Origin of the sequence: Pedobacter psychrotolerans (assembly GCF_004340665.1) — a bacterium.
Taxonomy (GTDB): domain Bacteria; phylum Bacteroidota; class Bacteroidia; order Sphingobacteriales; family Sphingobacteriaceae; genus Pedobacter; species Pedobacter psychrotolerans.
In genome coordinates, this window is the sequence record NZ_SLWO01000008.1 from 1 (window position 1) to 57671 (window position 57671).

The 57671-nt window shown below is 36.6% G+C and carries 58 protein-coding genes and 1 pseudogene (1 of these 59 running past the window's edge); 31 read left to right on the forward strand and 28 right to left on the reverse strand.

What is annotated here, in order from left to right:
* From EV200_RS21810 to EV200_RS18270, 6 genes and pseudogenes are all read left to right on the forward strand, one after another.
* A pseudogene (locus EV200_RS21810) lies at window positions 1-187 on the forward strand (REP-associated tyrosine transposase); the annotation flags it as partial.
* Between the two features lie 117 nt (window positions 188-304).
* Window positions 305-793 (forward strand): SMI1/KNR4 family protein, encoded by a 489-nt coding sequence (locus EV200_RS18250; RefSeq protein ID WP_132535262.1) that lies wholly within the window; start codon window positions 305-307, stop codon window positions 791-793.
* Between the two features lie 229 nt (window positions 794-1022).
* A complete protein-coding gene (locus EV200_RS18255; protein ID WP_132535264.1) occupies window positions 1023-1373 on the forward strand; it encodes a hypothetical protein in 351 nt (116 codons plus the stop codon).
* A gap of 333 nt (window positions 1374-1706) precedes the next feature.
* Window positions 1707-2069 (forward strand): hypothetical protein, encoded by a 363-nt coding sequence (locus EV200_RS18260; RefSeq protein ID WP_132535266.1) that lies wholly within the window; start codon window positions 1707-1709, stop codon window positions 2067-2069.
* Between the two features lie 377 nt (window positions 2070-2446).
* The gene (locus EV200_RS18265) at window positions 2447-2929 is read left to right on the forward strand and encodes a hypothetical protein (RefSeq protein WP_132535268.1); all 483 of its coding nucleotides are present in this window, start codon (window positions 2447-2449) and stop codon (window positions 2927-2929) included.
* A 571-nt stretch (window positions 2930-3500) separates the two neighbouring features.
* Window positions 3501-5012, forward strand: a complete 1512-nt coding sequence (locus tag EV200_RS18270) for a glycoside hydrolase family 32 protein (protein ID WP_132535270.1) — start codon at window positions 3501-3503, stop codon at window positions 5010-5012.
* 38 nt (window positions 5013-5050) lie between these two features.
* Here the strand turns inward: EV200_RS18270 and EV200_RS18275 are convergent, their stop codons facing one another.
* Window positions 5051-5929, reverse strand: coding sequence for a 1-aminocyclopropane-1-carboxylate deaminase/D-cysteine desulfhydrase (locus tag EV200_RS18275; RefSeq protein ID WP_165877971.1), 879 nt, complete (start codon window positions 5927-5929; stop codon window positions 5051-5053).
* A 63-nt stretch (window positions 5930-5992) separates the two neighbouring features.
* Window positions 5993-7018, reverse strand: coding sequence for a DUF6588 family protein (locus EV200_RS18280; RefSeq protein WP_132535272.1), 1026 nt, complete (start codon window positions 7016-7018; stop codon window positions 5993-5995).
* A 101-nt stretch (window positions 7019-7119) separates the two neighbouring features.
* On the opposite strand from EV200_RS18280, the gene EV200_RS18285 reads away from it, so the two are divergent.
* From EV200_RS18285 to EV200_RS18300, 4 genes are all read left to right on the forward strand, one after another.
* Window positions 7120-8148 carry an RluA family pseudouridine synthase gene (locus tag EV200_RS18285; protein ID WP_132535274.1) on the forward strand — a complete coding sequence of 343 codons (1029 nt, stop codon included), beginning with the start codon at window positions 7120-7122 and terminating at the stop codon, window positions 8146-8148.
* Between the two features lie 3 nt (window positions 8149-8151).
* Entirely contained in the window at window positions 8152-8991 is an 840-nt protein-coding gene (locus EV200_RS18290) for an aminotransferase class IV (RefSeq protein ID WP_132535276.1), read from the forward strand.
* 481 nt (window positions 8992-9472) lie between these two features.
* Window positions 9473-10651 (forward strand): hypothetical protein, encoded by a 1179-nt coding sequence (locus EV200_RS18295; RefSeq protein ID WP_132535278.1) that lies wholly within the window; start codon window positions 9473-9475, stop codon window positions 10649-10651.
* Complete coding sequence (locus EV200_RS18300) at window positions 10648-11118, forward strand: hypothetical protein (protein ID WP_132535280.1); 471 nt, start codon at window positions 10648-10650, stop codon at window positions 11116-11118. Before EV200_RS18295 ends, EV200_RS18300 begins: the two co-directional genes overlap by 4 nt.
* A 114-nt stretch (window positions 11119-11232) precedes the next feature.
* Here the strand turns inward: EV200_RS18300 and fmt are convergent, their stop codons facing one another.
* Window positions 11233-12141, reverse strand: a complete 909-nt coding sequence (gene fmt, locus EV200_RS18305; protein WP_132535282.1) for a methionyl-tRNA formyltransferase — start codon at window positions 12139-12141, stop codon at window positions 11233-11235.
* Between the two features lie 89 nt (window positions 12142-12230).
* Here fmt and EV200_RS18310 point away from each other — a divergent pair, with 89 nt between their 5' ends.
* Window positions 12231-13277, forward strand: coding sequence for a DNA topoisomerase IB (locus EV200_RS18310; RefSeq protein ID WP_132535284.1), 1047 nt, complete (start codon window positions 12231-12233; stop codon window positions 13275-13277).
* A gap of 85 nt (window positions 13278-13362) precedes the next feature.
* On the opposite strand, the gene EV200_RS18315 is transcribed toward EV200_RS18310, so the two are convergent.
* Both EV200_RS18315 and EV200_RS18320 read right to left on the reverse strand, forming a co-directional pair.
* Entirely contained in the window at window positions 13363-13572 is a 210-nt protein-coding gene (locus EV200_RS18315; protein ID WP_132535286.1) for a hypothetical protein, read from the reverse strand.
* Window positions 13573-13744: 172 nt separating this feature from the next.
* Window positions 13745-15013 (reverse strand): exo-beta-N-acetylmuramidase NamZ family protein, encoded by a 1269-nt coding sequence (locus EV200_RS18320; protein ID WP_132535288.1) that lies wholly within the window; start codon window positions 15011-15013, stop codon window positions 13745-13747.
* A gap of 218 nt (window positions 15014-15231) precedes the next feature.
* On the opposite strand from EV200_RS18320, the gene EV200_RS18325 reads away from it, so the two are divergent.
* The gene (locus EV200_RS18325; protein WP_132535290.1) at window positions 15232-16452 is read left to right on the forward strand and encodes an ABC transporter permease; all 1221 of its coding nucleotides are present in this window, start codon (window positions 15232-15234) and stop codon (window positions 16450-16452) included.
* Window positions 16453-16631: 179 nt separating this feature from the next.
* Here EV200_RS18325 and EV200_RS18330 read toward each other — a convergent pair whose 3' ends face one another.
* From EV200_RS18330 to mdh, 8 genes are all read right to left on the reverse strand, one after another.
* Window positions 16632-17558 (reverse strand): bestrophin family protein, encoded by a 927-nt coding sequence (locus tag EV200_RS18330; protein WP_132535292.1) that lies wholly within the window; start codon window positions 17556-17558, stop codon window positions 16632-16634.
* A 26-nt stretch (window positions 17559-17584) separates the two neighbouring features.
* On the reverse strand, window positions 17585-18082 hold the full coding sequence (locus tag EV200_RS18335) for a hypothetical protein (RefSeq protein WP_132535294.1): 498 nt from the start codon (window positions 18080-18082) through the stop codon (window positions 17585-17587).
* A gap of 137 nt (window positions 18083-18219) precedes the next feature.
* A complete protein-coding gene (locus EV200_RS18340) occupies window positions 18220-19575 on the reverse strand; it encodes a sensor histidine kinase (RefSeq protein WP_132535296.1) in 1356 nt (451 codons plus the stop codon).
* A complete protein-coding gene (locus tag EV200_RS18345; protein WP_132535298.1) occupies window positions 19575-20252 on the reverse strand; it encodes a response regulator transcription factor in 678 nt (225 codons plus the stop codon). Before EV200_RS18345 ends, EV200_RS18340 begins: the two co-directional genes overlap by 1 nt.
* A gap of 182 nt (window positions 20253-20434) precedes the next feature.
* Window positions 20435-20971, reverse strand: coding sequence for an SRPBCC family protein (locus EV200_RS18350; RefSeq protein WP_132535300.1), 537 nt, complete (start codon window positions 20969-20971; stop codon window positions 20435-20437).
* A gap of 55 nt (window positions 20972-21026) precedes the next feature.
* Window positions 21027-21419, reverse strand: a complete 393-nt coding sequence (locus EV200_RS18355; RefSeq protein ID WP_132535302.1) for a group III truncated hemoglobin — start codon at window positions 21417-21419, stop codon at window positions 21027-21029.
* A 74-nt stretch (window positions 21420-21493) separates the two neighbouring features.
* Window positions 21494-21919 carry an aspartyl protease family protein gene (locus tag EV200_RS18360; RefSeq protein WP_132535304.1) on the reverse strand — a complete coding sequence of 142 codons (426 nt, stop codon included), beginning with the start codon at window positions 21917-21919 and terminating at the stop codon, window positions 21494-21496.
* Window positions 21920-22237: 318 nt separating this feature from the next.
* A complete protein-coding gene (mdh, locus tag EV200_RS18365; RefSeq protein WP_132535306.1) occupies window positions 22238-23176 on the reverse strand; it encodes a malate dehydrogenase in 939 nt (312 codons plus the stop codon).
* Between the two features lie 228 nt (window positions 23177-23404).
* Between mdh and dnaE the strand changes: the two genes are divergently transcribed.
* The 7 genes from dnaE (at window position 23405) to EV200_RS18400 (ending at window position 33707) form a co-directional block, all read left to right on the forward strand.
* Window positions 23405-27838 (forward strand): DNA polymerase III subunit alpha, encoded by a 4434-nt coding sequence (gene dnaE, locus EV200_RS18370; RefSeq protein ID WP_132535308.1) that lies wholly within the window; start codon window positions 23405-23407, stop codon window positions 27836-27838.
* Window positions 27839-28005: 167 nt separating this feature from the next.
* Complete coding sequence (trxA, locus tag EV200_RS18375; protein ID WP_010602362.1) at window positions 28006-28326, forward strand: thioredoxin; 321 nt, start codon at window positions 28006-28008, stop codon at window positions 28324-28326.
* A gap of 98 nt (window positions 28327-28424) precedes the next feature.
* Window positions 28425-29639: a PQQ-dependent sugar dehydrogenase gene (locus EV200_RS18380; protein WP_165877972.1), complete on the forward strand. Its 1215-nt coding sequence runs from the start codon at window positions 28425-28427 to the stop codon at window positions 29637-29639.
* Window positions 29640-29914: 275 nt separating this feature from the next.
* On the forward strand, window positions 29915-30832 hold the full coding sequence (locus EV200_RS18385) for a DUF58 domain-containing protein (RefSeq protein ID WP_132535310.1): 918 nt from the start codon (window positions 29915-29917) through the stop codon (window positions 30830-30832).
* Between the two features lie 130 nt (window positions 30833-30962).
* The gene (locus tag EV200_RS18390) at window positions 30963-32699 is read left to right on the forward strand and encodes a thiamine pyrophosphate-dependent enzyme (protein WP_132535312.1); all 1737 of its coding nucleotides are present in this window, start codon (window positions 30963-30965) and stop codon (window positions 32697-32699) included.
* Window positions 32700-32719: 20 nt separating this feature from the next.
* Window positions 32720-33181, forward strand: a complete 462-nt coding sequence (locus EV200_RS18395) for a redoxin domain-containing protein (RefSeq protein WP_132535314.1) — start codon at window positions 32720-32722, stop codon at window positions 33179-33181.
* 7 nt (window positions 33182-33188) lie between these two features.
* Window positions 33189-33707: a DsbA family protein gene (locus tag EV200_RS18400; protein ID WP_132535316.1), complete on the forward strand. Its 519-nt coding sequence runs from the start codon at window positions 33189-33191 to the stop codon at window positions 33705-33707.
* Window positions 33708-33885: 178 nt separating this feature from the next.
* Here EV200_RS18400 and hppD read toward each other — a convergent pair whose 3' ends face one another.
* Window positions 33886-35016 (reverse strand): 4-hydroxyphenylpyruvate dioxygenase, encoded by a 1131-nt coding sequence (gene hppD, locus EV200_RS18405; protein ID WP_132535318.1) that lies wholly within the window; start codon window positions 35014-35016, stop codon window positions 33886-33888.
* A gap of 89 nt (window positions 35017-35105) precedes the next feature.
* Window positions 35106-36263 (reverse strand): homogentisate 1,2-dioxygenase, encoded by a 1158-nt coding sequence (locus EV200_RS18410; protein ID WP_132535320.1) that lies wholly within the window; start codon window positions 36261-36263, stop codon window positions 35106-35108.
* Between the two features lie 376 nt (window positions 36264-36639).
* Here EV200_RS18410 and EV200_RS18415 point away from each other — a divergent pair, with 376 nt between their 5' ends.
* The 3 genes from EV200_RS18415 to EV200_RS18425 all read left to right on the forward strand — a co-directional run bounded on the left by EV200_RS18415 (window position 36640) and on the right by EV200_RS18425 (window position 39342).
* On the forward strand, window positions 36640-37635 hold the full coding sequence (locus EV200_RS18415) for a fumarylacetoacetate hydrolase family protein (RefSeq protein WP_132535322.1): 996 nt from the start codon (window positions 36640-36642) through the stop codon (window positions 37633-37635).
* A gap of 194 nt (window positions 37636-37829) precedes the next feature.
* Window positions 37830-38717, forward strand: a complete 888-nt coding sequence (locus EV200_RS18420; RefSeq protein WP_132535325.1) for a flavin reductase family protein — start codon at window positions 37830-37832, stop codon at window positions 38715-38717.
* A 22-nt stretch (window positions 38718-38739) separates the two neighbouring features.
* Entirely contained in the window at window positions 38740-39342 is a 603-nt protein-coding gene (locus EV200_RS18425) for a YdeI/OmpD-associated family protein (protein WP_132535327.1), read from the forward strand.
* 1 nt (window position 39343) lies between these two features.
* On the opposite strand, the gene EV200_RS18430 is transcribed toward EV200_RS18425, so the two are convergent.
* The 13 genes from EV200_RS18430 to EV200_RS18485 form a co-directional block, all read right to left on the reverse strand.
* Window positions 39344-39892, reverse strand: a complete 549-nt coding sequence (locus EV200_RS18430) for a C40 family peptidase (RefSeq protein ID WP_132535329.1) — start codon at window positions 39890-39892, stop codon at window positions 39344-39346.
* A 112-nt stretch (window positions 39893-40004) separates the two neighbouring features.
* Entirely contained in the window at window positions 40005-40367 is a 363-nt protein-coding gene (locus EV200_RS18435; protein WP_132535331.1) for a DUF4870 domain-containing protein, read from the reverse strand.
* A 71-nt stretch (window positions 40368-40438) separates the two neighbouring features.
* Window positions 40439-41140 (reverse strand): SDR family oxidoreductase, encoded by a 702-nt coding sequence (locus tag EV200_RS18440; RefSeq protein ID WP_132535333.1) that lies wholly within the window; start codon window positions 41138-41140, stop codon window positions 40439-40441.
* 98 nt (window positions 41141-41238) lie between these two features.
* Window positions 41239-41601 carry a type II toxin-antitoxin system VapC family toxin gene (locus tag EV200_RS18445; RefSeq protein ID WP_132535335.1) on the reverse strand — a complete coding sequence of 121 codons (363 nt, stop codon included), beginning with the start codon at window positions 41599-41601 and terminating at the stop codon, window positions 41239-41241.
* The gene (locus tag EV200_RS21815; protein WP_157263375.1) at window positions 41588-41755 is read right to left on the reverse strand and encodes a hypothetical protein; all 168 of its coding nucleotides are present in this window, start codon (window positions 41753-41755) and stop codon (window positions 41588-41590) included. Before EV200_RS21815 ends, EV200_RS18445 begins: the two co-directional genes overlap by 14 nt.
* Before the next feature lie 129 nt (window positions 41756-41884).
* Window positions 41885-42208 (reverse strand): PIN domain-containing protein, encoded by a 324-nt coding sequence (locus EV200_RS18450; protein WP_132535337.1) that lies wholly within the window; start codon window positions 42206-42208, stop codon window positions 41885-41887.
* Window positions 42198-42434, reverse strand: coding sequence for a hypothetical protein (locus EV200_RS18455; RefSeq protein ID WP_132535339.1), 237 nt, complete (start codon window positions 42432-42434; stop codon window positions 42198-42200). The genes EV200_RS18450 and EV200_RS18455 overlap by 11 nt, the downstream gene beginning before the upstream one ends.
* A gap of 18 nt (window positions 42435-42452) precedes the next feature.
* Window positions 42453-44234, reverse strand: coding sequence for an aromatic amino acid hydroxylase (locus tag EV200_RS18460; protein ID WP_132535341.1), 1782 nt, complete (start codon window positions 44232-44234; stop codon window positions 42453-42455).
* 134 nt (window positions 44235-44368) lie between these two features.
* Window positions 44369-44881 carry a GtrA family protein gene (locus tag EV200_RS18465; RefSeq protein ID WP_132535343.1) on the reverse strand — a complete coding sequence of 171 codons (513 nt, stop codon included), beginning with the start codon at window positions 44879-44881 and terminating at the stop codon, window positions 44369-44371.
* A gap of 111 nt (window positions 44882-44992) precedes the next feature.
* Complete coding sequence (locus EV200_RS18470; protein WP_132535345.1) at window positions 44993-45691, reverse strand: CAP domain-containing protein; 699 nt, start codon at window positions 45689-45691, stop codon at window positions 44993-44995.
* 160 nt (window positions 45692-45851) lie between these two features.
* Entirely contained in the window at window positions 45852-46616 is a 765-nt protein-coding gene (locus tag EV200_RS18475) for an SDR family NAD(P)-dependent oxidoreductase (RefSeq protein ID WP_132535347.1), read from the reverse strand.
* 87 nt (window positions 46617-46703) lie between these two features.
* Complete coding sequence (locus tag EV200_RS18480; RefSeq protein WP_132535349.1) at window positions 46704-47108, reverse strand: helix-turn-helix domain-containing protein; 405 nt, start codon at window positions 47106-47108, stop codon at window positions 46704-46706.
* A gap of 183 nt (window positions 47109-47291) precedes the next feature.
* Entirely contained in the window at window positions 47292-48935 is a 1644-nt protein-coding gene (locus EV200_RS18485; protein ID WP_132535351.1) for a glycine--tRNA ligase, read from the reverse strand.
* 275 nt (window positions 48936-49210) lie between these two features.
* On the opposite strand from EV200_RS18485, the gene EV200_RS18490 reads away from it, so the two are divergent.
* The 9 genes from EV200_RS18490 to EV200_RS18530 all read left to right on the forward strand — a co-directional run.
* Window positions 49211-50134 carry a glycerophosphodiester phosphodiesterase family protein gene (locus EV200_RS18490; protein WP_132535353.1) on the forward strand — a complete coding sequence of 308 codons (924 nt, stop codon included), beginning with the start codon at window positions 49211-49213 and terminating at the stop codon, window positions 50132-50134.
* A gap of 104 nt (window positions 50135-50238) precedes the next feature.
* On the forward strand, window positions 50239-50946 hold the full coding sequence (locus tag EV200_RS18495; RefSeq protein WP_132535355.1) for an ATP-binding cassette domain-containing protein: 708 nt from the start codon (window positions 50239-50241) through the stop codon (window positions 50944-50946).
* A gap of 91 nt (window positions 50947-51037) precedes the next feature.
* Window positions 51038-51742 carry an outer membrane beta-barrel protein gene (locus EV200_RS18500; RefSeq protein WP_132535357.1) on the forward strand — a complete coding sequence of 235 codons (705 nt, stop codon included), beginning with the start codon at window positions 51038-51040 and terminating at the stop codon, window positions 51740-51742.
* A gap of 122 nt (window positions 51743-51864) precedes the next feature.
* Window positions 51865-52590: a gliding motility-associated ABC transporter permease subunit GldF gene (gldF, locus tag EV200_RS18505; RefSeq protein WP_132535359.1), complete on the forward strand. Its 726-nt coding sequence runs from the start codon at window positions 51865-51867 to the stop codon at window positions 52588-52590.
* Complete coding sequence (gldG, locus tag EV200_RS18510) at window positions 52590-54275, forward strand: gliding motility-associated ABC transporter substrate-binding protein GldG (protein WP_132535361.1); 1686 nt, start codon at window positions 52590-52592, stop codon at window positions 54273-54275. Before gldF ends, gldG begins: the two co-directional genes overlap by 1 nt.
* 33 nt (window positions 54276-54308) lie before the next feature.
* A complete protein-coding gene (dnaN, locus tag EV200_RS18515; protein ID WP_029288796.1) occupies window positions 54309-55433 on the forward strand; it encodes a DNA polymerase III subunit beta in 1125 nt (374 codons plus the stop codon).
* An 80-nt stretch (window positions 55434-55513) separates the two neighbouring features.
* Window positions 55514-56191: a DUF4397 domain-containing protein gene (locus EV200_RS18520; protein WP_132535363.1), complete on the forward strand. Its 678-nt coding sequence runs from the start codon at window positions 55514-55516 to the stop codon at window positions 56189-56191.
* Between the two features lie 103 nt (window positions 56192-56294).
* Window positions 56295-56948, forward strand: coding sequence for a DUF4397 domain-containing protein (locus EV200_RS18525; protein ID WP_132535365.1), 654 nt, complete (start codon window positions 56295-56297; stop codon window positions 56946-56948).
* A gap of 68 nt (window positions 56949-57016) precedes the next feature.
* Window positions 57017-57671, forward strand: partial view of a DedA family protein gene (locus EV200_RS18530; RefSeq protein WP_132535367.1) — the 5' portion only. 29 nt of this gene lie beyond the right edge of the window; the window shows 655 of its 684 coding nt (coding positions 1-655); it begins with the start codon at window positions 57017-57019; its stop codon lies off the right edge, out of view.

Consider the following 57671-nt stretch of genomic DNA (forward strand, 5'->3'; position numbering starts at 1 on the left):
GTTTTGGCAACAGGACAACCACCCTATAGAATTAAGTACAAATGAAATGATTGATCAAAGATTAAATTATCTGCACGAAAATCCTGTTACCGCTGGTTTAGTTACAGAAGCACAGTATTATAAGTATAGCAGCGCTGTAGATTATTATGAAGAAAGAGAAGGTTTAGTGCCAATAATGTTTATGTAGCGGTTGTATTTCGGTCTGGAGACCTGGCTTTAAAAAAAGGTTTAAGTGATCCTTTGGAACACTTAAACCAGAAGGGATATCTTAACAAAACACTTTAGTACGATAATTTAGTTATTTATGGAAATACAATATTTAGGCTATTTAAGGGATAATCCTGACGCCTTTCCAAATGAAACTGAATATAAATTAACGATTGAGCCAATTTCTTTACAAGAAATAGAGACTTTAGAACAGCTTTACAATAATGGTAATCCTTTTCCTAAAGTATTAAAGGAGCTGTTGTTCTTAGCGGGCTCGCTTTGCTATGTTTTAGATTTTGGAATATTCGATACCCAACAAGAAATGCAGAATGATGTTAGAGAACATATGGCTTCTCAAAACAGAGTTATTTCAAGACCGTTTTATGCCGTTGATGTTTATAATCAAGGTGATCAATTTCTTTTTATTTATTTAGATGAGGGCGAAGATCCTCCTGTTTACGAAGGACTTTATTCTGGTGGAGGCGTTAATTTCCCGGATTGGATTCATTCAGTTTCTGTAAAATCTCTTTCCGAATTAATTAATCATAGAATTGATAGGCAAAAAGCAGGTAGAAATCCATTCTAATGATTTGATATAGATGTATTTAATATATCCCTCGCTTGCACACACGTGTCACTTCCGAAATATAAAATCAAACTTACCTTTGGTTGGTTTTAAATGATGCGGTAATACCACCGACCAAAGGGAAATTGGTTTTTCTCAGGTTATTTCCGATTTTACCCTTGATTAATGTTTTAAATGGTCTATTTTTCCTGAAAACTCATACATAACAATTCACCATTAAGAAATTATTATGACTACTAAAGAAATCTTAAAGCTTTATAAAATCGAAATGATTATAGAGCAAGTTAACGGATATAAAATAAAAAACTTTATAGGTGGTGGCGATATGGAGCCATTTTTTAGCCTTGCCTACGCAACAGCAGACACAGTTGATGAAGATGTTATTCCTGCCATACAACATTTCTTAAATGGCAATATACCACCAATAGATCCTGATTTAGGTGGAATAGGTGCATTAGCAACAATTTATTCTGATGCAGTCCGTTTTCATAATCCATATAATGGAGAAATAGAGCAAACAATACCTTTAGAACATTTTAAAATTATTGCGCTAGCATGGCGTGATTTTTTATTACATTAAGCTTTTTAAACTGTCATGTGGCACGCGTGCGCCGGTGAGGGCAAAATATGTAAATAGGCAATGGAACCTCAGTTGCAACAGTAAAGAGAAAGAATGTCTGTTTTCCTAAAACCTATTGTTATTCTAGAATAAATGAAGAAATGGCATATGTGAACTCAAAAATTAATATTTCTAAACCAGATGTGGTAAATATAAATTCTCAAGATGAGTATTCATTTACTTATAAAGATACAGCCAGTGATTGACATGGTATTGAACTCATTGATCATGGACCAAATTCTAATCCAGAGAACTCTCTTTTGAAAACTGTGTACCCTTAAAATTTTTAGTCTCATGAATATTCAAATTATGAACCAATACGGAATTTCTTTTAATAAAAAAGTTAATGGAGTTATTGAAACAGGCTCAAATTCAATAGAACTAACTAATTACCTCTATTTATATTCAAGATATAAACCATCATTGGAGGAGTTTATATCAGCCATAGATTTAGCACTGAATGGACAGTTTGATTCTATTGATGAAGATGATAAAGTTTGGAGCCAGGAATTGGGCTATGATATGTACATTGGAACCATTTTAGATGAATCGACATTTGAACTTTATTTGGCAGATCATTATGAAGAAACGGTAAAAATATACCCTCTTATTGATGTGCGTGAAATTTTTAATTCTTTATTGGAGTTTATACAATAATCATTTTAGTCGCTATATAGAAACTTATCCCTCGCTGGCGCACGCATGCCGCGTGTAAATATTATTATAACAATTCTTACTGATTTTTTATTAAAGAGAGCATAGTTCTAGTGGTCTCTTTAATAAAGTATAGCAAAAGGAAATCTTTGACAAGTAGCAAAGCCATTTACATCTTTCTAAAGCTTACCCGAATATTTAAAAAACACAATTTTATTTAATGTCAATTTCCTATATTTAAATCAGAATAAAGTCCCGCAATTAAAACCATTATCCCACCAGCTATCCCATGGTAAATGGTTAATTCATCCCGCATTTTTTGAATAAAAAATTAACAGGATTACCAATTAACCTTAATATTTAACCAAAAACACTTTACCATGAGTTTAAGCAACAGGATTTCGATTGAAATCACCACAGAACAGTCTGCAGCCATTGCAGAAGCATTTCAACAATTAAAAACGGTTTTAGCGCCGATGTTAGTGATCAATCTAACTGCTGAAGAGCGCCAATCGACACTTAAAATGGGCGATAAGACCCTTGCCTTTGTAAATAAAACCCTCGATTATGCCTCGCAAAACCCAACTTTGGTTCCTAACTATGTCGATTTAGCCGAAGCCAGGAAAGACAATAAACTTGCTGCCGATATCTATGGTATTTTCCAGCAGCTAAGCATTCTGCTAAGAGCCGTAGAAGATACCGGTATGGTTGTGGGGAGCGAAGCCTATGAAGCTGCTTTGGTAATTTATCATTCTATAAAGGGTGCCAGCCGTTCTGACATCCCTGGTACGCAGGTGATGTATGATGATTTGAAACAACGTTTCCCGGGTCGTGGTAAAAGTATTATAGCGCCAGAACAATAATTCATTTTTTTTAAAAAAAAGCTCATTTTTTGCTATTTAAAAGTACCTCCGAAGACCAATTTGGTGTTCGGAGGTACAAAAAGGGTTCACTAAACCAGAAAGAATATCCCCAAAGATAGAAAAAGGTCACATCGAGCTAGAAATAAGATATTTACAGGTATAAAAAATTCTCTTGCAGCTAGAAAAAATAAGGTTAAAGATATAAAAAGGTGTCTCAGGGCTAGCATAAATAGCCTCAGAGAAAGTAAAAGGTAGGTTGTTTAATGCAGAAATTAGATTTGCTATCATTGGCCGCTGACTGAAATCGTAAAACACCTGTTTACATAAAATATTTGGTCGTAGCTTTTAGTTATGACCTTTTTTAATTAAAAAGACTAATGCTTTTCTGTATCGTTTTAATCATAACTTTATCGTTTCAATATTTATTAATAAATTGATTTTGGAAACGCTATTGCACAATAACAGTGGAGATAAAAAACCGATAACATTTTAATATTATGTAAATAATATGGAAATGCATGTCAGCTTAAGGCTTAAAATGCTGGTATTCCTTTATTAAAAATTACTATTCATGAAACTTAAATTTTTAAAACCAATATTGGCGCTCTTCCTTGGATTATGTGCAACGAAATCGGATGCACAATCAATCACCGAAGAAAAGTATAGACCAGCATTTCACTATTCACCACAGGCACACTGGATGAATGATCCCAATGGGATGGTTTATTATAATGGCGTATATCATCTTTTTTATCAATATTATCCAGGAGGAACAACTTGGGGACCGATGCATTGGGGCCATGCCACTACCCGAGATCTTTTCCATTGGGAAGAGAAGGCAATAGCACTTTATCCGGATAGTTTGGGCGCTATTTTTTCTGGCAGTGCGGTAATTGATAAGGACAATACCGCAGGCTTTGGCAAAAATGCTATGGTAGCCATATTTACGCATCATAACCAAAAAATGGAAGATGCTAAAACTGGTCGCCATCAATACCAAAGCCTGGCTTATAGTAATGATGAAGGGGCAACATGGCAAAAGTACAAGGGCAATCCGGTCTTGCCTAACCCTGGAATAACCGATTTTAGAGACCCAAAGGTGATGTGGTATGAGGCTGGGAAAAAATGGGTGATGACATTGGCTACAAAAGACAGAATTACTTTTTATTCTTCACCAAACTTAAAAGATTGGAAGCGGGAGAGTGAATTTGGTGCAAATTTGGGTGCTCATGGTGGGGTATGGGAATGTCCTGATTTGTTCCCCCTTAAAAGCAATGGAAAAACATTTTGGGTACTTCTGGTGAGTATTAACCCTGGCGGACCAAATAAAGGCTCAGCAACTCAGTATTTTATTGGCAATTTTGATGGAAAGAATTTTGTGCCGAAATCAAAAGCAGTAAAATGGATTGATTATGGAACAGATAATTATGCAGGTGTAACCTGGTCTAATACCGGCAGCAGGAAAATTTTTCTTGGCTGGATGAATAACTGGCAGTATGCTAATCAAGTGCCAACCAAAGCCTGGCGTGGCGCCACAACCATTCCGAGAGAATTAACGCTTATAGACAAGAATGGTGATCTGTTTCTACAATCTTTACCTGTAAAAGAATTTAACCCATTACTTAAACTTGTTTACAGCAAGAAATTTTTATCCGCTAGTAATGAATTGGATTTATCGGTAAACTTTAAACCGTTAAAAGGGAAAGTTAAGCTTAATGTTTCGCTTGAAAATAAGGGAGACTTAAACATTATCCTGTCCAATAGTAAAGGTCAAAAACTGGTAATAGGCTATGATGAAAAGAAAAACAATTATTTCATCGATCGAAGACAATCAGGCGAAACAGGTTTTGAGAAAGGTTTTGCAGCAAAACACGTGGCTCCAAGAATTGCTAACACTACCCAACTAAAACTAAGCTTAATTTTGGATGAGGCTTCAGTAGAGCTTTTTGCAGATGATGGACTGACCGTTATGACGGATATTTTCTTCCCTGAAACACCACTAGAAACACTTAAAATTCAGAAGAAACCTAAAAATAAATCCATCGGTGTTTCCCTCTGGAGTATTGATAAGGATGAGCATTAACCTAGCGAAAAGCAGATAGAGCTCACATCATTAGTGCACTATGGGAAGTAAAATTTATCCTTCATTCCCAACAAACCTAATAATCCACCGGTATGAATAGCCAGGATTTTATCTGTTGGTCGGATTTGATTTTGCTGATGTAAATCTAGAATGGCATAAAACATTTTCGCCGTGTAAACCGGGTCAATCAGCACCCCTGTTTCCTTTGTGAATTTTTTGATAAAGGCCAAAAGTGCTGGTGTGGTTTTTGCGTAGCCACCAAAATGATAATCGGTATGCAAAATTAAATGGTTTGAAATTTCGGTGTACCTGGCGATTTCATCGGCAATAAAACTGCCACCCTTTAAAACCGGAACAACATGGAGTTTAGTGTTTAAACCAGCATCCTGAATGCCCTTCAATAAACCTGCGGCTGTTGTGCCTGTGCCAGCAGCCACAAAAATATGATCGTAAGTTTCGGTGAGTTCTAAGATAATTTCACTACAACCTTGAACCGCTTCTACTGATGCGCCACCCTCATCAATAAAGTAAGTGCTATCATCCGAATCAAAATATTGTTTATATAAATCAACTTTATTTTTATAAGATTCCCTATCTACAAAAATGAGGTTCATTCCATAGAGGGAACAGATTAAAAGCATTTCATTTTTGACTTCTTCACCTCTTACAAAGGCTGTAGCCTGTAAACCAGAACGTGCAGCTGCGGCTGCTGTGGCCACCAGGTGATTAGAGTAAGCACCACCAAAAGTAACCAGGTGATTTTTTTGTTCTGCTTTTGCTTTTTGTAAAATGTATTTGAGTTTACGCCACTTATTACCTGAAATATAGGGATCAATCAGGTCGTCCCTTTTTACATATAAATTGCTGAGCGGATGCAAATCAATTTTTTGAACCGGACTATATATTTTTTCGAACACATGTAAAATTAAAAAACACCTGATGATTTCAGGTGTTTTTTAATTAAATGTTTAGTGCATCTTTTATTGTCCGATGCCAAACCCTACACCAGCATTAACCATGCTGTATTTAGCTTGTGTATAAGATCCGTATAATTTAAAAAATCCAAATTTTAACTGAAAGCCTAAACTGGCTCGAATGCCATCAATATCTGTTCGGTTAACCGAAACCGGATCTACATAGGTTGCTGTGGTTACAGGACTGGTTTCAAAACGATATGTACCCAACGCTTTTAAATTTGTTTTAGAAGTTTGGTAGCCAACACTTGCAAAGGGTGTAAAAAACATAATTTTCTTTGAAACGATGGCATCTATATTAACTCCATTAAATCTGGCATCTATGCGCTGATCGGAATTTGCTTCGTTATTAATATTTAAGTCGAGGTTATATTTGTATTGGGTGAAACCTCCGGCAATGGCAATATCTACTGGGATTAACTGATCTGTTTTTCCTAAGATTAAGGGTAATAATTCAATCTTCGCACCCACACCAATCATAGAAATGCTTCCTAAATCGCTACCCAGTTTAATTTTCGGCATCGCCCTTAATGAGATATCAATGTTTTTAGGAAGGCCTAAAGTTGCCTGAATTTGTGGGGAAGGGACCACATGGAAACCAACACCTTGTGGCAGGCTAAAGAACTTTCCGGTTGGAATGCCATCACTGGTGTAAACTTCCATTCGGCCACCATCCTGATCTTGACCGAAAGCAGTTGGGCCGATTGATGATGCACCTGCTGCGGGTTTAATATTATTTAAACCTAAGGTGTTTACATCGTAAGATCGGTCTGATTGTGGCACAAATGCTGCGGATGCGGAAACCCTGACTTCAAATTTTAAAAAACCTTTTGATTTGGCGGTGTTGCTCCAGCCATCATTCAGGCCTTGACCTAAACCTTTATACAAAGGGTCAAAGTAAGCGTTAATCAGTTTGGTTGCATCTGCCGGACCGGAAACGAATAGGTTTCCAACATCTTTTTGCGCATTTGCCCGAGGTGCGATAGCAAATAGCAAGAAAGCCAAGATGACTTTTACGTAAGGATTTTTCATGGTAGGATGGTTTAGAATGGTTTGTATCACTAAGATAGGCCAGTTTTTTTAATTATAAAATCATTTCGATAATCTTGGGGGTAAAAGTTTATTTTTGCAGGATGGAAAATGTGGTAGAATTGCAGGAATCGGAAGAGCAGGAATTATATGAACACCTTAAAATTATTGTAGATAAAGGGCAATCTTTATTGCGCATCGATAAATTTTTAATGGTTCGTGTAGAAAATGCCTCTAGAAACCGCATTCAGAATGCCATTGATGCCGGCAATGTTTTGGTAAACCAGAAACAGATCAAACCAAGTTATAAGGTTAAACCTCATGATGAGATTTCTATTGTTTTGCCACACCCGCCACGCGATACCGAAATTTATCCGGAAGATATTCCGTTGGATATTATTTATGAAGACAGCGATTTATTGGTGGTCAATAAACAAGCTGGAATGGTGGTACACCCTGGCTTTAATAATTATACCGGAACCCTGGTAAATGCATTGGCTTTCCATTTTGAGCAATTACCACAACTGCCTGGAAATGATGGCCGACCAGGTTTGGTGCACAGAATCGACAAAGATACTTCAGGTTTACTGCTGATCAGTAAGAATGAAAAATCAATTACGCACCTGGCCAGACAGTTTTTTGACCACAGCATCACCAGAAAATACATTGCTTTGGCTTGGGGCGATATTGAAAACGATGGAACCGTAACGGGTTATATTGGCAGAAGTGTGAAAGACAGGAGGGTGATGGATATATATGATGAGGAAGAAAAAGGAAAATGGTCTGTTACGCATTATAAGGTTTTAAAACGCCTGGGATATGTTACCTTAATCAGCTGTGAACTGGAAACGGGGCGTACGCATCAGATTCGTGCACATATGCAACATATTGGGCATCCGCTGTTTAATGATGCGATGTATGGTGGCGATAAGATTTTAAAAGGAACCACGTTTAATAAGTATAAACAATTTGTAGATAATTGCTTTGAATTATTACCAAGGCAGGCGCTACATGCACAAAGTTTGGGTTTTATTCATCCAACAACAAAAGAATATATGCACTTTGAATCGCCATTACCGGCTGATTTTAAAGCTGCTTTAACAAAATGGGAAAATTACATCGTCGCATCATAAAATATGTCTCAAGAGTACCTTTTATTTAATGATGAATTTCATCCCGTTGATGTTCCTGTTTTAACTACTTCCAATAGAGGTTTTAAATTTGGTGATGGGCTTTTTGAAAGCATGCGGATGATCAATCATAAACTTCAATTTGCAGATTTACATGCTGACAGGCTTGCCGCAGGGATGAAAGCACTGAAAATTGATGGTCATGTTTTAATGGATGATTATTTTCTTCGGCAGAAAACTGCAGACCTGGTTAAAAAAAACAGATGGAATGGGAATGTACGTTTCAGGCTTTCCGTTTACCGCCAGGGTGCAGGGGTTTACACGCCAGAAAGTAATAAGTCTGGCTATGTTTTAGAGGGGATTCCATTAAAGGCTACCGACTATGAATTGAATACAAAAGGATTAATCATTGATGTTTTTGATGAAATGACTAAATCCATCAATAAGCTTTCGAATTTCAAAACCTCAAATGCTTTGCTATATGTAATGGCAGGTCTATTTAAGACGCAGAACCGATTAGATGAAGCCATTATTCTAAATCAAAGTGGTTTTTTATGTGAGAGCATCAGCTCAAACATTTTTGTTGTGTATGATAAGCAAATCTATACGCCTGCATTAAATGAAGGTTGTATTAGCGGCGTGATGCGTACCACCGTAATGCAGATTTGCAAAATGAATGATATTCCATTAATTGAAGCGCAGATTAGTCCTGAAATTTTAAAAGAAGCCGAAGAAGTTTTTATTACCAATGCCACGCAAGGCATTCAATGGATTATGGGCTATGGCCGAAAAAGGTATTTTAATGAGTTTTCTAAATACCTGAACGAAAAACTGAATTTACTGTAAATCTGGGCCACATTCTGTGAAACGTGGGGATCTGGTATGGACTCTTCTCGTTAGATAATACTAAATATGCTGACTGATGATCAAATAGCATTCTTTTGTGTTTTTACTCCTTATTCTTAGTAGCAGATATTAACTTTTATATTTTAATCTTAAATATAATACACAAATGGATATAAATTTTTAAGAATAAATATCTATTTTTTTTTACGGTTGTGTATTACTTGTTTGTTTATTTAATTCTTTTTAGTTTTATGGAATATGTATTTTTGAAGCATCATCTCTCCAATAATTACTAATTCTTAAAATCTAAATTAACCAAATGAAGAACACATTTTCTTTTTTAAAGCAGTATGGCCTGGCTTTATCTTTATTATTCATAATAAGTATTCTTATTTATTCTTGCAAAAAGGATAGGGATACACCTGCTGTTTCTTCTTTGACGCTAAGTGAATTGCAATCATGGTATACTTTAAATTCCAAAATGAATTCAGAAAGTCACTTTAAAACCATGAAGCCGAAATGGGAAAGTGTTTTTGTTAATGAACAAGCGGATCAGACTATTTATGAATTAAATCTGGAAAATCCCGATCAAATTTTTCAGGTAGTAAATTCTTCTAATGATGTTAAGGAAGAATCCATTAATAAGAATATCATTAAATTACTCCTATTCAAAAATAAAAATAGCCCAACCATTAATTATGGTGTTTATGTATCTATTCTGAATGAAGGTAATCAAATTAATTTAACCGAACTGCATTATAAGGATATGGATAAGTTGACAGGTAAGGTAATGTATTTTAATTTCGATGGTATCTTTTCTAACGGCTGGAATTATATAGCAGGTAAAGCAATAACTAGCATAACACCTATTAGTGAAACAGCCTATATTAATGCTAAGCTTGATCAATTAAGTGCCCGGCAACTCAATAAGTTCACGGACAAAGAAAGATTGCAGAGAGAAATTTCGGGCGATTGCAATGGTACAATAACAGATTATGGGGTGGCGTGTGCTGGTGTAGAGGGATATATGGAATGTAAAATTTACGAAAAAGGAACATCATTCTTTAGTGGATGTGGCGGAGGAAATGGCACCGTTGGTGGAGGAGGATATACTGGTTCAGGAAGCACAGGAGGTCAGCAAGGTGGAGGGAGTGGTAGTAGTGGGAATAATATCAATAATTTTATTCTTGACAAGGCGACTCAAAATAAGTTCCCTAAGTTTTCAGAACTAATAAAAAAACTTGAAAGTTTTGTAGCTAATGATCAAAAGGTTTTAAATGCTTTAATCCAATGGTCAGGATACAATAAGGAGCAGATTATTGAAAAAGTAAAATTTGGAAATGGGCCAACTATAGTTGTTAAAGAACTAACAGGAAAATATGGTTATTTTGACCGAAACGAAAACCCTAATGTTATAAATATCGATGAAAGTTGGGTTAAAGGTTTGGAATCTGCAAATTTGTTAGAGACTAAACAGGCTACAGGATTTTTCCTTGCAGTAACTGTCTTACATGAATTCGTGCATCAGGCCAGAGCTGCAAATGGTTTGGATAGAAGCTATGAATATGGTTATGGCTTCGAAAATTCCGCCTTTGGATTAAAAATAGAAGATGATGGTATAACCCCTTTTAATTATAGATTTAGACTTTATAAGAAATGAAAAAATTAATCCAATTAACTTTTATCTGGAGCGCTTTCGTTACTATAGGATTATTCGCTTCGTGTTCTAGCATTGATAAAAACAATAATCTAGATGTTCGAGATTCAGTAGCCATAATAAATAGCACATTAAATCATATATTAAAAACAGCTGATCTTCCTAAAGATTATTTTAATCAGCCACTGAAATTAATCGTTCCAAAGGGTTTATCAACAAACGTAAACATTATAGTTAACGGGAAAAAATGTATCCTCTTGCCGAACGGGACATTGCCATCAGAAATTATGAAAAACATGGACATCTTTAAACCTATTCCACTTGTGGAAATTCCGTTATTAAAGAATGAAAATGGTATTATATCGATTGAATTTATTTTAAGATCTACAGGGCATAATTTTTTAATAGAAATGAAAGATAATAAGGAAGGTAAATTCACTATTATTAAATTTCGGGAAAGAACCATTTAATGTTGCAATGGGTGCTAAAATCTAAGATTGATACTAAATCGAACTGATGATGCTATAGGAGATTTCAAAATTAGATAGTTATTCCATCATAGTTTTATATCATTGTAGTATTTTCTACAATCTCATTCCCCTTAAAAAATCCTCAATCAGCATGCGTTTCTTCCCTTCAAACTGAATATCCAGTAGCTTAATAAAACCATCTTTTGTTGCGAATTTTAAATAAGTTTTGCCGTCCGTTAAAAAGCCACCTGTAGCAATTCCTGGTTCTTTTTCTTCGGGCTCTGCTTTAAAAATTTTTAATGTTTTATCATTTAATAGGGTGAAAGCCGTGGGATAAGGACTCAACCCTCTGATGAGATTATGAATCAGTGCGGAAGAATTATTCCAGTCGATCTTACAATCGTCTTTAAATATTTTTGGAGCATGTTTTAATTCATCGCTTTGTGGCTGTGGTTGCTCGGTAAAATCTCCATTCGAGATAGCGGTAACGGTTTTTACCAACAAATTGGCGCCGATTACCATTAATTTATCATGCAATTCTCCGGCAGTTTCATCATCACCAATTGGGGTGCTATCACTCAAAATAATATCACCAGTATCAATTTCATGTGTTAAAAAGAAGGTAGTTACACCACTTTCTTTCTCGCCATTGATGATGGCATGATTAATCGGTGCTGCGCCTCTGTATTGGGGTAACAAAGAGCCATGAAGGTTAATGGTTCCTTTGGGTGGCATATTCCAAACCACTTCCGGAAGCATTCTAAAAGCAACTACCACTTGTAAATCGGCTTGATATGATTTTAGTGCAGCCAAAAATTCAGGATTTTTAAGTTTTTCTGGTTGTAGTACCGGGATGGATTTTTCTACTGCATATTTTTTTACTGCACTTTCATTAATTTTTTGCCCACGTCCGGCAGGTTTATCCGGAGCCGTTACCACTGCAACAATGTCGAAATTGGCCTGAACCAAGGCATCAAGAGAAGCAACTGCAAAATCGGGCGTACCCATAAAAACTATTTTCATACCGTTTGTGTTGTGTTCTAAAATAATGTGATCAGTCACCTTAAGTTTTACAAAATAACTAAAAAATTAATTCATCCTGATAAGTAAAAATGGTACAAGGCGAAGATGTTGTAAAAGCGAGCGGATTAGTTTATGTAACCGATGCCATGTCTGGCATTTACCGAAAAGGCAAACCCGATAAATTTTATTACGAAGATAAAAAGGGAAATAAAATTACTGAAGAACGTCACCTCGACCGGATCAAAGCGCTCGTTATTCCACCAGCCTGGCAAAACGTATGGATTGCCAATAAACCTAATGCCTATTTGCAGGTAACGGGTATTGATGCTGCAGGCAGAAAACAATATCGTTACCATACTAAGTGGACAAGCCGACGTTCAGAAGATAAATATTACAGACTTTATGAATTTGGGAAAGTATTGCCCGAAGCTCGGAAACAGATTGTAAAAGACCTTAAGCGTAAGGAACTGGATGAGCGAAAAGTGCTTGCCATTTCGGTTGATGTTCTGCAAAAGTCGTTAATAAGGGTGGGTAATGAGAATTATAAGCAACTGTATGGCTCATTTGGTTTAAGTACCTTACGGGATAAGCATGTTAAAATTGAAGGCAGCAAAATTAATATTGATTTTATTGGTAAAAAAGGGGTGAGGCAAACCTTGGTATTAAACGATAGAAGTTTAGCCAAGCTGGTTAAAAAATGTCGTGATATACCTGGGCAAGACCTTTTTCAATATTACACAGATGGTAAAGAACACCGGGGTATAGATTCTGGTAAAATCAATAACTACATCAGAGAAATCACTCAGAATGATTTCACGGCAAAAGATTTCAGGACCTGGGGCGGTACATTAGAAGCCCTTCGCCAGTTTGCAAAATGCTCAGTAGATGTTAATGTAGAATTAAATACGAAGAAAACGGTGATTAATGTTTTGGATTGCGTAGCTAAAAAATTAGGCAATACCAGAGCGGTTTGTAAAAGCTCATATGTATATCCGCTATTGATTACAGCTTATGAAAATAATGAGCTGGTGAGGTATATGAAAAAAATGAATAACAATAAAACGGTCGGTAAATTAGGACTTGAGCATGATGAAAAAGTATTGCTTTCATTCCTAAAAGCAACTGGTAGCAAGTAAAAGCTCAATTTTATTAATAGTCTGAACTTACTAAATTGAAAAAAGGCAAAATCAGCGGCGATTTTTATGAAATCACCGCTGATGATTAATCTTCTTTAGGTGCTTTTTTGATCGGGTGAACGGGTTGTTCTTCGTTTTCCCTTTGTGCAGCAGGATCATCTGTTTTAACAGGTTTGTTCGGTGTGCTGTCATCAGGTTTCCGAACCGTTTGATGATCAACCGGTTTGCGTCCTTTTGGCACTTCCTCTTTATAGTTACTTCCTGGCTTATCGCTCGTTTCTTTAGATCCGCTCATAATTTTAATGTTTGAGTAATTGAATTTTGAATGATTGAATTTTAATTGATTGAATAATTTAAGGGGAATGCTTAAAATAGTTCATTAAAATAACAAAGCTTAATCTGTATTGTTTAGTTCTATCGGTCAGAATGCGAAACTGTAACTCCTTCACTCATTCAAAATTCACTCCTTAATTATAAAGCAGGTATTTCAGACGCATTTTTTTATAAGCACTTAATCCTGGTTCCCAACTGACCCTGATTTCTTTTTCACTTTTTCCTTCGATTACCTGTTGTCTGAAATCAGCAACTCCAACCAAACGTTCAATTACACCCATTTCCTTGCTTAATTTGGTGTTGAAAAAATCTGCCTTTTGTGGCGAGGCATTATAAAGTTCAATTAACCAAGAAATATTAACTTGTTTAGACTTCCTTAATTCAGCAGGATCATAATTTCTTAAATCCAAACCATAGCAAACCTGGTTTTGAAATAATGGGGTTTCCGACATTCCTTTAATGCTCTTCGGTGTGAAGCTGAATTTAAATTTATCTTTTAAATATGGTGCCCCAACAATGGTAAAAGGAAACATCGTACCGCGACCATGATTTAAATAAGTGCCTTCAAATAAACATGTTGAAGGATAAAGCAATATGGCTTGTTGCGTATTTAAATTTGGAGAGGGTTTAACGGGTAAAACATATTCCATCTCATGATCATAATTCAGGTTTTTAATCACGGTGATTTTGCATTTTACTTTATTTTTCAACCAGCCTTCGCCATTCAGCATTTGTGCATACTCACCCACTGTTAAGCCATGTGCAATGGGAATAGGCTGTACGCCAATGCCCGATTTAAATTTAGGATCTAAAATAGGGCCATCAATTAAGTATCCGTTCGGATTCGGGCGGTCTAATATGATTAATTCTTTATTGTTAGCTGCACAAGCCTCCATTACGTTTTGAAGCGTATTAATGTAAGTGTAAAAACGAACACCAACATCCTGAATATCAAAAACCATGATGTCGATGTCAGCCAAATCTTCAGCGGTGGGTGTGCTGTGTTTTCCATAAAGCGACACGGCTTTGATCCCTGTTTTGGTATCTACTGCATCATCCACTTTAACACCAGCACTTGCATCTCCTCTGAAGCCATGCTCGGGGCCGAATATTTTCTGAATTTTTACGCCCTGTTTAAGTAAACTATCCACAACAGTTTGTGTGCCGATCACTGATGTGGGATTAACGACCATGCCCACACGTTTTCCTTTTAAAAGCGGTAAATATTTTTCCGTTTGCTCGGCTCCGGTTTTAATCTCACTGGTATCAGGGATGTTTATGTTCCTGATGGTGGTTTTTTTATTCACTTTCACCTTGCCAAAGTCATCTTCTATTGATTTCGGTTGACTGCAGGCGGATAGTGCAATTAAGCTCGTAAAAGCAAGACAGATATATCTTTTCATTTTATATGTACTTTTTAGATTATTCGAAAGGTTATTTTTTGAGCATTAATCTAATGCATTTTATGCAAGATAAATTATTCTCAACAGAGATAAAGGTAAATCATTAAAACAATCCTTCATTTTATTGATTTACTTATCGGTGAACGGCTATAATATTCCAAATATATGCCATTTTTAAAAAGGATTTAAGCATTTTTGCTGTTACAAAATTATCAAAATTGAATTTCGAATATTTCATAGCCAGCCGTATAGCCATTAAATCAGAGCGAACTTTTTCAAAGTTAATTGTACGCATTGCTATTGCAGGTGTGATGCTTAGCCTGGCTGTCATGATCTTGTCTATTGCCATCATAAAAGGTTTTAAAACCGAAATTCAGGATAAGGTGAGGGGCTATCTTGGTGATGTACAGATTACCCGATATGATCTGAATAATTCCTTTGAGCATTCGCCATTTGTGTTAGATGCAGAAACAAAAAAACAATTAAAGGATAATCCTGAAATCGATTTTTATTATCCTTTTGCCACCAAACCTGCTATTCTTTCTGCCAATAATGAAATTGAAGGGATTAACTTTAAGGGGGTAGATAAAAATTACAACTGGAATTATATTAAACAGCATATCATTAGCGGTACCATCATCGATTTTTCGGATAGTACTGCTGCCATGCAGGAATTGCTCATTTCCAATTATACGGCCAACAGGTTAAAACTTAAAACCGGAGATGATTTTATCATGTACTTTGTACAAAACCAGTTAAGACCCAGGAAATTTAAAATAGTTGGCGTTTATGATATTGGTGTTGAAGATATAGACAAAGGATTTGTACTTGGAAACCTGAATATTATTAAGCGGTTAAACAACTGGAAACCAGATGAAATTGGTGGCGTTGAAATCAGAATTAAAGATTTTAACAAGTTAAAGTCCGTTGCTGATGGAATTTTTGAGGAATTACCTCAAAATCTCAGGTCATTTTCCATTAAAGAAAATTTCCCGAACATATTTACCTGGTTGGGTTTGCTGGATGTAAATACCAGGGTGTTGCTTATTCTAATGTTGATTGTTGGGGTAATTAATATGGTTACTGCATTATTGATTATGATTTTAGAACGCACCAATATGATTGGTATGCTTAAATCTTTCGGTGCCAGTAATTGGTCGATTATGAAAATATTTTTGTTTAATTCGGCTTATTTAATTGGAATTGGCTTATTGCTGGGTAATATACTTGGGTTAGGTCTGGGCTTTTTTCAACAATCGACTCATATTTTTAAGCTTAATCAGGCATCTTACTTTTTGGCCTATGCGCCTATCGAGTTTCATTTTATTGATGTAGTGGCGTTGAACCTGGTAACTATAGTGGTGTGTTTGGCAGTATTAATCATTCCGTCTTTACTCATTAGTAAAGTATCTCCATTAAAAGCCATCAGGTTTAAATAATCAAGATGCTTCCGCTTTAATTTCGAAATTAGTACAAAAAATTAATGCGGCAATGAAATCATCGCCGCATTAATTATCATTATAACTAATTGCCATTTGAGCTTCGCTCCATCCAGAGTGAATACTCAGGCTTTAACTAACCATTCCAAAATTGGAATAGCACTAAGAATTAAGATTTTTTATAAAATATAGTAAGAACCTACTGATGCCAGTTCTGTCTGTGGTTTATCTTCATATAGCTGATCATCATTCAGCATTTGCAGCAAATCTCTTTCTATGTTTCTGCATATGGTTGTTGTTGGCGTATCTGTAGGCTTATTTTCAAAAGGATCCTGAAGATGAACGGCCATTTTTTCTACCAGTAAAAAGAACGCTGCAATGGCGACAACCAGTGGTACTTCCATGTATCCAAAATATTCTATTAACCCAAAAGGTAATAACACGATAAATAGATGGATAGACATGTTGATGTATTTACTATAGGTTACTGGGAAAACGGTATTTTTAATCCGCTCAGAGCCGCCCATGTGGTTACATAACGCCGTAATTGATTTATCAATTTCAATCTGCTGATACTTGTTAATCCAGCCTTCACTAAGTGCTTTTTTCAAATCCATGCCATGCAACTCCAATAAAGAGGTGGTTACATTTCTGCGTTTTTTGATAAACGCAAGCTCTTCTGCACTTAAATATTCTTCCAATCCTTTACGGGCATTAAAGCCTCTAAGTGATTGACTTAGCGAATAACACCAGCCAATTTGTCTTTTAATAAAACGCTGTTTAAATGTTTCCACTTCATCTAAACCATATGGGTTTTCTACAAAGGATAAAATCTGACGGGATATAGACCTGGAATCGTTTACAATGGCGCCCCAAAGTGTACGTGCTTCCCACCATCGGTCATAAGCCTGGTTTGACCGGAAAGCCAGGAGCAGGGAAATGATGGTTCCGAGTAGGGCCGGTACGGCCACTGGAATGGAAATGCGGGTAACATGGAAATTTTGATAAAGCACAACAATGCCTACAGAATAACTGATCACAAAAAGTAGTTCTGATTTGATCTTTCCAAAGATGTATGTGAGCGGAATGTTATTTCGTAGTAGCATAATAAATGGTCTTTGTTCGTGAATAATTAAGCATTAAACTCTTGTAAGTGTGCTTCAGGGATACGGGTTTCTATCAGGTTTTCCTGAACATGAAGTTTCATGATGTTTAAATAAAGTACTTCGCAACCTGATCGTTCTGTTAAAAACTTCGGATCAATGCTGTATTTATTTAATGCGATAAAATTATACTCCTTAGGGTAAGCGATATAGGAAACATCAAATGCTTCTATAAAATTTTTAAAGGCTGATACGGTACTTCCATAAAAATATTCAATTCCGATGGCATTAATGTGATTTGGATACCGTTTCTTATAAGCTTCTAATTTTTGATAAAAGTCATCACTTACATTTTCATAATCGCGACTCCGGCGACTTAACATCAGCATGTCTGTAATTGAATCTGATAACTTGAAGGCATGTAAAAATATAATGTTCAAGATCTCATTAGGCTGTGCTTGTACAAGCGCATCAATAATCTTGGTGCTTTCTAAGTTGAAGTCGGTGGGTACTAATACTGTTTTCATTGCTCACTTGATTAAATAGATGAATAATTAATACAAGTTTAGGCCAATGTTATTATAGCCAGATAAGAATGAGATTAGAATACCATTAGAATTGTGATGGTAGGTGAAGTGTGAACGCAAATATAGAAAATATTGTACTATACGCTAATTAAAGGCAACATTATTTTAATTTCAGTTCCAATTCCTTCTTGTGATTTGATCGAGATACTGCCTCTGTGGAGCCGAATAATATTCAATGATAATGGTAAGCCCACGCCATAACCTTTGTAATCATTGGTGTTTGATGCACGGTAGAAAGGTTCAAAAATATGCTGAATATCTGTTTGGGGAATGCCAATACCCCTGTCAGTTACAGCGATGGAGAGTGTTTTGCCTGTACTTTCAATTCCAATACTGACTAAATTTTCGTTGGAATATTTGCAGGCATTACTCACTACATTGGATATAGCCAGTTTAATTAAATTCTTATTGACTTTTAAAGTCAGCAACGCTTCATCTTCCGGTAATTTACTGAAGTCGATTTGAATATTACTATTGGGATATACCTGGTTCACTGATCCTTTAATTTCCCAGAGCAATTCATCCATCCGCACTTCTTCCCAAGGTTGATTTTTACCATTAAAACCAGATTGTGCGAGGCCAAGTAAACTGGTTAAAATATGTTCCAGCCTTTCTGCTTCATCTTTTATTCTGGATAGTGCCTTATGCTGATGATGCAGTTCCTGATTTGGTTTCATGGCCAGTTCTACCTCAGCACTAATTACCGTTAAGGGTGTTCGAAGCTCATGTGATGCATTACTGATGAAGTTATTTTGAGTTTCGAAGGCCGTTTCCAGTCGGTTCAACATATTGTTAAAGGTTTGTGCGAGTTGCGACATTTCATCACTTCCTTTTTTAACGTCCAGGCGCATGTGCAAATTTTCGGCTTTAATTTTTTTTACACTTTTGATGATGTTTCTGAGTGGGGTAAGCATATAATCAGAAAACTTCCAGCCCACTACAAAGGAGAGGATTATGGAAAGGAAGAAGCCAATAATCAGGATTTTTTGCAAGTCTTCCAGTTCCCTGAACCCAAAAGGATCATTTGCTGAAATGATTACGATGTAGCCACCCTTAGAAGTTTTAAAGTATTTTCCGGCATAAAAATGATTTTCGAAACGATAGCGGGCCATTAAACCCGCATCAATCTTCTTATAAAAACTCTTTGGCAATTCTCGATCTAATTGCGAAGTGGTTTTTTTGGGATCAATAATAAATTCTCGTTCAGATGGAAGACGCTCCAGGTATTGATTGCGCATTTTGGCATAAACACTGTTATTATCATCTTCATACAATTTAATTTGTGCCGCAATATTAACCCTGGCCTCTAAGCGCTTGTAAAAATCTTCAAAGGCGAACTCATTTGAAAAATACCACACAAAACCACTTAATAAAGAAATGATTACCGCCGATAAGATGGCGAAAAGTAAAGTGATTTTTTGGGCGATTTTCATTATTTCTCTTTTAAAACATAGCCTAGGCCAACAGCGGTATGTATGAGTTTTTGATCTGCGTTTTTATCGATTTTTTTGCGCAGATAGTTCACATAAACATCCACTACGTTGGTGCCGAGATTGAAATCAATATCCCAAACGTTTTCAAGGATATCAATTCGTGATAGAATTTTGCCTTTATTTTTAGCCATGTATTCTAATAGGCGATATTCGGTTGCAGTGAGTACAATGTCGGTTTTGTTGCGGTTAATGGTTTTTGCGCTGAGGTTGATTTGTAAATCAGCAATGCTGATAATCTGATCGAGGTTAACTGTTCCGTGATAACGCCTCAAAAGCATTCTGATTCTGGCAAAAAGTTCGGCAAATTTAAATGGTTTGATCAGGTAATCATCAGCGCCATTGTCTAACCCATTAACTACATTTTCAGTAGTGCCTAAAGCGGTAAGCATGATTATTGGTGTAGTGGGTTTAAGAGCTTTAATGATTTTACAAAGCTCAAGACCGTTTATGCCGGGTAACATGATGTCCAGAATAATCAAATCGAAATGATTTTCGATAGCCATTTGTTTACCAATTAAGCCGTCGGGAGCAATACTCACTGTAAAGCCTTCATCTGTTAAACCTCTTGAAATTACCGAAACCACATTTGGCTCATCTTCTACTACTAATAAATTCATTTAGGGCAAAATAATTGTAAAAATTGCGGATTTACAAAATCTAAATTCACGTAATTTTCCAATATAATTGTTTTCAATGAAAGGAAGGCATAATTATTTGCAGTTTTCGCTTAAACGGTTACAGAAAGCCCTCGATTCAACCATCCTTTAGTTTTTGCTTAGATTTAAATCAGGAAAATTGATCAAATGCCTTTTTCTGATTGTTCTTTTAAAGATTTTAATCCGTTTTCGAAATCTTTTCCAATCATGTTATTCATACTCACGAAAACACACATCCATTTACTGATCATATTATGGTCTCCACTCATTGTCCAGGTTACTTTGTTGCCATTTCCTTCTGGTGTGATCTCGAATTTAGTATCGGCAACACTCTCAAAAGGCTCGAAAAATTTAAGTTCCATATCAACCAGTCTATTTGGTGTAACAGTTAAGATTTTCATGTAACCTGATCCAGTCTCTTTACCCTTCCATTCGTATAGGTGATTTGGTAACATAGGTTTTCCGGAAAACTTTACTTTTGCTGATGGTTCCATTTTTGCCCATGGATTCCATTTATAGAATTCATTAAAATCGGCAATGTTTTTATAAATGAGTTGATCAGGTGCATTGATCATTGTAGAGCGGTTTACCGTGTAGTTTTTTGGAAGGAAGAACGAACCTACCACGAATACAATCGCCAGTGCGAGGATAATGCCAATCAGGATTTTTAAGAATTTCATATTGAGTTTATTTGGTTAAATAAATTTAATATAAAATGCTCAAAATCAAAGTGTTTTAAACGATGTTAATTTTTGATTGAGGAGAATTAATTTTGAAATGCATTAAATCAGCAATAGATTGTGCTTTTTGCTTAATTGTTTCTGCATTTTCGCCGGCGAATAATTCATCTACGGTATTAAAGAAAATCATCTTCCAGGTCTTAAATTCTTCTTCTTTCAGCGGCGCGTGTTGATTTAAAGAGAAGTGCGTCAACATGGGGTTGCCTTTATAAATGGCTTTGCCAAAGAGAATGCTTTCCCAGAAATCGTACATTTTAGGCAAATGGTGAGACCAGTTTACATTTGCTATTTGGGTAAAAATAGGGCCAATGGTTTGGTTATCTTGTACTTTACTGTAAAAACAATCAACTAAAAGGATAATGTCAGCTCTGTTTTCAATGTCTTTCATAATGCCAATTCTGCTTTAACAAATATCCTTATAACATGACGTTTAAAAAGTGATGACCATCATTATTGCATTAGCTATTTGTAAAGCCTCATTAAAAGTTTACTGTAGTGAATAACAGCTTTATATTGCATCAGGATATCACCGCCAATAATGCCAACGATAGGTGGATGCCCAAATTGCTGGTAAGTTTCACTAACCGATTGCAAATCGAAGGCAACTGTTTCGTAGTTTTTTATTTTTAAGGCACCAATTTTAACTTCGGGGATAGTTGCTTGTATAGTTGTAGTGGTGGTAAAGAGCGTTGCGGCATTTATTTCTTCTGACACCTGAAGTGTCTCGGAGAGGTGTTTTTCAATGATGGCTTTATCAAATACACTTCTGGATGCACCTGTATCTAATACTGCGAAATGCGTTTCGTTAAAAACAATAATTTCCACCAGAAGGTGGAAACCATCATCTTGTAGGTTTATAAGTTTAAGTGGTATGGATATAGATTTCATTTACGATTTTTACCATATAAGACGTATAAGGCTCCTTTAAGTAAGTTGAATTAAATAGTTAAAGGTTTCTCAGGTGGTTAATATGTTTTTTACCATATAAGACATGTAAGTTCATTTAAGTAAGTTGAACTAAATAGTCAAATTCTCAGTTGTTTAATATGTTTTTTACCATATAAGACATGTAAGCTCATTAAGTAAATTGAAATAAATAATTAAAGCCTCAGGTGGTTAATATGTTTTACAAGATAAGACATATGAGTCCATTTAAGTAAATTGAATTAATATACTCTCTAGTTGTTAAAATGATTAATTCAAGGGTTATACCAATTTCATTTCTGCTAATACACTATTCATATTTCTAACAGCTTCTGCGCTTTTATTAAATGCAGCTTGTTCGGTTTCCGTCAATTTAAAATCAATAATTTTTTCCCAGCCGTTGCGTCCGATAATTACCGGGACACCCAGGCAAATATCATGTTGTCCATACTCGCCTTCTAAAGAAACACAGCAGGTAAATAGTTTTTTCTCATCGCGAACAATGGCTTCTACTAAAGCTGCGCCTGCTGCACCGGGAGCATACCATGCTGAAGTGCCAATTAATCCGGTTAGTGTTGCGCCACCAATCATGGTATCAGCCGCCACTTGATCAAGCGTAGCTTGATCTAATAAATTACTGACAGGTAAGCTTTGGTAAGTCGCCAGACGGGTTAAAGGGATCATCGTTGTATCACCGTGACCACCAATTACGAAGCCTTGTAAATCATTCGGGTTGCAATCTAGTGCCTGCGACAAATAAAATTTGAAACGGGAGCTATCTAAAGTTCCACCCATGCCGATGATTCGGTTCTTAGGTAATCCTAAAGATTTTAATGCCAGATACGTCATTGTATCCATTGGATTACTGATCACAATAATAATTGCTTTGGGAGAAAATTTTAGGATGTTTTCTGCCACACCTTTTACAATGCCTGCATTAATTCCAATTAAATCTTCACGGGTCATTCCAGGTTTACGAGGCAATCCTGAAGTAATCACTACCACATCCGAACCAGCCGTTTTACTGTAATCATTAGTTACACCGCTGATTTTTGTATCGAAACCCAACAGCGTAGCCGTTTGCATCATGTCTATTGCTTTACCTTCGGCAAAACCTTCTTTGATATCCAGTAAAACGAGTTCGTTTGCTAATTCCCTGCGGGCAATATTATCTGCACAGGTAGCACCAACAGCGCCTGCACCTACAACCGTTACTTTCATATAGCTATATTTTAATGGTTTGCTTAAATATTAATCGAAGGTAGAAATAAATATAAGGTTAAAGAATCCTTTTATATAACTTTATTATGCCAAACCTGATCGGTTTTTAAAACTTATAAGGTTTATTTATGAGGTTTGTTGATAATTTGCTGACAACATCCGCCTTCAAATTCCCTATTTTTGAAAAACCGTTATGATTCCCGAACGGCTAATTCTTGACAATACAATATGTACTTAATTTTTGATACAGAAACCACAGGTTTGCCCCGCAATTACAATGCGCCAATTACCGATACCGATAACTGGCCGCGTTGTATTCAGATTGCCTGGCAATTGCATGATGAGATGGGGAGGATGGTTGAGCATCAGGATTATTTAGTTAAGCCAGAGGGCTTTAATATCCCTTATGATGCCGAACGCATTCACGGAATATCTACCGAACTTGCCGATGAACAAGGGATTACTTTAGCTGAAGTTTTGGAGAAATTCAATAAGGTGTTATCCAAAGCCAAGTTTATCGTAGGTCAGAATGTTGGCTTCGACGTAAATATTATGGGCAGCGAGTTTTACCGTTTCGGTATAGAAAACCGCATGGCTGAAATGCCTGTATTGGATACTTGTACAGAAGTTACGGCCGATTTATTAAAGTTGCCTGGAGGTAGGGGTGGAAGATTTAAATTACCAACACTAACAGAGCTGCATGCTTATCTATTCGGCGTTCCTTTTAATGAAGCGCACAACGCAACTGCCGATGTTGAAGCCACTACACGTTGCTTTCTGGAACTGATCAAAAGAGAAGTTTTCAAAAAGGAAGAATTACTGGTTGATGCAGAATATTTTCCACGTTTCAGGGAAGTAAATCCGGAGTCTATCCCGAATTTTGGTATTCAGCATGTCAATCTAAAAGCAGCATCTGATGAAATTCGCAAGCGACTTCAAAAAGCTGAAGGTGGTGGCGTTTCTAAACAGGAAATTGAACGAAACAAGCAGGAGCTGGCTTCTGCAACCTTTGTACACCTGCATAACCATACCCAGTTTTCGGTTTTACAAAGTACCATTAGTATTCCAGCCCTGATCAAAGCTGCGGCATCATTAAAAATGCCTGCCGTAGCCATGACGGATCATGCGAATATGATGGGGGCATTTCACTTTGTGAACAATGTTTTAAATCACAATAAAGCAGCAGAGGCTAAAAATGCAGCTTCGATTGAAGCAGGTGAAAGACCTACTGAAGTAGTGATGACGCCTATAATCGGCGTAGAGTTTTTTGTTTGTAATAATCACTTAGATCGAACTACAAAAGACAATGGCTACCAAATGGTGCTGTTGGCGAAAAACAAGGCTGGATACCACAACCTGGCTAAAATGTCATCTATTGCCTATACCAAAGGCTTTTATTATGTTCCCAGGATTGACAGGGAAGTGATTGAAAAATATAAGGATGATATCATTGTGCTTTCTGGAAACCTTTCTGGTGAGATTTCAAATAAAATCTTAAACATGGGTGAAAACCAGGCAGAGGAAGCTTTGATTTGGTGGAAGGAACAGTTTGGAGATGATTTTTATATCGAGGTAATGCGACACAGTCAGGAAGATGAAGATCGCGTAAATGCATCCTTAATTTCATTGGCTAAAAAACATGATGTAAAACTCGTAGCCACCAACAATACTTATTATATTAATAAAAAGGATGCAAATGCCCATGATATTTTACTTTGTGTAAAAGACGGAGAAAAGCAGGCAACACCTATTGGCCGTGGTCGTGGCTACCGTTATGGCTTGCCAAACCAGGAATACTATTTCAAATCGGGAGAGGAAATGAAAACCCTTTTTGCTGATTTACCAGAGGCCATTTTGAATATCCAGGAAATTGTAGATAAAATTGAAATCTACAAACTTGCCCGGGAAGTATTGTTACCGAAATTTGATATCCCTGAACAATTTCTTGTGGAAGAGGATGAGGTTGATGGTGGAAAACGCGGTGAGAATAAATTTTTGAGACACCTTACCTACGAGGGTGCAAAAATCCGTTACGGTGAACTTACTCCACCGATTATTGAGCGTCTGGATTTTGAATTGGCCACAATTGAAAAAACCGGTTATCCGGGTTATTTCCTCATTGTGCAGGATTTTATTGCTGAGGCACGCCGCAGAGATGTTTCGGTTGGCCCGGGCCGTGGTTCTGCAGCAGGTTCGGTGGTAGCCTACTGTTTATGGATTACGAATATTGATCCAATCAAATACGATTTGCTTTTTGAGCGTTTCCTGAATCCGGATCGTGTATCCATGCCCGATATTGATATCGATTTTGATGACGAGGGCCGTGGCCGTGTAATGGAATACGTAATTAATAAATACGGTTCCAGTCAGGTGGCACAAATCATCACTTACGGAACGATGGCGGCAAAGTCATCCATTCGTGATACTGCCCGTGTGTTGGATTTGCCTTTGTTTGAGGCGGATAAAATAGCGAAGCTGATTCCAAATATGAAGCTGGCGAAAATCTTTACCCTAGATGAAAAGAGTTTAAAAGATGCTTTACGGCCTGATGAATACGAGCGTGTTCAGGAGTTAAAAGCATTGGGCTTGCTGAAAGATTTAAGTGCCGAAACTATCCAACAGGCCCAGGTTTTAGAAGGCTCATTAAGAAATACAGGGATTCACGCCTGCGGGGTAATCATCACGCCGAGCGATATCACCAATTTCGTTCCGGTAGCAACCGCAAAAGATTCTGATTTATATGTTACCCAATTTGATAACTCGGTTGTAGAAAGCGCTGGTTTATTGAAGATGGACTTTTTGGGGTTAAAAACATTAACCTTGATAAAAGATACCGTTAAACTGGTGAAGAAAAGGCATGGCATTGACCTCAATCCGGATAACTTTCCGATTGATGATGTGATGACTTACGAGCTTTTCCAGCGTGGTGAAACCATTGGTATTTTCCAGTACGAGAGTCCGGGGATGCAAAAGTACATGAAGGAGTTAAAGCCAACAGTTTTCGACGATTTAATTGCCATGAATGCATTATATCGCCCAGGGCCGATGGAGTATATTCCGAGTTTCGTTCGTCGTAAAAATGGTGAGGAGGAAATTCAGTATGATTTAGATGCCTGTGAAGAATACTTAAAAGAAACTTACGGAATTACCGTTTACCAGGAGCAGGTGATGCTTTTATCGCAAAAGCTGGCTGGTTTTACCAAAGGTGAGGCCGATGTTTTGCGGAAGGCGATGGGTAAAAAGCAAAAGGATGTTCTGGATAAGATGAAGCCTAAATTTGTAAAGCAAGCGGCAGAAAAAGGCCATAATGCGGCAACTTTGGAAAAAATCTGGAAAGATTGGGAAGCATTTGCATCTTACGCTTTTAACAAATCTCACTCCACTTGTTACGCCTGGATTGCTTATCAAACAGCCTATTTAAAAGCGCATTACCCGGCAGAATATATGGCTGCGGTGCTTTCCAATAATATGAGTGATATTAAACAAGTGGCTTTCTTTATGGAAGAATGTCGCCAGATGGGCGTAGTGGTATTAGGCCCTGATGTAAATGAATCTGACCTTAAATTTTCGGTAAATGCCAAAGGAGAAGTCAGGTTTGGTATGTCGGCGGTTAAAGGTGTTGGTGAGAAAGCGGTAGAAAGTATCATTGAAGAAAGAACCTCAAATGGCGCATATGCTACAGTATACGATTTTGCAAAACGTTCCAATACCCGGATCGTAAACAAAAAAGCTTATGAAAGTTTTGTGTATAGCGGTGCATTTGATGCCTTTGGCGGACATCGGGCACAATATTTTTACATCGGACCAAATGATAAGATGAATGGCATCGAAAAAATTATTAAGTATGCCAACGATTTCCAGAATAACGAAAATACCTCGCAAGGGTCGTTATTTGGTGGGTCTAAAGCAGATTTAATTCTGGAACCTTCCTTACCTGTTTCGCCAGAGTGGGCGCTAATGGATCGCTTGAAATATGAAAAAGATGCGATTGGGATTTTCCTTTCCGGGCACCCTTTGGATAACTATAAGCTGGAGCTTGATAAATTTTGTACACATGGTGTTAAACAATTAAGCATTATCAACAAGGTGAGAATGGGAGATACCAATGAGGATATTTTATCGGAGTTTGCTAAACTGCAAAACCGTGAACTTTGCGTTGGCGGATTGGTAGTGGCTGCCTCTCAAAGAATAACCAAAACAGGTAAGCCTTTCGGAACATTTGTATTTGAGGATTATGATGATGCTTGTGAAATGGCCTTATTTGGTGAAGATTTTCTTAAATTTAAATCATTTTTGACAGAAGGATATTTCTTGCAAATAAGAGGTCGGGTTGGTGAAAGATTCGGAAAGGCAGGTGACTGGGAATTTAAAATCACGGCCATTAACCTCATGTCTGAGTTAAGAGATAAACTGACTAAAAGTTTAACCATACAAGTGCCAATTGAGCGGGTAAATGAGGAACTCATGAGGGAGATTGAACTCATTTTAGCAGACAATAAGGCAAATTCCGATCAGCAGAACTGTCAGCTAAATTTTGCAGTTTTTGATAGTGAAAAGCAGATTATGTTAGATTTGTCATCGAAGAATCTAAAAATAAATCCCAACAATAAGTTTCTAGAACAATTGCTCGGACTTAATGTTGTTAATTACAAATTGAACTAAGTTTCTGGTTGATTAGTTGGTTGTTGTTTAGGTGTATACCTATTATGGAATATATTCCATCATCCAATTCACTAAAAAACCAACAAACCATAAGAGTGTCAAATTGACATTACCTTATAGCTGGTATAACAATTGAATACATATATTTGAACATAAAAAAAATAATTATGGCATTAGAAATCACCGATGCAAACTTTGAGGAGCTTGTATTAAAATCAGATAAACCCGTATTAGTAGATTTTTGGGCAGAATGGTGTGGCCCTTGTCGCATGGTTGGTCCTGTTGTAGAAGAAATCGCTAAAGAATACGATGGCAAAGCAGTAGTTGGAAAAGTAAATGTTGATAACAACCCTCAAATTTCAATGCAGTTTGGTATTCGCAATATCCCGGCCTTATTATACTTTAAAGACGGTCAGGTTGTTGATAAGCAAGTTGGTGCAGTTCCAAAATCAGTATTAGCTGATAAATTGAACAAACAATTAGCTTAATTACATTTAAGTTATTTAAATATACTACCCGAATTCGTTACAGAGTTCGGGTTTTTTATTGCATTATTTTTTTGTTTATTTAATAAAAATATTGAATCATGCCTATTAATCTATTCAACAACAAAACATTAGGAATTATAATAGCAGGTTTCGCCTTAAACAGCGTGAACATCGCTTGTGTTTCTGCCCAGAATCCAGTGGAAACTGAAAAGCCTACAGCAGATTATAAACCAGCCTTTGAAGGGCAAACCAGAATTGCTGGGGTGAAAACAGAAACGCCTTTATCTATTTCCATCATCAATGAAAAATTAGAAAATCCATGGGCCATTTCAGTGCTTCCTAATGGAGGGTTTTTAATTACCCAAAAGCAAGGATCAATGGTAATTTTAAGTGCTGATGGAAAATTGAGTAAAAAGATTGACGGGTTACCAAAAGTAGATGCATCTGGTCAGGGAGGATTGTTGGATGTTACTTTAGATCCAGATTTTGCGAAAAACAGAATGGTTTACTGGACTTATGCAGAACCTCAGGCGAAAGGATCTTTATTAGCCATCGCTAAGGGGAAATTATCGGCCAGTGAAACAAAAATAGAAAATCAAAAGGTAATTTATCGGGCTACGCCAGCTCATACCGGTAAACTTCAGTATGGCTCAAGAATGGTTTTTGATAAAAATGGAAATCTATTTGTCAGCACTGGAGAACGGTCTGATAAAGAAATCAGGGTTCAGGCACAACAACTAAATTCTTCCCTTGGTAAAATTTTGCATTTAACTACAGATGGTAAACCTGTACCCAATGGGCCATTTGCCGGTAAAGTAGATGCAAAGCCAGAGATCTATGCTTATGGACTGCGTAATCCTGATGGATTGGCGATCAATCCACAAACAGGTGATTTATGGGAAGCAGAATTTGGTCCGCGTGGTGGTGATGAAGTTAATCTCATCAAACCAGGTAAAAACTATGGTTGGCCAATAATCACTTACGGGATTGAATATAGCGGTAAAGCAGTTGGCGATGGAATTCAGCAAAAGGATGGGATGGAACAACCTGTTTATTATTGGAATCCAGTAATCTCACCAGGTTCGATCGCTTTTTACAATAGTGATAAAATTCCGGCATGGAAAGGTAATTTATTTGTCGGCGCTTTGAGTGGTTCGCATATTATACGCCTGGTAATTAAAGACAATAAAATTGTTGGTGAAGAAAGACTGTTGGAAGGAAAAGGTGAACGTTTCCGCGATTTAGTCGAAAAAGACGGTGCGCTATATGCCGTAACCGATAATGGAAAACTTTATAAAATAGCAGCAAAATAAGTTTCGGCAGGTGGAACACCAGCCGATAGATAAACTGTGTTTTAACCTCATAGATTTCAAAAACCTATGACGTTTTTTATTACGTTATTTCCAATTGGTTGGGATCTTACCAACAAAACATTAAGTTTTCCGGCAGGTGAAGACACCAGCCGTTAGAATCTAAGGAACCAATCTTTTTATTTTTCTATTGGTTGGTGTCTCACCGACCAAAATATTAAGGTGAAGACACAGCCCGTTAGAATCTAAATAACCAATCTTTTTATTAGTTTTACCTTATGCAGACTATAAAATATGATCAAGAAACCAGTTTTGGAAACCTGGAATTGCTGGCGAGCCAGGTTGTAGAAGGTTTCATCACCGGACTACACAAAAGCCCATTCCATGGTTTTTCTGTAGAGTTTGCAGAGCATCGCCAATACAATAACGGTGATAATGTGAAGAATATCGATTGGAAACTCTATGCTAAAACGGATAAATTATACAGCAAACGTTTTGAAGAAGAAACCAATCTTCGCTGTCAGTTCGTGATTGATGTTTCTTCCTCGATGTATTTCCCGGAACCGAAATTTAATAAGCTAACTTTTTCTATTCAAGCTGCTGCATCGCTTATGTATTTACTGAAAAAGCAAAGGGATGCTTTTGGACTAAGTCTTTTTTCAGATGAAATCTTATTAAATACCCCTGCGAAATCAACAACAGTTCATCAAAAATTTTTGTTTGCCAAGCTGGAAGAGTTGTTGGAAACACCAAAGATTAATGCACAAACAAATTTAAGCGAGTCACTTCACCAGGTTGCCGATCTCATCCATAAGCGGTCGCTGGTGGTTATTTTTAGTGATTTGTTCAATACACAAACCAGCCCTGAACAAACCGATCAGTTCTTTGATGCCCTCCAGCATCTCAAGTTTAATAAACATGAAATTGTAGTTTTCAATGTCGTGGATAAATCCAAAGAAGTAGCCTTTGAATTTGAAAACCGCCCACATCACTTTATTGATATGGAAACCGGCGATACCATAAAAGTACATACCAATCAAGTCAAGGAGAACTATGTTGCTGCTATAGCTTCTTACAGGCAACAAATTTTCTTAAAGTGTGCCCAATACAAGGTAGATCTGATTGATGCCGACATCAATGAAGGTTTTTATCCGGTTCTTCAGGCTTATTTAATCAAAAGGCAAAAACTAGGTTAAATATAGTAACCTTCACTTCTTCAAAAATTACAAAACATTGTAAATCCAGGCAAACAATAGCATCATTTTTAAAGTATAAATAGTAATCATATTTAACTGAGGTAATGCCTCAACTTTAAGAATAAAACATATGGCTAAAAATGTTGCAGAACAGCTGGTAGAAATGCTGGTTGAGGCTGGCGTAAAAAGAGTTTACGCGGTTACCGGTGATAGTTTAAATTACTTTAATGATGCGGTTAGGCGAAATGGAAAAATTAAATGGATTCATGTTCGCAATGAAGAAGTGGGTGCATTCGCTGCGGCCGCTGAAGCGGAATTAGATGGATTGGCTTGCTGCGCAGGCAGTTGCGGACCCGGACACGTTCACCTGATTAATGGTTTATATGATGCACATAAATCTCACGTTCCGGTAATTGCCATTGCTTCTACCATTGATACCGGGCAATTTGGAATGGACTATTTCCAGGAAACCAATACCACAAAATTGTTTGATGATTGCAGTTCGTATAACCAAATCGCAACTACTGCTGCTCAGGTGCCACGAATATTTCAGGCCGCTATTCAACATGCTGTTCATAACAAAGGTGTTGCTGTTTTTGGTTTGCCAGGCGATGTCGCTCAACTAGATGCGGTTGAAAGTGAAACCTCCATGCAATTATTTAGAAGCAAACCTGTAATTAGGCCTAATGAGCATGACCTTAATTTATTAGCAGACAGCTTAAATCAAGGAAAAAAAATCACCATTTATTGTGGTATTGGTGCTGCTGAAGCGCACGATGAGGTGGTAGCCTTAGCAGAAAAATTAAAAGCACCGGTCGGTTTTTCTTTTCGGGGAAAGATGGGTATTCAATACAATAATCCTTACGAAATTGGAATGACTGGTTTACTGGGCCAGCCATCTGCCTATCACAGTATGCATGAATCAGATGTGGTATTGCTTTTAGGAACTGATTTTCCTTATCAGAACTTCATGCCAGAGAAAAATAAAATCATTCAGATTGATGAAAGTCCTGAGAGGTTAGGCAGAAGGGCAAAACTCCATATGGGTTTGTGCGGAGATATCAGAGATACTTTATCCGCTTTGCTGCCATTGATCACTTCAAAAACAGATGATAGCTTCTTAAAAGCACAACTTGATTTTTATGGAAAAGTAAAGGAGAACCAACTCAGTTACGTTAAAGACAAGGGAGAAGAAAATAAAATTCAGCCCGAGTTTGTAGCTGATACCATCAACCGTTTGAGTAACCAGGATGCCATTTATACGGTAGATACGGGTATGTGTTGTGTATGGGGAGCCAGATTTATTGATGGTACCGGACAAAGGAAAATGCTGGGTTCTTTCAATCACGGTTCAATGGCCAATGCCATGCCAATGGCGATAGGAGCGGCGCTCGCACATCCCGATAGGCAAGTAATTGCACTGTGTGGAGATGGAGGTTTATCGATGTTACTAGGCGATCTGGCCACCATTAAACAGTACAATTTACCTATAAAAATTATTGTTTTTAATAACAGGGCCTTAGGTATGGTGAAACTTGAAATGGAAGTAGACGGATTGCCTGATAATGAAACGGACATGATCAATCCTGATTTTGCTTTAGTGGCACAGGCAATGGGTTTTAAAGGGGTAACCATCAGCAAACCTGAAGATGTAGAAATAGGTATTGCAAATGCTTTTGCAGAGGATGGACCTGTTTTATTGAATATTATGACTAACCCAAATGCTTTAGCGATGCCGCCGAAAATAGAATGGGAACAAATAAAAGGTATGACTGTTTCGATGACCAAGTTAATGCTGGGTGGAAAAATGAGTGAAGTATTTGACACCATAAAATCTAATTATAAACATTTAGGCGAAGTTTTATAACCTGAAATAAACATAAAATAATGTTAGAAAAAGGAACCGTAGCACCAGATTTTGAATTGAATGCTACACCAGATCAAAAAATAAAGTTAAGTGATTTTAAAGGCAGGAATATTATTCTGGCTTTTTATCCAGCCGATTGGAGTCCGGTATGTGGAGATCAAATGGCGCTGTATAATGAAATGCTGAAGTATTTTAGTAAGCACGATGCACAGATGATTGGCATATCGGTAGATAGTACCTGGTGTCATAATGCATTTCAGCAGGATAGAAAACTTCATTTTCCGCTCCTGGCTGATTTTGAGCCAAAAGGCGAAGTTTCGAAAGCCTATGGTGTTTATGATGATGAAGTAGGAGAGAGTAAAAGAGCACTTTTCGTTATCGATAAAGATGGTAAAATTGCCTGGAGTTATTTATCGCCAACGGCTGTTAACCCGGGTGCAGACGGAATATTAAATGCCTTGGAAGAATTAGAAAAAAAATAAAGCGCTTATGAGTACCTTAAAACCAGAAGTAAGCAGTAAAGATCATATAGAGGGATCTGATGCTGCATCCATTACCATTGTAGAGTATGGAGATTATCAATGTCCACATTGTGCGCATGCCTATCCCATTATAAAAGAAATTGAGCAGACTTTTGGTGATCAAATCAGGTTCGTGTTCAGGCATTTTCCTTTACAAGAATCCCATGAATTTGCATTTCAGGCAGCTTTAGCAGCAGAGGCAGCAGCACTTCAGGATAAATTCTGGGAGATGCATGATGCCATCTATGACAACCAGTATCGTTTGAGTGAAGATCTTTTTCAGGAACTTGCAGAGACTATCGGCTTAGATATTGAGCAATTTGAAAAGGACATTCAAACCGATGCGGTGAAGCAAAAAGTAGAAGATGATTTTGAAAGCGGTGTGAGAAGTGGCGTAAATGGAACACCATCGTTCTACGTAAATGAAACCAAATTCGACGGCGGACCAGAAGATTTATTTGAAATGCTAAAAGAGAGTGCCGAATAAAAATAAAAAACCTCATGTATTTTGCAATACATGAGGTATCAGATAAGGGTAACCGGAAAACTAAAAAACTAATTATGAAGTTTTTAGAATTTAACAAAACGGAAATCGCTTCTGGTGTTTTGTTATATCAAAGGTGCACTTCATTTATGAAGTTTTAGTGAAGAATTGATTTTACAACCTATAAATTCCCTCTTAATTCCTGCTCACGCTCTAATGACTCAAATAAGGCTTTAAAATTACCTGCACCAAAGCTTTGTGCACCTTTTCGCTGAATAATTTCAAAAAATAAAGTTGGCCTGTCCTCAACAGGTTTAGTGAAAATCTGCAATAGATAGCCCTCTTCGTCACAATCAACCAAAATACCAAGGCTTTCCAATAAAGAAATTTCTTCATCTATTTTGCCAACACGTTGTGGCATCATATCATAATAAGCCTCAGGAGGTGCACTTAAAAACTCCACACCCCGAGATTTCAGCTCTATAACTGTTTTCACAATATCTTTAGTAGCCACAGCAATGTGCTGAACGCCTTCACCTTCATAATATTCTAGATATTCTTCAATCTGCGATTTCTTTTTACCTTCCGCAGGCTCGTTAATTGGGAATTTTGAAAAACCATTTCCATTGCTCATCACCTTACTCATCAATGCAGAATATTCAGTATTGATCTGTTTATCATCAAAAGATAGAATATTAACAAATCCCATTACATCTTCATACCATTGAACGGCTTCATTCATTCGGTTCCAACCTACATTTCCTACACAATGATCGATGTATAACAATCCGGCATCTGCAGGTTGGTAATCACTTTCCCAAACCCGGTAACCTGGCATAAATGCACCAGTATAGTTTTTTCTTTCAATAAACATGTGAATCGTTTCGCCATAAGTGTAGATTCCACTCATTTTCACTTCGCCATTCTCGTCGGTTAGCGTTTTCGGCTCCATATACGGTTTCGCACCACGTTTAGTGGTTTCTTCAAAAGCACTGTAAGCATCATCTACCCAAAGTGCCAGCACTTTAACACCGTCTCCGTGTTTTTTTACATGCTCCGAAATCGGGTGATCTGATTTTAAAGCTGTCGTCAAAATCAACCTGATTTTTCCTTGCTGTAAAACATATGATGCCCGGTCACGCACACCCGTTTCCGGCCCGGCATAGGCTAAACTCTGAAAGCCATATGCGGTTTTGTAGTAATGGGCTGCCTGTTTAGCATTTCCTACATAAAATTCAATATAATCTGTTCCGTTGATGGGCAGAAAATCTGGTGCCTTTGATATTTTTTCTGCAAATGTTTGTGTTTCCATTTTTGTGCTATTTTCTATGATCGATTTTCCGATCGCGTAATGATGTATTTAAATTAATTAAGCGCCATCTCGTAAGACAGACTCACGACTTAAATCTGCCAGCTTTTGTGGTAATTTTCATCCTCAATATCCAAAGCCTCCTGTGTTAGCATTAATGGTTTAAAAGGATCAATCATAACCGCCAACTCGTCTGTACTTTCTTTACCAATTGATTTCTCTACCGTTCCGGGATGCGGTCCGTGCGGGATACCACCCGGATGAAGCGTAATTTGTCCCTTCACCACACTTTTTCTGCTCATAAAATCACCATCTACATAATATAGTACCTCATCGCTATCTACATTGCTGTGGTTGTAAGGCGCTGGAATAGAATCGGGGTGGTAATCGTACTTACGTGGTACGAAAGAACAAACAACAAAATTGTGTCCTTCGAAAGTTTGGTGTACCGGAGGTGGCTGATGCAAGCGCCCGGTAATCGGCTCGAAATCATGAATGGAAAAGGCATATGGATAATGATATCCATCCCATCCAATATAATCGAACGGATGGGTGCCATAGGTATACGGATAAATTAATCCTTGTTTTTTGATGAGGACTTTAAAATCGCCATATTCATCATGTGTTTGCAAATTTTCAGGCAATCTTAAATCACGTTCGCAATAAGGAGAGTGTTCCATTAATTGCCCATATTGATTTAAATATCGTTTAGGAGGGCGTAATGGACTGAAACTTTCTACAATAAACAGCCTGTTTTGTTCCTGATCAAATTCCATTTGATAGATGGTACCCCGGGGAATAATCAGGTAATCACCATAACCAAACTTAATTTCCCCAAAGCCAGTTTTCAATTTCCCCGATCCCTCATGGATGAAAATCATTTCATCTGCCTGACTGTTTTTATAGAAATAATCAGTCATTGATTTCCGTGGCGCAGCCAACACGATATGTAAATCGCTATTTACTAAAACAGGCTTCCGGCTTTGAAGGTAATCATCCTCTGGCTTAATTTTGAAACCAATTAAGCTGGTATGCTTCAAATGTTTTTCACGGGCAATTTTAGGTTCGACACTATAAGGTTCACCTAAATGTTTTACAATGGTAGGTGGGTGGCAATGGTAAACAAGTGAGTATAAACTTGAAAAGCCTTCAGTAGAAACCAGTTCTTCGGCATAGAGTTTTCCATCCGGTTTACGAAAAACCGTGTGTCGCTTTGCAGGTATCTGGCCTAATTTGTGATAAACAGGCATATGAATTGATGTTAGGTTAGAAATAAAATCTAAAAGAATAAATAATTAAAAACGTGATGGCGTTTAATTAAAAAAGAAGGCACTCGAAGATTACAAAGAATATTGAGCCATGATTAATTTAGATAGCATTTTATAGCGACGTGCAGCGATGGCATCGTTAACTAAATTGATATGTAATGCTTTTAAAATCATGGTTTTGATGCAGCTAAAATAAGTATATTCTTCAATAGGAAGAAATATTTAATCATTTATTTAAGCTAAATTTTAAGTTGATAATCAATCACTTAAAATAGATTATGGTTATTTTATCGAAATTGAGTTCATTTTGAACGCAGTACCTTTTTACTATATTTACCCCATATTTTAACCAAATCATATGAAATTCGTATCCTATAAAACCGAAGACATTGTTCATTTAGGCCTGTTTATAGATGGACATATTTACAATCTGAATAGCTGTGATAAGTTACTGCCTGACAACATGAATGCATTTTTGCAGGGTGGAGAGGTATTGATGGAAAGGGCAAAAAAAGTAGATGCTCAGATAAAAGATGGAAGTTTACAAGCAAAAGAAGAAATCTTCTATGAAATTTTAGCGCCAGTGCCTAACCCCACCAGTTGCCGTGATGGATATGCATTCAGACAGCATGTTGCTGCAGCTCGCCGGAACCGTAAAGTAGATATGATTCCACAGTTTGATGAATATCCAATTTTCTATTTCACCAACCATAATGCCATTCAGGGAACTGGTGAAGTTGAATGTATGCCAGATCATTTTGAAAAACTAGATTTTGAATTGGAACTGGCTATTGTTATTGGTAAAAAAGGAAGAAATATTAAAGCCGCAGATGCGGATGAATATATTGCTGGTTATATGGTGATGAACGATATGAGCGCCAGAACTTTGCAGATGGAAGAAATGTTGTTAAACCTTGGTCCGGCAAAAGGAAAAGATTTTTCAACTGTAATTGGTCCTTGGCTGGTAACACCTGATGAATTGGAACCTTACAAAGTTTCAGCAAAAGAAGGTCATGTTGGGAATGCTTACAATTTGAAAATGACATGCCGGGTAAATGGCATTGAAGTATCAAAAGGTAATGCCGCAGATATGGACTGGACCTTTGCAGAGATCATTGAGCGTTGTGCTTACGGTGTAGATATTCTTCCGGGCGATGTAATTGGATCGGGTACAGTTGGAACAGGATGTTTTCTGGAACTAAATGGAACGGGTTTATTAAACGATCCAAACTACCAGACCCAATGGTTGCAACCGGGTGATGTTGTAGAAATGGAGATTACCGGCTTAGGTGCTTTAACCAATACCATTACGAAAGCAAATACCGATTTTTCTATTTTGGCTTTGAAGAAATAGGAGAGCAGGCGGTAAGTTGGTTAGGTGTTTAGTCTGTAAAGTCTGCAGGGCAATATATAAGGATAGAGAGGGTCGGAAATATGTCAACCTTCAAAACCTCGACTTACTCGCTATAATTACTATTCAACTGAACAACTTACCAAATCCCAACTTTACAGCTTTACAAAAATTCAACCCCACCAATTCCCCAGCTCATGTTAACTTTAAAAACTGAAGATTTATCTGCCATGCAATTGCAAGATTACCTGCAATATGCCATAGCGCCGCGGCCAATTTGTTTCGCATCAACAATTGATGCTGAAGGGAATATCAATTTGAGCCCCTTCAGTTTTTTCAACATGTTTAGTACCAAGCCTCCGATTTGTGTTTTTTCACCAGCCCGGCGGGTACGCGATAATACCACCAAACACACACTTGAAAACGTACTGCAGGTAAAAGAATGCGTGATCAATATTGTCAACTACGATATGGTGCAGCAGATGAGTTTGGCGAGTACAGAATATGCGAAAGAAGTAAATGAATTTGAAAAAGCTGGTTTTACCATGCTAAAATCTGATTTAGTTAAGCCCCCAAGAGTAGCAGAAGCACCAGTACAATTTGAGTGCGTGGTGAATCAGGTTATTCCATTGGGTGATCAACATGGTGCCGGAAACTTGATTTTAGCCGAGATCAAGCTCATACATATCAATGAAAATATTCTGAATAGCGAAGGCAAAATAGATCAGGAAAAAATAGATTTGGTTGCCCGCCTGGGTGGCGACTGGTACTGCAGGGTTACAGCAGATAATTTATTTAAAGTGGCAAAACCTTTAGCAAAGCTAGGTATCGGTGTAGATGCCTTACCAAAATCCGTACGTCTATCCAAAGTGTTAACAGGTAATGATCTAGGTATGTTAGGAAATGTTGAATATCTACCAAGTAATGAAGAAGTTGATTTGATCACTTTAAATCCTGAAGTGAAAGAAGTTTTAGATGCGACTATTGGTGATGTCACTAATAGGGAAAGAGAGCTTCATGAATTGGCTAAAAGCCTTTTAAAACAAGAAAATGTAGAGTTTGCATTAAAAGTTGTTTTGCTGTAAATTTAATTTAAAATCCAGGCTTATGCATGCCATCGTTCAAGTTGATCAATACATCATCAAATCAGCACCATTTGCCATTCCAATACTGGATCATTTGAGGAATTTGGTTCATCAGGCTGATGCTAGGATAGAGGAAAAAATAAAGTGGGGTATGCCATTTTTTGATTTTAAAGGTTCGGTATGCCACATGGCGGCCTTTAAAAATCATTGTGCTTTTGGCTTTTGGAAGGGAGCTTTAATTGAAGATGAATTCAATATTTTTGAAGAGCGTACCAACGCTATGGGGATGTTGGGTAAAATAAAAAGTTTTGCAGATTTACCTGCTGATGAAATTCTGATCGCCTATATTCAACAAGCCATTCAACTAAATGAAGATGGGATTAAACTTCCGGCGAAGCCTAAAGCAAGCCCACAAGCATTTATTATCCCACAATATTTTATTGATGCACTACAGAAAGATTTTGTAGCAATCGATGTGTTCCAAAACTTCAGTGCTTCTAACAAAAAAGATTATGTACTCTGGTTGGAAGAGGCTAAAACAGAAATCACCAGACAAAAAAGGTTAGCCACAGCAATAGAATGGATCAGAGAAGGGAAAACCAGAATGTGGAAATATAAAAAGTAAGCTAGATGATGCTTACAATTTTCATAAAACGATTTCTGTAGTGGCCATTAAGTTCAGTAATAGTAACACTGTGCGCTTTTCCTGAAGATGCATGAATAAATTTAATTCCATTTTCGTCGATAGAATAAACAATTCCAACATGGCCAATTCTTCTTATTTTAGAATTGCTTCCGGTGAAAATTAATACATCGCCAACTTTTGCATTTTCTAAAGTAGTTTCTGTTCCTGCTCCACTAAACTCTCTAGATGAACGTGGGACTTTAAAACCGAAATTGCTAAAAACATAACTTACAAAACCTGAACAATCAAAACCAATTTTAGGATTGCTAGTCGCATAACGATAGCGGATTCCCAGCATACTTTTAGCAAAATCTATTAAAGATTCTGAATTTGCTGAAGAACCATCTTTAAATGTCGATGAAGTATTTCTTGGTAAAGTGGCGACTAACTTTTTAACGAGATCCTGATATTGAGCAGGAATGATGTTTTGAGCATTCACTGCGCTTGCAGACAAAATGAAAAACAGAATTGCAAATGTTATTTTCTTCATATGTTGGATGACAAGATATAAAAAAAATATAAGAGCGCTAAGGAATGTGGAAAACTCGTTAAAACAAAAAGCCTGGACAGCGTGTCCAGGCCTGACTTAATATTAGTTTAATTTAAATGCTTGGGAAAAAACCTTGAGCTTTGTCTCCGATTACAGGAAGTGGTTTTAGCTGATTATTATTTGCGCTAACTGCACCTAAAATGATGAAGATGATATATACAATATAAATCACATAACTCAAATAGCCTAAAAGTGCTACTGGAAAAATAGCCAATATGATAGTTATAATAATATTAACTACAATAATAGCTAAATGCAATAATAGCGATTGCCTTAAATGGTAACTGGATAAAGCCGTTTTATTATCTTTATACATAGCAAAGTAAGAAATGAGCCAGCCAATTAGGAAAATGTAGCTTACTATTGCAGCACTTTTACCATTGTCAGTTGAATTGAATTTTGTGTTTGTTTCCATGATTTATCAAAATTAGATTTTAGTCAGTAACAAATAACTAACGAAACTGTTGTGAAAATTTGAAAAAATATTTACGGGGTACTTACAGCAACAGGTAAAACCTTTCCATTAAAATATTTATGTCCGGTTTTAGCAAAATCGGCAATGTATTTACCCATTTCAAATGCCATTACAGGGCTTTGATATCCAGGAAATGCGGCTTCCAGCATTTCTGTTTGTGCTGATCCTAAAGCCAAGCAGTTAATTTTAATCCCAGATTCAGCTAATTCAAAAGCCAAACATTCAGTTAAGGTATGAAGTGCAGCCTTACTTGCCGAGTATGCTGATAAGCCTGGAAATTTAACACTCCCCTGAAAACCGCCCATGCTTCCAATGTTTACGATATGGCTACCACTTTGCATTAATGGCAACACATGTTGAATCATCCTGAAATGACTAATCACATTGCTTTGCAACATTACGCCTAAATCTTGTTCAGTTGTTTCTAAAAAAGGCTTATTAATTAATGTGCCTGCATTGTTAATTAAGATATCTATATTGCCCAAACGTTCTTTCAAAAACGGAATAAGTGCAGCATAATCATCGTTAACAATGTCAAATTCTACTGGTAAAAGTGTACAATCAGGATTAATTCCCTTGGCAATTTCCAGGAGTTTACGCAATTTATCTGCCGAACGGGCAATGGCAACAATCTTATTTTCTTTCTGTAAACTAAACTCTAATGCAGTTTCAAATCCTATTCCGCTACTCGCTCCGGTAATTATAATGTTCATTGGTAAGGTATTGTAATATTATGAATAAGGTCTAACGCTCTTGCATTTAAATGTCAAACCGTTTTAAGTTTGGTGAAGCTTAAAATCCTGTAATGATATTAAATCAAAATTAATTCAATATCATTAATAGATTTGAATCCCTGATCAGAAGTTACTAAAGGTATCTGCAAAAACTTTGAAGTAGCAGCGATGATTGCATCAGGGGTTTTAACCTTAAAGCGCTGTCTAACGCTTATGGCGATGTTCTTAATTTCAGAGTTCAATTCCATGATAACACAATCTTCAAGAAGAGATTTTAAGCTCAATTTATCTTCTTCCTTTAATAAATGCCAGCCAAGTAATTCAATTTCTGAAATCACGGATACGATTGCAGTACCGTCTAAAAAGGGTTCAGTTTTTTCAAGTCCTTCATGAACATTAATCAGGAAGTTTGTATCTGCTACAAAACTAAATGAACTCATTTCTTATTTTTTTCTGGTAGTCTACTCCATCTAAACCACGTTGTAGCTTACCAAAGTGCTTACGTAAGGTCTTTTTCACACCCATTTCAGATACTTTTTTTATTGCATCTTGAACTTTTTCTTTTGTAACAGGTTGTTGGATTTCAATTATCATTCTCAAATTTACTTAAATAATATCAAATTTCACAGGTCGATACTTTGTGCATTACCACCAATCAATCCGTTATTAATTAGCTCACAGGATTAAATAGATCAACAGATCCATTTATTTTGTCAAAATCAGCTATATTATTTGTAAATAATTTACCATCCAATACTTGCGCAGTGGAATAAACAATTGCATCAGGTAATTTGATTTTGTTTTTTTTCTTAGCGTGATTGTTGCATCTGCTATAATGCTAGTGAGTGGAACTACGCTCAAAGCGTTTATCAGATTAATTAAAAATTCTTCCTCAAACCTGTTTCTGAATGCATAACCTAATAATTCCATTTTAGAAATAACAGAAATGTGGTAAGCTACACCTTCTTCAAATATTTTTTCTGGCTTAATTAATTTTTTGGATAGATAAATTAGGATGTTGGTATCTAATACAATATTACCATTCATCCCTGATATCTTTTTGCCATTTTGAAGGGTCATTAATGTGCGTTAACACATCTTGTCCATCTGCTTTGTCTATCGCTTGCTTAAGTTTTTGATAAGATCCTTTGGGCTCTTCAACCAAAAAGGAATGATCAACATTAACGGTTTCAACAAACGACAAAGCCTTAAGCATTTTTTCTAAAAGTGCTGCATTTTGTTCATTGTCTACTTGTACCGTTACCGTTGTCATAATCGTAAAGTTAATAAATTATTCGTTAACAATTAATTGGCTCACTGGATTTTTAATCACATGTAAACCATCGTTAATGAGTTTTTTATGATCTAATTCTTTTCCCGCTTTTATCTCCAGATAAACCTGTATTTCCTTTTCCAACTGGTGATAAATCTTTTTATGAAAAACAATCTCCAAAATCTCTAATGCACAGAGCCAGTCTTGCCGGTGATTTCGTTTTAACTGATCGAAAATTTCAGTAAGTGCTTCTAGGTTTTCGCCACTTTCGCGAATTTCCCGTACGCGTTTGTACAATTGATGCAACTGTACGGTTTTCTCATCGTAAACAATCCGGTGTGTTTTTTCTTCGCTGATGAGCGTAATCTCTTCAAAAGCATCCTTATCGGCAGCGCCATTAAAAACAGAAACAATTTTCTCCCCAACAGCCATATCATAATTACCCCATTCTGGTTTGAAAAGGATATTTCCATTGCTCTCATTAACCGTACAATCCATAAATGTGATTAATATAATCTTGCCATTTTCTCTTAAAATATCGCTAATTATGCCATCAACCCGAATGCCACTGTTAAAAACCATTTGTGTGCGATTATCATTGTTGTTTCCTAATGTCCTAATTTCCTCATCACTATAATCTTCCAATAGCTTTTTTGTATCCTTCAGCTTGCCAACCGGAGAGGAAAAGCCATCTGCATGATATTGTTTTCCATGTCCGGGAAGCTGTTTGCCATTAAAGGCGAGGGCAGATGGGCCAGTTGTTTTGATAAAAGTAACATCATCTGATAGACCAATACCCATATCAGTAATCACACCACTCACTTGTAAGCCAGAGGAATAAACAGCTGTTGCTACGTTTTTGCAGGCAATGGCCTTCATGATGCTTTCTGCTCCGCCACGACGAAAGGCCATCGTATCGGCAAATTGTTCCAATACATCAATTAGATTTTGAAAAGTTTCCGTTACAAAAAGCTGAGGCTGGGTCTTGGTGATATCGTATTGATAATTGATGGTATCGATGCTATACCATAATTTTTCAACTTCTTTATTCATGCAAGAGGCACTCTCCCCAATGGATGAAAGCAGACCTGCACCATAAATCTTTGGGTTTTCTAGCGTTCCAATCAATCCATATTCAACGGTCCACCAATGTAAACGGCCAAGCAAGGCCATTTCCGAAGGCTCGCCCATATTTTCGCTGATGTAACGCAATGCTTTTTCTGCTTTCGCAATTTGCGCTTCATCAGCATCGACTGCCTCTTTTAATATGGATAGCTTTCTAATGGCTTCATATAGTTCGAAATCTTTAGCCGAAAACATCGCCTTTGCACCAATAGAACCAAAATAGCTTAGATAATTATTATAATCTGTATCTGCAATAATAGGTGCGTGACCAGCACTTTCATGAATAATATCTGGCGCTGGTGTATATTCAATGTGGTTAATCTGCCGGATATCGGCTGCAATTACCAGCACCCGATAGGCCTGATACTCCATAAAAGCTGCTGGCGGAATGAAACCATCAACCGTAACAGCACCCCAGCCAATTTTACCCAGGTTATCATTCATCGTTTGTAAATCAGGAATATATTCAATGCTCAAACCTGCTCGTTGTAAACCTTTGATATATGGATAATAAGCAACATCTTTTAAATAGCTATAGTTTTGACGCATGACGTAGCGCCACACCGCCTGATCTATCGGAGTATATTTTTCGTAATTCTGATTAACAATAAATTGCTTTAAATGATTAGGCAATTTTGCTACCTGCGCATTATTAAAATCATTAAAATGGCTCATAGTGTTCATGAAAATAAGTTGGTCGATGGCTAAGTTATGATGTTAACCTTACCTAAACAAGAAAGCTGTTGCCAAAATTAACAGCCTGGCGTAATAAATGGTTTAAGCAAAATTTAAAGGATTGAAAATCTAATTTAGTGCTTCGGGGATTTTGGGCTTTGGCCAAGTTTCTTTACGCTAAAAGTAAAATAATGCTGGTATAAATAACTAAACAGGGCCATTAAAACGGAGACAGCTATTCTGGAAAGCATAGCTAGTGTAGGGTAATCTCTTAACAGTTCCAATAAAAATTTAAGTAAAACGTAATTGGCAAGGATGTTAATAAATTGAAGGTTTAAAAAACGGAATAATTGAACACGCCCCTTTAATTCGCTGTGCGTAAAAATAACATACTTATTCAGTAGGAAACTGGTTGGAATGGCTATGGCATAATCTACCAGTAAAGATGCGGTTTCCCGTTGCAGTACAATAATTCCAAAGTTTACTTCTGAAGTTTTAAAAATAAAAAAGTAGGCAAAATAATAACTTAAAATGCCGAGCAGCAATGTGCCGCCACCAGTTGCCAGATACCTGAAATTATGTGCAGAGATAAAACTCTTAAAGGGGGGATAAAAAAAATCAATAAAAGCGAGAATAACTTTACGCATTGTTGTTTCGGGTAGTTTGGCTGCAAAGGTAAATTATTTTTTATACTGTTGCTTTTACAAAGTAAAAAGTATCGAACTAGATCCTACACATTTGGCTACAATGAATGTGGTTTAAAAATTTTCATAGGTTGGGATAGTAACTTTAGGGTTTGCCACGTAATCAATCACCGCACACCAGCGATAAGATGGATGACGTTGGATGCTAATGCCCACCATGTTAAATTTGCTTTTTTGATCAATAATAGTGAAACGATGGCCGAGTGATGGCACGCCGCAGTCTAATAGTAAATGACAAACAATGTCTAAACCGTTGGAGTAACCAAAATCGATATTTTCACTCATTGTTCTGTTTGGGAAATACTTAGAAATTCTTTTTGAAAACTTGTCTCCGTTACTACTTTCATGCGTATCTAAATTATTTTTGCTTAAATCCAATGCATGGTTACGACTTACCATTGATAATTTATCATCTGGATAAAATACGGGTAGGTTTTTTATGCCACGCAAATGAGTGAGTAATGATAAATAATAAGGGTTGTTTTTTGAGATTTTAAGGTCGTTGTAATTCCGATACTTACGGACTTTTGAATTATAATCGTTAATGTAATCTTCTAGAAAAGTATAGTAAAATTTTTCGCCATCAATGCGGATCAAATTCATGAACATTACAATGTTTTTCTCTTCATTACTTAAATAGTATGAATTTTTTGCTGTGTTTGCAAGTTGATATTCTGCATCCGTCCAGCTTTGTGCATGAGCCATGATGCTACAAAAAAAGGCTAAAAATGCAATGAAGATCAGTTTAATCATTATAGGCGATTTGCAGAGATAACGCCCGAAGAAACGGTTTATTTTAGTTGGGGTATTTTTACAGTTAAACTAATTCTTAGACCTACTTTATAAGGCAAGGAAATTAAATGCTTGCTGAAGTATTATTAACAACATCAACAAGCACTTATTTGATCGGGACTTATAAGAACATACCACCCGAAGCTTCAATGCGTTGTGCATTAATCCATCTGGCTTCTTCTGTACAGAGAAAAGCAACCACCCCACCAATATCATCAGGTAAACCAACTCTACCTAAAGCAGTTTGTGAAGCTATCATTTTATTTAACTGCTCATTATCGCGAACAGCACCACCGCTAAAATCAGTTTCAATTGCTCCCGGAGCTACGATGTTAGATCTGATTCCTCTGGCGCCTAACTCTTTTGCCTGATAACGTGTTAAAACCTCCATTGCACCTTTTAAAGATCCATAAGCGGAAGATCCTGGTAAGCTAAATCTTGCTAAACCGCTTGAAATATTGATAATTCCAGCACCATCATTTAAAATGGGTAAGGCTTTTTGTGTGATAAAGAAAGGTCCCTTGAAATGAATATTCACTAAATTATCAAAATCTTCTATTTGTGTTTCGGCAAATAAGGCATGATGCCCTGTCCCTGCATTATTAATTAGGAAATCGAATTTATCTTTATTAAAAACTGATGATAATATTGATTTTACCTCCTCGAAAAAAGTATCAAATGTTTTAGCGTCCGATACATCTAGTTGTAGTGCTGCTGCATTTACACCAAGTTTTTTAATCTCTTCAACTGTATTTTCAGCCTCTTCTTTTTTTGAATTATAGGTTAAAATTACATCCAAACCTTTTTCAGCAATTTTTAAAGCCGAATTTTTTCCCAATCCGCGGCTACCACCGGTTACCAGGGCAATTTTATTTTGTGTTTCCATTTTCTTTTTAATTTGATAAACAAAGTTAAAAGCAAATAGGCTGTAAAAATGGTGAGTGGTTAAGTAAAAATGGTGAGTAGTTAAGTTTTATATGGTGATAATTTCCTGTTTTGCCAGCGATTTGAAATATTCCTCGCGATATTGTTTTGGCGTTTGCCCGGCAAAGTGCTTAAAAAACTTGGTGAAATTTGATGGGTCATAAGTAAGTGTTCTTGCAATTTCAGCAATTGGTGTGCCTACATTCTGAAGCATCGACTTTGATATTTCCATTAAACGTTCTTCGAAAAAAAAACATGGAGAATGTCCGGTAGCTTCTTTAATGGTATTACTGAAGTGGGTTGGATGAACATGAAGTAATTCAGCAAAATCCCTAACCTCGAACATTTCTGTTGCACGGCCTGAAACAATATCATCCAAATGCTTATCCAATTCCCTTAAATAATCTGCAGCAATTTCATGTTGACGGACAAAGAATTTTTGTGGTATTTTCATAGTGATAATATTGGTAATCAAATATAATGGAGTTAAAACTGAAGTAGATTTATGTTTTGGTATTTTGACTGTTCCACAACAAAATATTGCATTAAAAATTTAGGAAATAAAAAGTCGCAGGCAAAACCTGCGACTAAATATGATAACCTAATTAAAATGCTTTAGGTGTATGAGGTGATTAAATTATGCTAGTAGCGTCTTCCAGCTCACTGCCTTGTTAATAATATCACTTAAATCTGAGATAGCCACACGTTCCTGTTCCATGCTGTCGCGATGACGGATGGTAACCGTATTGTCTTCTAAACTCTGGTGATCGATAGTTAAACAAAAAGGTGTTCCTATAGCATCCTGACGGCGGTAACGTTTACCAATGGCATCTTTTTCCTCATAAATACAATTGAAATCGAATTTCAAGGTATCCATAATTTCACGAGCTTTTTCTGGTAAGCCATCTTTTTTTGTTAGCGGGAAAACAGCCACTTTATATGGCGCCAAAGCCGGGTGTAAACGTAATAGTGTACGGCTGTCCTGTTTATCTGCTGTACTCAAATCTTGCTCCTCAAAAGCATTAATCATGGTTAGCAAGAACATACGGTCTAAACCTATTGAAGTTTCAATTACATAAGGAACATAATTTCCATAAGGTTTACCATCTTCGTTTAGATCATTATCGAAGTATTGCATTTTCTTGCCGGAAAACTCCTGGTGCTGCGTTAAATCAAAATCTGTACGACTGTGGATACCTTCCACTTCCTTAAATCCAAAAGGGAATTCAAACTCAATATCAGTTGCAGCGTTAGCATAATGTGCTAATTTAACGTGATCATGATAGCGGTATTTCTCAGGAGAAGTTCCTAAAGCTTTATGCCATTTTAAACGGGCATCCTTCCAGTATTCAAACCATTTTTTATCCTCACCGGGGCGAACAAAAAACTGCATTTCCATTTGTTCAAATTCACGCATCCGCATAATGAACTGACGGGCAATTACCTCATTTCTAAAAGCTTTACCAATCTGTGCGATACCAAAAGGAATTTTCATTCTTCCTGATTTCTGTACATTTAAAAAGTTCACAAAAATACCTTGCGCAGTCTCCGGACGAAGGTAAACTTCATCACTACCTTCTGCCATGGCACCAAATTGTGTACTGAACATTAGGTTAAACTGGCGAACATCCGTCCAGTTAGAAGTTTTAGAAATCGGACAGATAACCTTATAATCAACGATTAAATCTTTTAACTGCGCTAAGTTTTCTGATTTAAGCGCTAAGTTCATTTCCACTTCAAGTGCTAAACCTTTTTTAACAAATCTCCAGCTGGCTTCATCTACAAATGGATATTTTGTATTATCTAAAATTCCGTCTTCGTCCTTAAAACTTGGAATCCAACTGGCTTGCCCTTCATCGCTTAAACCTAATATTTCTTGTTGAAATTCTTCAAATTTGGTTTTGTTGTCTGCGCTGAAATTTGCTAATTCTGAATATAGCTCATCAATTTTATTTTCCAGCAACTGGTCGGCACGGTAGCGTTTGTTAGAGTCCTTGTTGTCAATCATCGGATCGTTGAATCCATCTACGTGACCACTTGCTTTCCAAACTTTGGGATGCATAAAAATTGCAGAATCTATTCCTACAATATTTTCATGCATCTGTACCATGGCTTTCCACCAGTAAGATTTAATGTTATTTTTTAACTCTGCACCCAATTGGCCGTAGTCATAAACAGCACTTAAGCCATCATATATTTCGCTGCTCTGAAATACGAATCCGTATTCTTTTGCATGTGAGATTACATTTTTAAATTGTTCGTCGTTATTCTTTTGAGCCATAATGGAGGCAAATATAATAAAAAGGTGGAGGGTTTAAAGGTATAAGACTGAAGGTTTTTACCCTAGAATAAAAGGATGAGGACATTTTAGGATTTAACGATATACTCTTAAATTCATGATAGGGTTCATGGTTTCAATCAGCAAAACAGGGTTGATACAATTAAAATATTTTCATTTCTTATGAGTTTAGCTTAAAAAAAGGCTTATCGCATATCGGAGGGCATGGTAACTAATCAATCATTGAACAATTAAGCAATTTAACTTACTTTTGAAGCATGAAATTCCATCATCTCCTTTTTCTCGCATTTACCACATTCCTTTTTGTCTCATGCAAACAAGAAGAAAAAGTTCATCACTATATTAAATTTAATAATACCACACAACTATATCAGTTTTTGAAGTGGACACCAGAAAATCGTTATCCATTAATTAGTGCGCACCGAGGCGGACCAATGCCTGGTTTTCCAGAAAATTGCATCGAAACTTTTGAAAATGCGACGCAGTATAATCCAATGATAATTGAATTTGATATTGCTTATAGCAAAGATTCAGTAATGGTGATTATGCATGATGATCAATTAGACAGAACCTCAACAGGAAAAGGACCGATTGGAAATTATACCTATGAACAACTCAGAACATTTAACCTGAAAGATAATGAAGGTAAAGAAACCAATTTCAAAATTCCTACATTAGATAGTGTATTGAGTTGGAGCAAAGGAAAAGTGTTGCTCACCATCGATTTAAAAAGAGGTGTCTCTTATGCTAAAGTGATCGAAAAAGTAAGGCAATATAAAGTAGAAAGTAATTCGATTATCATCACTTATAATGCAAATCAGGCGCAGGAAGTTCATCGCCTTGCACCTGAGCTCATGATTTCTGCATCAGTACAGAAAAAATCAGATTTAAAAAGACTCAACGACTTAGGTGTCCCGAACAATAGAATTGTAGCCTTTGTTGGTGTTTCTGCTCCTGATAAGGAATTATATCAATTTCTTCATGTCAAAGGTATTACCACCATTTTAGGTACAATGGGCAACATTGATAAAAGTGCAATAGCAAGCCCGGCCAGAAACCTATATTACCATTTAATTAATAACGGAGCTGATATTTTATCGAGTGATAATTTGCCTCAGGCATCAGAACAGTTTGATAAATTTAGGTATAATAAAAAGTTGAGTTCAGCAAATATTAATTAAATGATAGCATTGTCACTACTTTCTGCATTACCATGATAGTAAACTTTAAGCTTTGCCTTCTTTGCGAAAAACTTAGCCTTCTTTGCGGTTAAATAATAAGTAAAATGAGCATTTCAGTAAAAAATCTTTCCAAACATTACGATCAGCAAAAGGCTGTCGATTCAATTAGTTTTGAAGCACTTCCTGGGAGAATTTTAGGGTTTCTAGGTCCAAATGGTGCTGGGAAATCTACTACTATGCGCATGTTAACTGGTTATCTGATGCCAACATCTGGTATTGCCGAGGTTTCAAATCAAAATATTATCAGTCAATCTATTGAAGCCAAAAAACACATCGGTTATTTGCCAGAAAATACACCACTCTATACTGAAATGTATGTTAAGGAGTTTCTAAGTTTTGTTGGTGAGACTTATAAATTAAATAACATCGCAAGTCGGGTTGATGAAGTGATCAAACTGGTAGGTTTAACACCAGAGCAACATAAAAAAATAAGTATGCTATCTAAAGGTTATCGCCAAAGGGTAGGGTTGGCACAAGCCATTATTCATAATCCTGATGTGTTAATCCTAGATGAGCCTACTTCTGGGCTTGATCCTAACCAATTGGTAGATATTCGTGCTTTAATTAAGGAATTGGGAAAAAATAAAACCGTGATTATTTCTACGCACATTATGCAAGAGGTTGAAGCCATTTGTGATGACATCATCATCATCAATAAAGGTAAAATTGTAGCCAATGATTCTCTTGAAGGAATTAAAAAAGCATATCATCAAGACTCATTGGAAGAAATTTTTAGAAAACTCACTGCCTGATTCAGATTTAAGTTAATTTATATATTTATTAATCCATTATTAATCTGTCGTTTAAGTTTTTTTCATAACTTTCTTTCCTCTAAAATAACTTATGAAAAAGCTCTTCACTACACTATCTATCCTGCTAACGTCTGTTTTTGCATTCTCACAAACCAGTCAGGTTAAATTCGGCATCAAGGCTGGCATTACTTTTCCAACTATAGCTGTTGCTAATGAAGGAGCATCTGTTTACGCTGGGCCTGAACCCTCAGATTACGCTAATAGCACTTCTTTCTATTTAGGTGGCACAGTAGATTTTCCATTATCAAAAGTATTTTCCTTACAACCTGGTTTAAGTTTAATTGGTAAGGGTGCTAAAGCGAAGTATTATAATTCAAATTTTGAACCTGGATCAAACTTGTTCATTTTTCAGGGTTCTTATAAACTGAATACGATGTATGCGGAAATTCCTGTAAATGCAATTTTAAATTTTAATCTTGGTAGCGGAAAAATCTTTTTTGGCGGTGGTCCATATTACGGATTTGCAATTAGTGGTAAAATTAAGAGAGAAGGTACAGCCACAAGAAGCGACAATACCGTGGACGACTCGGGGGAGCGTAATGTTAAGTTTGGCAGTGATGGGGATTTTAAAATAGGAGATTTTGGGCTGAACTTTTTAGCAGGTTATCAATTAAAAAATGGATTTAATATTCATGCGGGTTATGGCCTGGGTTTAACAACAATAACTGGCGAAAATATCAGGTTTTACCAAGAAAAAAACAGGATTTTATCAGTCGGTGTTGGCTTCTCATTTTAAGAAGTACAAATAAATGTTATCGGTTAACAATGACACCTACAGTAAAGTTCTTTAACACGATTACCAACTTCGCTTCATTAATATGCCCGAATATTTAATTAACTTCGGCGTTTTAAAGTGGTATGTACGCAGTTTTTAAACGCGAGTTATTCAGTTTCTTAAGTTCAATGGTGGCTTATATCACCATTGGCATTTTCTTGCTTATTTCAGGGCTGCTACTTTGGTTTTTTCCTGACACTTCGATTTTAGATTATGGCTATGCAGAAATGGGTGGTTTCTTTAGTTTGGCACCTTATTTATTCATGTTTTTAATTCCTGCCATTACCATGAGGTCTTTTGCCGAAGAACGAAGGGAAGGAACTTACGAACTGCTGATCACCAAGCCCATTACAGTTTCTCAAATTATTGTCGCAAAGTTTTTAGCCAGCCTGGTGTTGGTGTTTTTCTCTTTAATTCCAACATTTGTTTATTGTTATTCCATTTCAAAACTAGGTTTTCCTGAAGGGAATATTGATTCAGGAGCAGTAATCGGTTCCTATATTGGCTTGTTTTTTCTTGGAGCAGCTTTCACAGCGATGGGGATCTTTGCTTCTGCATTAACCAAAAACCAGGTGATTGCTTTCGTTATTTGTGCGGCTTTATGTGCCTTTGCTTTTTTAGGTTTTGATTACACCAGTCAGTTGCCTTTTTTGCAAAATTTCCAAAACAGTATTTTAAGCTTCGGAATTAATCAACATTATGCCTCAATAAGTAGGGGCGTACTGGATACCCGGGATTTAATCTACTTCATTACCCTAACAGTGCTTTTTTTAGTGTTCACTAAAGTAACGATAGGAGGGAAACGCTAATGAAGAAATGGAACAAATTGCTGAATTTATTATTGGTATTGGTCATTATTGTGGCAGTTAACATGATTGGTCAATATGTTTTTTACCGTTTTGACTTTACTGCTGATAAACGTTTTACTTTAAGCGATAAAACAAAAACTATTCTGACTAAAAATAAAAAGCCCATTATGGTCACTGTCTTCTTAGATGGTGAGCTACCGCCTGCTTTTAAGCGCCTTCAGGCTGCGGTAAATGATATCTTATCAGATTACAAAGCTTACTCAAATGCAGATTTAAAAATTGTTTTTGTAGATCCGCTGGCTGGACTGAATCAGTCAGATCAGGATACGGTGATCAATAATTTATATGAAAGGGGCATTGAGGCCACTAACTTAAGTGTTAAAACTGATGCAGGGCTCACACAGAAATTGGTGTATCCCATGGCCATGATCGAAACTGATAATAAGGAGTTTCCGGTTAAGCTTTTTCAGAATTTAGATACACGTGGCAGTTATGAAGATAATATTAACCGGGCAATTGAAAATCTGGAATATGTTTTCACTGCAAGTTTAAAAAAGGTGATTGATGGAAGAAATCCACGGATAGGATTTACAGAATCAAACGGAGAACTGAATGATTTACAGGTTGGAGATGCTATCCGATCACTTTCCAGTAGCTATGAGGTTGGGCGTGTGGATTTAAATACGATTGATAAGGCAGGGCTGGATAAGTTGAACATGATGATTATTGCTAAGCCGACCAAGCCATTTTCGGAAATGGAAAAATACAAAATCAATTACTTTGTAATGAATGGTGGCCGTGTTCTCTGGAGTATTGATCAGGTAAAAGCGGAGCTGGATAGTTTGAGGCAACAAAGTGGGCAAATGGCCACCAATAGCAACCTAAACCTTGATGACATGCTTTTTATGTATGGCGCAAGAATTAATTATAACCTGATTGCCGATCCGGCAAATTGTGCAGAAATTCCTGTTTCAACAGGATTGGTAGGTGGACAAAGCCAAATGAATCTGCTGCCATGGATTTACTATCCCATTTTACTTCCGGATACAAGCCAGAGCGTAGTTAAAAAGTTAGATGGTGTAAAGGCTGAGTTTCCAAGCACTGTGGATAGTATTGGTGTTAAAGGATTAAAAAAAACCTTCATTCTGAATACTTCTCCCTTTAATAAGGTTTACACTACACCCAAACCGTTTAGCTTGCAAATGATCGGCGAGCAATTAGACCCAAGGGCATTTCAAAGTGTGCCACAGCATGTAAGTTTAATGATGGAAGGAAGTTTTCCGTCTGTATTTGCAGGAAGGCCATTGCCAACCGGAATCTCAGCACCATTTACGCTGGATTCAAAAAGTAGACTAACAAAGATGATCGTTATCGGTGATGGTGATATTTTTAGAAATCAGGTATCAGAAAGAGATCATTCACCATTTCCTTTAGGTTTTGATCGATTCAGTCAAAGGACTTATGGCAACAAGGCTTTACTATTAAATATTGTCGATTATTTTACTGATGAAGACAACCTGATCGTTCTAAGAAATAAGGAAGTAAAAATAAGGTTACTTGATAAATCTAAAATAAAGCTTGAAAAAGCCAAGTGGCAGTTTATAAATATTGCAGTTCCTTTGTTATTGTTAATATTCTTTGCGATTTTTCAACATTATTACCGCAAATACAAGTACGCTAAATAATTTTTATATTTTTGAAGAAGACTAAATGATATCATGAGATTTATTGTATCCACATCAACTTTATTAAAACACCTACAAACTGTAAATGGTGCATCTAGCAGCAGTACAGTTTTACCTATACTAGAAAATTTTCTTTTCGAAATTAAAGAGGGAAACTTAACAATCTCAGCTACTGATTTACAAACCAGCATGACAACCTCATTAGCTGTGGAGTCAAAAGAAGAAGGTAAAGTGGCTGTTCCATCAAAAATTTTGTTAGATACCCTTAAAACATTACCAGATCAGCCCATTGCTTTCAATATCGATGACAGTACTTTCGCAATTGAAATTAGTGCTGGAGATGGTAAATATAAGTTAAGTGGTGAAAACGGTGATGATTTTCCTAAAATTCCGATTGTTGAAAATGCTTCTTCAGTGAATTTACCGGCATCTGTTTTAACTGAAGCCATTACCAAAACAATTTTTGCGGTTAGTAATGATGAGTTACGTCCGGCAATGACGGGTGTATTTTGTCAGCTATCTCCTCAGCACATTACTTTCGTAGCTACTGATGCCCATAAATTGGTTCGCTATCGCCGTATGGATAGCAAGGCTGATAAAGCGACATCATTTATTCTTCCTAAAAAAGCATTAACACTTTTAAAGGCTGCATTGCCATCAACAGATATTAATGTATCAGTAGATTATAACGCAACAAGCGCCTTTTTTAAGTTTGATAATATTAATTTGGTGTGTCGTTTAATAGACGAACGCTATCCAGATTATGAAGCAGTAATTCCTCAGAATAATCCGAATAAACTGGTGATTGACAGAGGCTTGTTTTTAAACACCCTTCGCAGGGTAGTTATCTTTGCTAATAAAACCACGCATCAGGTAAGATTAAAAATTAACGGTAGCGAACTTAACATCTCTTCTGAAGATTTAGATTTTGCTAACGAGGCGCATGAGCGTTTAAGTTGTCAATATGATGGTGAAGACCTAGAAATTGGTTTTAATGCTCGCTTTTTAATCGAAATGCTGACTAATTTAAGTGGTGATGAAGTTACTTTAGAACTTTCAACGCCAAACAGGGCTGGTTTATTGATCCCTCAAACTAATGATGAAAACGAAGACGTGCTGATGTTAGTAATGCCAGTAATGCTAAACAATAGTTATTAATCTACTAAAATATTAGTTTAATATAAAAATGGCTTGGTTTTTGACCAAGCCATTTTTGTTTTATACCCAAACTAGCCGATATGAAAAGCCATTCTATTTTCTCCCTCTCCTTTATTCTTCTGGCATCTGTAATCTTTACTTCTTTTTATTCTTGTAAAAAAACAGATCCAAATGTTGAGGTTAAAGGTGAATCAAAAGTGAAGTTAGTGAATGCAATTCAGGCAGATGCTGTTCAGGATATCTTTATTGATGATGAAAAGCTTTCAAATGCAGCACTTGCTTTTTCAGAATCGACAGATTATTTGAAGCTGGTTTCCGGAAACAGGGATATCAAATTTATAGGCAATGATCAGGTTGAAACAAACGCTTCAATGAAATATACGCCATCGATTACCTACACGACCTTTTTAATCAGCGACCGTTCGGGAGCCAGGGAAATCTTATCTTATGAAGATAACTTAAGTAATACAGAGTCTGGCAAAGCCAAAATTAAATTCATCAACTTAACGCCATATTTTACAACAGGCATTAATGTGAGTGTGCAAGCCGGAACACTTTTCGTAAATGGATTACAGTATAAAGAGGCTTCAAGTTATTTTTCTGTAGACGCTGATTTAAACCTCAGATATAATGTATTGGGATCTGGAATCACTAAAACCATAGACAATTCTAACTTTCAGGCAGGTAAAATTTATACCATTTGGTTCAGTGGCAATACAAGTGGAACTTTACAGGCGCATGTCATAGCAGATAATTAATTATCAGTTTTAATATGCTTTCTGTTATCTTTACGTTTTAATTGAGTTATACTTATTTATGAAGAATAAATTGTTTCTATTTCCTAAATTGTTTCTTTTATCTATGGCGACAATTTGCATCAGCGCTTGCATAAAAAATGATAATTTTATTAAAGGTGATGCAAAAATCAGGATATTTCAAGCTTCTGTATTAGATACTACTCAGAATTTTTTCCTTAATGGCAGGCAATTGGGGTCTTCCACCACTTATGGAACCAACAGCAGTTATATTGTAGAACCGGGAGATTCGTCTTATAAAATTAGCTCAAGAATTTTAACTTCGACATCTGATCTTGCTAGTCTTGATAATCAGCGTTTAGTTATTGGTAAAAATTATTCAGTATTTCTTACTAAAGCATCTGCTTCAGCGCCATCAAGCCTGCTGTTTATGGAAGATGATGTTAAAATAGGTACCGATAGTACAAAACTGATATTTTTAAATCTAGGTTATACACTGGGTTCGCCAGTTTTGGTAACAGATACCGGTAAAGCTTTTTCGCCATTTAATATGGCTTATGGTGAAAAATTTACCCGCAAAATTAAATTAAATAAATCAACCAAGATTTCTTTCACTATCACGAGTATAACCCCTACAAACCCTAAGCCTGTTGTCGCAGTACTAGATTCGCCTACGTTATTAAATGGAAAAGTTTATACCGTATTAATCGATGGTTCGAAGGTAGGTGATTTACAAACGCGTTTAGTTACAGGCAACTAATAAATTTAAATTCAGTTATCGCTCATTAATCATTTTCATATTCATACTTTTGCCCAAAATTAGATATATTGGACTTACTACATCAACTTCTGGATTTCATACTTCATATTGACGTTCACTTAGCACAAATCGTTAACGATTATCAAACCTGGACTTACTTAATTTTATTTCTGATTATTTTTGCGGAAACAGGTTTAGTCGTTTTACCATTTCTACCCGGCGATTCCTTGCTTTTTGCAATGGGTGCCTTAATTGCGGGAGAACATGAAACAGGACTAAACATTTGGTTGATGCTGTTGATATTAATTGTTGCTGCAATTTTAGGAAATACAGTAAACTTTAAACTTGGAAGTGTATTAGGAGCTGGAGTCTTTAAGGAAAAGAATAAAATCCTTAAATTAAAGTATTACGAACAATCTCATGAGTTTTTTGAAAAACATGGTGGTAAGGCCATTATTTTTAGTCGCTTTTTACCCATTTTCAGAACCATTGCACCCTTCGTAGCTGGGATTGCTAAAATGCCATTTGGCCGGTTTACCTATTTTAACATCATTGGTGGTGTAGCATGGATTGTAGCCTTACTTTTGGGCGGCTATGTGTTGGGACAAATTCCAATCATTAAAAATAATTTTGAACTGGTTATTGTGTTTATTGCAGTAGTAACCTTCGTTCCGGCAATATGGGCTGCTGTTAAAAGTAGGCTTGAGCCAAAGAAAATTGAAG

Coding starts and splice junctions, on each gene's coding strand:
- gldG (WP_132535361.1), top strand. CDS start 52,590: ATGAAGAAATGGAACAAATTGCTGAATTTATTATTGGTATTGGTCATT.
- EV200_RS18335 (WP_132535294.1), bottom strand. CDS start 18,082: ATGAAAACAGTATTAGTACCCACCGACTTCAACTTAGAAAGCACCAAG.
- EV200_RS18395 (WP_132535314.1), top strand. CDS start 32,720: ATGTTAGAAAAAGGAACCGTAGCACCAGATTTTGAATTGAATGCTACA.
- EV200_RS18295 (WP_132535278.1), top strand. CDS start 9,473: ATGAATTCAGAAAGTCACTTTAAAACCATGAAGCCGAAATGGGAAAGT.
- EV200_RS18465 (WP_132535343.1), bottom strand. CDS start 44,881: ATGCGTAAAGTTATTCTCGCTTTTATTGATTTTTTTTATCCCCCCTTT.
- EV200_RS18310 (WP_132535284.1), top strand. CDS start 12,231: ATGGTACAAGGCGAAGATGTTGTAAAAGCGAGCGGATTAGTTTATGTA.
- EV200_RS18255 (WP_132535264.1), top strand. CDS start 1,023: ATGACTACTAAAGAAATCTTAAAGCTTTATAAAATCGAAATGATTATA.
- EV200_RS18280 (WP_132535272.1), bottom strand. CDS start 7,018: ATGAAAAATCCTTACGTAAAAGTCATCTTGGCTTTCTTGCTATTTGCT.
- EV200_RS18490 (WP_132535353.1), top strand. CDS start 49,211: ATGAAATTCCATCATCTCCTTTTTCTCGCATTTACCACATTCCTTTTT.
- EV200_RS21815 (WP_157263375.1), bottom strand. CDS start 41,755: ATGATAATTGAAATCCAACAACCTGTTACAAAAGAAAAAGTTCAAGAT.
- EV200_RS18250 (WP_132535262.1), top strand. CDS start 305: ATGGAAATACAATATTTAGGCTATTTAAGGGATAATCCTGACGCCTTT.
- EV200_RS18385 (WP_132535310.1), top strand. CDS start 29,915: ATGCAGACTATAAAATATGATCAAGAAACCAGTTTTGGAAACCTGGAA.
- EV200_RS18475 (WP_132535347.1), bottom strand. CDS start 46,616: ATGGAAACACAAAATAAAATTGCCCTGGTAACCGGTGGTAGCCGCGGA.
- EV200_RS18320 (WP_132535288.1), bottom strand. CDS start 15,013: ATGAAAAGATATATCTGTCTTGCTTTTACGAGCTTAATTGCACTATCC.
- EV200_RS18265 (WP_132535268.1), top strand. CDS start 2,447: ATGAGTTTAAGCAACAGGATTTCGATTGAAATCACCACAGAACAGTCT.
- EV200_RS18460 (WP_132535341.1), bottom strand. CDS start 44,234: ATGAGCCATTTTAATGATTTTAATAATGCGCAGGTAGCAAAATTGCCT.
- EV200_RS18480 (WP_132535349.1), bottom strand. CDS start 47,108: ATGAAAATACCACAAAAATTCTTTGTCCGTCAACATGAAATTGCTGCA.
- EV200_RS18520 (WP_132535363.1), top strand. CDS start 55,514: ATGAAAAGCCATTCTATTTTCTCCCTCTCCTTTATTCTTCTGGCATCT.
- EV200_RS18435 (WP_132535331.1), bottom strand. CDS start 40,367: ATGGAAACAAACACAAAATTCAATTCAACTGACAATGGTAAAAGTGCT.
- fmt (WP_132535282.1), bottom strand. CDS start 12,141: ATGAAAATAGTTTTTATGGGTACGCCCGATTTTGCAGTTGCTTCTCTT.
- EV200_RS18360 (WP_132535304.1), bottom strand. CDS start 21,919: ATGAAATCTATATCCATACCACTTAAACTTATAAACCTACAAGATGAT.
- EV200_RS18270 (WP_132535270.1), top strand. CDS start 3,501: ATGAAACTTAAATTTTTAAAACCAATATTGGCGCTCTTCCTTGGATTA.
- EV200_RS18430 (WP_132535329.1), bottom strand. CDS start 39,892: ATGAAGAAAATAACATTTGCAATTCTGTTTTTCATTTTGTCTGCAAGC.
- EV200_RS18345 (WP_132535298.1), bottom strand. CDS start 20,252: ATGAATTTATTAGTAGTAGAAGATGAGCCAAATGTGGTTTCGGTAATT.
- hppD (WP_132535318.1), bottom strand. CDS start 35,016: ATGGAAACACAAACATTTGCAGAAAAAATATCAAAGGCACCAGATTTT.
- EV200_RS18495 (WP_132535355.1), top strand. CDS start 50,239: ATGAGCATTTCAGTAAAAAATCTTTCCAAACATTACGATCAGCAAAAG.
- EV200_RS18285 (WP_132535274.1), top strand. CDS start 7,120: ATGGAAAATGTGGTAGAATTGCAGGAATCGGAAGAGCAGGAATTATAT.
- EV200_RS18290 (WP_132535276.1), top strand. CDS start 8,152: ATGTCTCAAGAGTACCTTTTATTTAATGATGAATTTCATCCCGTTGAT.
- EV200_RS18445 (WP_132535335.1), bottom strand. CDS start 41,601: ATGAGTTCATTTAGTTTTGTAGCAGATACAAACTTCCTGATTAATGTT.
- EV200_RS18420 (WP_132535325.1), top strand. CDS start 37,830: ATGTTAACTTTAAAAACTGAAGATTTATCTGCCATGCAATTGCAAGAT.
- EV200_RS18390 (WP_132535312.1), top strand. CDS start 30,963: ATGGCTAAAAATGTTGCAGAACAGCTGGTAGAAATGCTGGTTGAGGCT.
- trxA (WP_010602362.1), top strand. CDS start 28,006: ATGGCATTAGAAATCACCGATGCAAACTTTGAGGAGCTTGTATTAAAA.
- EV200_RS18455 (WP_132535339.1), bottom strand. CDS start 42,434: ATGACAACGGTAACGGTACAAGTAGACAATGAACAAAATGCAGCACTT.
- EV200_RS18525 (WP_132535365.1), top strand. CDS start 56,295: ATGGCGACAATTTGCATCAGCGCTTGCATAAAAAATGATAATTTTATT.
- EV200_RS18330 (WP_132535292.1), bottom strand. CDS start 17,558: ATGCTACTACGAAATAACATTCCGCTCACATACATCTTTGGAAAGATC.
- EV200_RS18440 (WP_132535333.1), bottom strand. CDS start 41,140: ATGAACATTATAATTACCGGAGCGAGTAGCGGAATAGGATTTGAAACT.
- EV200_RS18315 (WP_132535286.1), bottom strand. CDS start 13,572: ATGAGCGGATCTAAAGAAACGAGCGATAAGCCAGGAAGTAACTATAAA.
- dnaN (WP_029288796.1), top strand. CDS start 54,309: ATGAGATTTATTGTATCCACATCAACTTTATTAAAACACCTACAAACT.
- EV200_RS18485 (WP_132535351.1), bottom strand. CDS start 48,935: ATGGCTCAAAAGAATAACGACGAACAATTTAAAAATGTAATCTCACAT.
- gldF (WP_132535359.1), top strand. CDS start 51,865: ATGTACGCAGTTTTTAAACGCGAGTTATTCAGTTTCTTAAGTTCAATG.
- EV200_RS18355 (WP_132535302.1), bottom strand. CDS start 21,419: ATGAAAGACATTGAAAACAGAGCTGACATTATCCTTTTAGTTGATTGT.
- EV200_RS18260 (WP_132535266.1), top strand. CDS start 1,707: ATGAATATTCAAATTATGAACCAATACGGAATTTCTTTTAATAAAAAA.
- EV200_RS18450 (WP_132535337.1), bottom strand. CDS start 42,208: ATGAATGGTAATATTGTATTAGATACCAACATCCTAATTTATCTATCC.
- EV200_RS18350 (WP_132535300.1), bottom strand. CDS start 20,971: ATGAAATTCTTAAAAATCCTGATTGGCATTATCCTCGCACTGGCGATT.
- EV200_RS18415 (WP_132535322.1), top strand. CDS start 36,640: ATGAAATTCGTATCCTATAAAACCGAAGACATTGTTCATTTAGGCCTG.
- EV200_RS18500 (WP_132535357.1), top strand. CDS start 51,038: ATGAAAAAGCTCTTCACTACACTATCTATCCTGCTAACGTCTGTTTTT.
- EV200_RS18340 (WP_132535296.1), bottom strand. CDS start 19,575: ATGAAAATCGCCCAAAAAATCACTTTACTTTTCGCCATCTTATCGGCG.
- EV200_RS18380 (WP_165877972.1), top strand. CDS start 28,425: ATGCCTATTAATCTATTCAACAACAAAACATTAGGAATTATAATAGCA.
- EV200_RS18400 (WP_132535316.1), top strand. CDS start 33,189: ATGAGTACCTTAAAACCAGAAGTAAGCAGTAAAGATCATATAGAGGGA.
- mdh (WP_132535306.1), bottom strand. CDS start 23,176: ATGAAAGTAACGGTTGTAGGTGCAGGCGCTGTTGGTGCTACCTGTGCA.
- EV200_RS18300 (WP_132535280.1), top strand. CDS start 10,648: ATGAAAAAATTAATCCAATTAACTTTTATCTGGAGCGCTTTCGTTACT.
- dnaE (WP_132535308.1), top strand. CDS start 23,405: ATGTACTTAATTTTTGATACAGAAACCACAGGTTTGCCCCGCAATTAC.
- EV200_RS18470 (WP_132535345.1), bottom strand. CDS start 45,691: ATGATTAAACTGATCTTCATTGCATTTTTAGCCTTTTTTTGTAGCATC.
- EV200_RS18425 (WP_132535327.1), top strand. CDS start 38,740: ATGCATGCCATCGTTCAAGTTGATCAATACATCATCAAATCAGCACCA.
- EV200_RS18410 (WP_132535320.1), bottom strand. CDS start 36,263: ATGCCTGTTTATCACAAATTAGGCCAGATACCTGCAAAGCGACACACG.